Genomic DNA, 54557 nt, shown 5'->3' with positions numbered 1-54557 from the left:
CCGCTTCGGCACCTACTAAGATCCGTCTCCCACAGAGACAGAAAAGGCCCGGGTCACAACCCGGGCCTTTTTCGTTTTGTCTGCCAGTTGGACGCAATTGGCCAATCGTCACGACCTTACGTATCTGTGGGGGCACCAGAAGTATGCAGTCATCGCGAACGAGCTGGCGATAGCCCCTCGCGGCTGGAATGTCCGAAGCAAAGGCCTCAGCGACAGACTGCAACCCCACAGGATCTGGAACCATCGCCTAGACGGTCACCCTTTTCGTGATGGTGCCAGGGCGGCCATGCTGAGCTGCTGATGGTTGGTGGTGCGCTTCTCGGGAGCTCTTATGAGGAGCCTGTCGTCTCTGAGTTCGCCGCAGTCGCCGAGGTTTGACCACCGGCCGGAGAGGCCGCCGCCTGGCTGTTTTTAGCTAGGGGCGAAACCATAAAGCTCTTCCTGATTGAATGCCCTCTGGAGGCTTGCCGGAAGTGGGGGGCGCAACGTGCACGGATCGCGCTTGCCTGCGGGTTCGGCAAACTCCTCCCCGAATGTCGGCCGCTTCTAGTCTTGCTAACGGACCTGAGTTTCCCTGAACAGCCAAACAAAAAAGCCGGAGCCCGAAGGCTCCGGCGAAGGAAGGCTGCGGATCCGCAGCCGGGAGGATTCGCGTCCGTTAGACGGAGTAGTACATCTGGAACTCGACCGGGTGCGGGGTCATCTCGAACCGGGCGACCTCGGCCATCTTCAGCTCGATGTAGCTGTCGATGAAGTCGTCGTTGAAGACGCCGCCGGCCTTCAGGAAGGCGCGGTCCTTGTCGACGCTGGCGAGAGCTTCGCGAAGCGAGCCGCAGACGGTCGGGATCTTCTTCAGCTCGCGCGGAGGCAGATCGTAGAGATCCTTGTCCATGGCCGGGCCCGGATCGATCTTGTTCAGGATGCCGTCGAGACCGGCCATCATGATCGCGGCAAAAGCGAGATACGGGTTGGCGGTCGGATCGGGGAAGCGGATCTCGACGCGCTTGGCCTTCGGCGAAGTCGTCCACGGAATACGGCAGGAGGCCGAGCGGTTACGGGCCGAGTAGGCCAGCAGCACCGGAGCCTCGTAGCCTGGGACGAGACGCTTGTAGGAGTTCGTGGACGGATTGGTGAAGGCGTTAAGCGCCTTGGCGTGCTTGATAATGCCGCCAATGTACCACAGGCATTCCTGGGACAGATCGGCATACTTGTTGCCGGCGAACAGCGGCTTGCCGCCCTTCCAGAGGGACTGGTGGACGTGCATGCCCGAGCCGTTGTCGCCATAAACCGGCTTCGGCATGAAGGTGGCCGTCTTGCCGTAGGACTGGGCGACGTTGTGGATGCAGTACTTGTAGATCTGCATCTCGTCGGCGGTGCGCACGAGGGTGTTGAACTTCGTGCCGAGCTCGTGCTGGGCGGAGGCAACCTCGTGGTGGTGCTTCTCGACGGTCACACCCATGGCCTTCATGGCCGCCAGCATCTCGCCGCGCATGTCCTGGGCGGAGTCGAGCGGCGGAACCGGGAAGTAGCCACCCTTGGTCGGGATGCGGTGGCCCAGGTTGCCGCCTTCGTAAGGCGTGTCGCCGTTGATCGGCAGCTCGGCGGAGTCGAGCTTGAAGCCGGTGTTGTAGGGGTCGGCCATGAACTTCACGTCGTCGAAGATGAAGAACTCGGCCTCGGGGCCGACATAGACCGTGTCGGCGATCCCCGTGGACTTCAGGTAGGCTTCAGCCTTCTTGGCGATACCGCGCGGGTCGCGGTTGTAGGGCTCGCCGGTGGCGGGCTCGAGAATGTCGCAGTTGATCGACATGGTAGAGGCCGCGAAGAACGGGTCCATCTGGGCCGTCGTCGGGTCGGGCATGAGGGTCATGTCGGATTCGTTGATCGCCTTCCAGCCGGCAATCGACGAGCCGTCGAACATGATGCCGTCGGCGAACATGTCCTCATCGACCATGTCAACGTCGAAAGTGACGTGCTGCCACTTGCCGCGCGGGTCGGTGAAACGGAAGTCCACGTACTTGACGTCGTTTTCCTTGATCGCCTTCAGCACATCCTTGGCGGTCTGCATGGTCGTTTGGTCCTCTTCTGCCCTTGAGAGTCATCCTCGGCCGTCAGGCCTCGGCTTTAAAAAAGCGAGCTTAGATCGCGTCGGATCCGGTCTCGCCCGTGCGGATACGAACGGCCTCCTCGACCGTCGAAACGAAAATCTTGCCGTCGCCGATGCGGCCGGTCTGGGCTGCCTTGCGGATAGCCTCGATGGCTGCGTCCGCCATATCGTCGTTGAGAACGATCTCGAGCTTCACCTTCGGCAGGAAGTCCACGACGTATTCAGCGCCGCGGTAGAGTTCGGTGTGGCCCTTCTGACGGCCGAAGCCCTTGGCCTCGATGACGGTGATGCCCTGCAGGCCGACTTCCTGGAGGGCTTCTTTGACTTCATCGAGCTTGAAGGGCTTGATGATGGCTTCGATCTTCTTCATCCCGTTCAACCGTTCTCGTTCGAGGTTTTGCTGCTTTTAGCACCAGCCGGGAGGAGCCTTCCATGGCCTCATCGACTCAAAGCCATCCATTTTGCTGCCTTGCTGAGCATCTTCTGCTCAAACTTTGTGCAACTGCGGAAAACCTCGCCAACTCCTCCACAACGGGTCAATTTTGCTCCCATGACAGCCCCTGAACTTGTCCTGACGTCCTCCGAAATGAGGCAAGCCGACCGGGCGACCATCGAAAATGGGATTCCGGGCATCGAACTCATGCGGCGCGCAGGACGTGCCGTGGCCGATAGTGCCGAAAAATTAGCCGCTCCAGGTGACAGGATCATCGTGGCGGCAGGCCCGGGGCAGAACGGTGGCGATGGTTTTATTGCCGCGGCCCTGCTGTTCGATCGGGGCTACCAGGTGAGCTTGGGCCTCTTGGGCACTCCCGACCGGCTGGCGGGCGATGCGGCCGAGGCCGCCAAAGGCTGGTACGGTAAGGTCGAGCGGGTCGAGGACCTCTCCTTCCACGGCGCGGACCTCATCATCGATGCCCTGTTCGGCACCGGTCTCGCGCGCGATCTGGAAGGCGCCGCGCGGCTGGCCGTAGAGCGCATGAACGCATCGGGACGTCCGATCCTCGCCGTGGATCTGCCCTCTGGCATCGATGGAGACTCCGGAGCGGTTCGGGGAGTAGCCGTCAAAGCCACCCGGACTGTCACCTTCGCGGTGCGCAAGCCTTGCCATCTGCTGATGCCGGGGCGTGCCTATTGCGGCCCGGTCGAGGTGGCGGATATCGGGATCGGCGGCGACACGCTGGAAGCCAAGGGCGGCACTCTGTTCGCCAATCATGCGACCTTGTGGACTCATGCGCTACCCAGGCCCGGACTCTCGTCCCACAAGTACGAGCGAGGCCACACGCTGGTGGCCTCCGGCGGCGCGACCCGGACGGGCGCCGCGCGGCTGGCCGCGCGGGCGGCACTGCGGATCGGCTCCGGCCTCGTGACGGTGGCCTCGCCGCCGGAGGCGCTGGGAGTGAATGCCGCCCATCTCACCGCCATCATGCTGCGGGGCTGCGATGGGCCGGAGGGGCTGAACACGATGCTGCAGGATCAGCGCTTCAACTCGCTTGTGCTGGGTCCGGCACTTGGGATTCATGCGGGCACCCGCGCCATGGTGGCAGTAGCGGTCCATGCCCGGCGCAGCCTCGTGCTGGATGCCGACGCACTGACCTCCTTCGAAGGATTGGCCACCGAGCTGCACGGGGCGTTCCGCCATGCTCCGTCGGTGCTCACGCCTCATGACGGCGAGTTCAACCGGTTGTTCAAGGGACACCCGGATCTTGTTGATCCGGCATCGAAAATCGAGCGTGTGCGGCGCGCTGCCGCCTATACGGGCGCGGTGGTGGTGCTCAAGGGAGCCGATACCGTCATCGCAGCCCCGGATGGCCGCGCAGCGATCAACGAGAACGGCACGCCGTATCTGGCGACGGCAGGATCGGGCGATACGCTCTGCGGCCTCATTGCCGGTTTGATGGCTCAAGGCGTGCCCGCTTTCGAGGCGGCCTGCGCCGGGGTGTGGATCCATGCCGAGGCCGGGGCGAGCTTCGGGCCGGGGCTGATCGCCGAGGATCTGGCGGAGCTCGTGCCGGGTGTTCTGCGGGATCTGCTCAGGTAATCTCGATCCAGGTCCACAGTCCCGCGTCGAACCGCTCCAGCACGGTCGAGGCAAGCAGCCACTTGCCGGGATTGTCGGCCACGAAGGCAACGCGGATAGTCTTATTCACCGGCACCTGGATCGTATCAATCCAATAAGGCTCCCAGCCGTCGTCGAGCGCATGGAGAAGCCGGACGCTGTGGCCATGCAGATGGAGCGGCTGCATGAAGCTGGTCTGGTTCGTCAGGGTCAGCACCACTGGTGTGCCGCGCTTCACCTTGACGAGCGGAGCGCCGTTCGGCTTTCCGGCAGCTCCATTGATGGTCCAAGGGACATTCGGCGCCTTGGGATCGCCCTTCATCACCACATCCTTGCGGCTGGCGTTCTGCAGCTTGATCGTCTCCGGAAGCTTCGTGTTCGCCGGAAGCGGGGCGATGGCCGGCGGGGCTGCGTGCTTCTCGCCGACGGTTGCGATTTCGAGGAGCGGCAGGCCGTCGCCCAGCATGGCTGTCACGGCGCCCGTCATGCCCGCTTCTGGGGCAAGATCCACGAGCATCTCATAACGGGTGCCGGGCGCGAAGGGCAGGGAGGCCATGAGCGGCTCGAAGGTGCTGGTCGGTTGTCCATCTGTGGCAATCACATAGGCCTTCAGCCCGTCGAAGCGCAGACGCATGGCGCGGGCGTTGCAGGCATTGGCGAGCCGCAGCCGCAGGCGCCCGCCGGGAGGCGCCTCGACCCGCTGCGGCGTCGGCTTGCCGTTCAGGCTAAGCCAGCTCCCGAGCCGGCCGGCCGGGGCGGTTTCGCCTGACCTCTCGAAAGGCGCCAGCGAGCCGTTGTCGTTCAGACCCCAGTCGTCGATCAACAGGGCAAGGTCCTGATCCACCTGCGGAGGGTTGGCCTCCTCCACGATCAGCAGGCCCGACAGGCCGCGCTCCTGGGGCTCGGCGCTGCCGCCGAGCACGCAAGGGCGGATCAGGAAGGTGCCGGCATCCGGCGGAGTGAGGCGGTAGTCGTAACTCTGGCCCGGCGCCACCGGCTCTTGGGTCAGGCCGCCGACGCCGTCCATGGCGTTCGGGCCGCGAACCCCGTGAAAGTGCAGGGACAGGGGCAGGGCGGTCTCGTTCCGAAGCTTGAGGCGTAGCTCAGTGCCTTGCTGGACCCGTACGACGGAGGCGAGGGAGCCATTGAAGGTCCACGCCTCGACCTCGTTCCCAGCATCTGGCCGAAGCCGCAGCTTGTCCGGTCTTGCGGTGAACTCCTGGACGGGGGAGCCCGCGTCCTGTGTCCATCCCGCCCGGGGAACTCCGATCAGGGAGGTGGCGAGACCGGCGGTAACGGCGCGGCGGGTGATCATGCGGGGGGGCTCGTCGAGGGTTCAGGGCATCGGTATGGGTACAGCGTTGAACGTGAACGGCCAAGTTTGGTTGCCAATTGGCCGCACACGAACTTTTTTGATGCACAGTTCCGCAAGCATGCTATAGAGCCGCGTCCCGGAAGAGGGGCGCGTTCGCGCGCGCTGCTCCCGCGCGGGCGTGGCGGAATTGGTAGACGCACTGGATTTAGGTTCCAGCGACGCAAGTTGTGGGGGTTCGAGTCCCTCCGCCCGCACCAATCCCGTCAGGGTTGGATCCGGAGGCTCTGAGCGGCTCAGGTGACGGCATGACGCCGCATCGGCCGGAGCTTGGATTTGAAATTCTTTTCGAGTGGATGAAGGCGAATAGTACCATGCAGGTGACGGAAACACTGTCCCAAGGCTTGAAGCGAGAGTTCAAGGTCGTGCTCCCGGCCACCGAGTTGGAAGAGCGCCTGAACAGCGAATTATCGACCCTCAAGGACCGGGTCCGGCTCAACGGTTTCCGCCCCGGCAAGGTGCCGGTGGGTCACCTGCGCAAGGTTTATGGCCGTTCCGTCATGGCCGACGTCCTGCAGAACGCCGTCAACGAGGCGAACCGCAAAATCGTCGAGGACAACAGCCTGAAGCTCGCCAACGAGCCCCAGGTCCAGTTCCCTGAGAGCCAGGAAGAGGTCGAGAAGGCCATGGACGCCAAGGGCGATCTGGCCTTCACGGTTGCCCTCGAGGTCCTGCCAGAATTCGAGCTGGCCGACCTGTCGGACGTGGCCGTCAAGAAGCCGGTGGCCGAGATCACTGACGCCGAGGTCAACGAATCGCTTGAGCGCATGGCCAAACAGAACCGCTCCTTCGAGACGAAGGACGGTGAGGCGGTGTCCGGCGACCGCGTGGTCGTGGACTTCGTAGGCCGTATCGACGGCACCGAGTTCGAGGGCGGCAACGGCCAGGACATCCGGGTCGAGCTCGGCTCCAACACCTTCATCCCGGGCTTCGAGGACCAGCTCGTCGGCCTCAAGGCCGGCGATACCAAGCTCGTGAAAGTCACCTTCCCGACGAACTACATGGCTGCTCATCTCGCCGGCAAGGACGCCGAGTTCGACGTGACCGTGAAGGAAGTCGAGGCTCCCGGCGAGCTGAAGATCGACGACGAGATGGCCAAGGGCTTCGGCATGGAGTCCCTGGACAAGCTCAAGGAGGCGATCCGCGACGCCATCAAGCGCGACTTCGACACCCAGTCCCGCCGCAAGGTCAAGAAGGACCTCCTGGACGCTCTGGACGCCAAGTACAGCTTCGAGCTGCCGCCGACCCTGGTCGAGCAGGAGTTCACGGCCGTGTGGTCGCAGGTCGTGGGCGACATGAAGTCCAACAACCGCACCTTCGAGGATGAGGACACCACCGAGGACGCGGCCAAGGCCGAGTACCGCAAGATCGCCGAGCGCCGCGTTCGCCTCGGGTTGGTCCTTGCACAGATCGGTGAGAAGTCCGATATCAAGATCTCCGACGACGAGGTGACTCAGGCCCTCATCGAGCGGGTCCGTCAGTACCCCGGCCAGGAGCGCCAGGTTTGGGAGTTCTACCAAAAGAACCCGCAGGCCCTAGCTGAAATCCGGGCTCCTCTGTTCGAAGAGAAAGTCGTCGACCAGATCCTGTCCCAGGTGAAGGTGAACGAAGAGACCGTCTCGAAGGACGCGCTCTTCAGCGACGAGGATGAGGACGGAGAGAAATCCGGCAAGGGCGAGTAACGCTCCCTTAAGCGTCTCGTTGCTTGCATGACTTGCACGGCCGCGAATCTGCGCGGCCGAACTGGAGCAGTGAGACAATGAGAGATCCGGTAGCGCTCTTAAACAATACGCTCGTCCCGATGGTGGTTGAGCAGTCGAACCGCGGCGAGCGGGCATTCGACATCTATTCGCGCCTCCTGCGCGAACGGATTATCTTCCTCACGGGCCCAGTCGAAGACTACTCGGCCTCGCTGATCGTGGCACAGCTTCTGTTCCTCGAGGCCGAGAACCCGAAGAAGGAAATCTCCTTCTACATCAACTCGCCCGGCGGCGTGGTGACCTCGGGCTTGTCGATCTACGACACCATGCAGTTCATCCGCTGCCCGGTCTCGACGCTGTGCGTCGGTCAGGCGGCCTCCATGGGCTCCCTCCTGCTGACCGCCGGCGAGAAGGGCATGCGCTTTGCGCTCCCGAACGCCCGCATCATGGTCCACCAGCCGTCCGGCGGCTACCAGGGCCAGGTCACGGACATCATGATCCACGCCCGCGAGAGCGAGGCTCTGAAGCGCCGGCTGAACGAGATCTACGTCCAGCACACCAATCAGCCCTATGAGGCCATCGAGCGGGCCCTGGAGCGCGACAACTTCATGACCGCAGAGGCTGCCCGGGAGTTCGGCCTGATCGATCAGGTCATTGCCAAGCGCCCCGAGCCGGCAGCCACTCCGGCCTAACCCTTAAAACCTGGGGACAAATTCCTCCGGGGTGCGTCTTTTTGGCGGGCAATTCCGTTTCTATTGATCCCGTGCCCTGCGCGTGATTGCATATGGATTCGGAGCACATAGCGATTTGAGCGTTCAATTCTTAGCGACGGAACCTTTCGTTAGGCCCGTCGCTCATAAACTTAGAAGAAGTGCTGGGCCGGAAGGGCCGTCCCGGTGCGGATTGGAGATGTGATAATGACCAAGGCTGGCGGCAACGACTCCAAGAGCACGCTGTACTGCTCCTTTTGCGGCAAGAGCCAGCACGAGGTACGCAAGCTGATCGCTGGCCCGACGGTTTTCATCTGCGATGAATGCGTCGAGCTCTGCATGGACATCATCCGCGAAGAGTCGAAATCGTCTCTCGTGAAGTCCCGCGACGGGGTTCCGACCCCGAAGGAAATCAGCCGCGTTCTGGACGATTACGTGATCGGCCAGGAGCACGCCAAGAAGGTGCTCTCGGTAGCGGTCCACAACCATTACAAGCGTCTGGCCCATGCGACGAAGCACAACGACGTCGAACTGGCCAAGTCGAACATCCTGCTGATCGGGCCCACCGGCTCGGGCAAGACCCTGCTGGCCCAGACCCTGGCTCGGATCCTGGACGTGCCGTTCACCATGGCGGACGCCACGACCCTGACCGAGGCCGGCTACGTCGGCGAGGACGTGGAGAACATTATCCTCAAGCTGCTCCAGGCCTCCGACTACAACGTCGAGCGGGCCCAGCGCGGCATCGTGTATATCGACGAGATCGACAAGATCTCCCGCAAGTCGGACAACCCTTCGATCACCCGTGACGTCTCGGGCGAGGGCGTGCAGCAGGCGCTCCTGAAGATCATGGAAGGCACCGTCGCCTCCGTGCCTCCCCAGGGCGGCCGCAAGCATCCGCAGCAGGAGTTCCTGCAGGTCGACACCACGAACATCCTGTTCATCTGCGGCGGCGCCTTCGCGGGCCTGGAGCGGATCATTGCCGGTCGCGGCAAGGGTACGTCCATCGGTTTCGCGGCTTCCGTGAGTTCGCCGGATGACCGCCGGACGGGCGAGATCTTCCGTGAAGTCGAGCCTGAGGATCTGCTGAAGTTTGGCCTGATCCCCGAGTTCGTCGGCCGCCTGCCGGTCCTGGCGACGCTGGAAGACCTCGATGTGGATGCCCTGAAGACCATTCTGCAGGAGCCGAAGAACGCTCTGGTGAAGCAGTACCAGCGCCTCTTCGAGATGGAGAACGTCCAGCTGACGTTCCAGGACGAGGCCCTGACCCTCATTGCCAAGAAGGCGATCGAGCGGAAGACGGGTGCCCGCGGCCTGCGATCCATCATGGAAGGCATTCTGCTGGAGACCATGTACGACCTGCCGGGCCTCGATTCAGTCGAGCAGGTGGTGATCGGGCCCGAGGTGGTGGAGGGCAAGGCCAAGCCTCTCTTCATCCACGGCGAGCGCAACGATCAGGCCGCCAGCGCCAGCGCCTAAGGTTGGCTCGGGGGCTCACTCATGAACCCAACCGTTGCGGGCGATCTTCTTGAAAGGAAGGGCCCGCAACGCCACATTATCTCTTGCGCCGGAGTTGTCTGCTCATCGCCCGAGGGAGGGCCCGGCGTACCGGATGCAGCCCATAACAAGAGCCTGAGCATTCCGGTTATCCGTCTGAGGTCCAGCTCATGCGAGGGGATCCCTGGACGCAGTGAAAAGGAAGTCGTCACATGACACAATCGAAGCCACGTCAGCCTGTTGTTCCAGGCTCGACCGGAACCTATGCGGTTCTGCCTCTGCGCGACATTGTTGTCTTTCCGCACATGATCGTGCCGCTCTTCGTCGGCCGCGAAAAGTCGATCCGCGCGCTTGAGGAGGTGGTCAAGGGGGACCGTCATATCCTTCTGGCAACCCAGATCGATGCGACGGATGACGATCCGGCAACGGATGCGATCTACAAGGTCGGTACCCTGGCCAACGTGCTTCAGCTTCTGAAGCTGCCCGACGGCACCGTGAAGGTGCTGGTTGAGGGCGCAAGCCGGGCCCAGGTGAAGACCTATACCCGCACGGAAGAGTATTACGAGGCCGAGGCCGAGGCTCTGCCCGACTCGCTCGGTGACCAGGTGGAGGCCGAGGCGCTTGCCCGCTCCGTGGTGTCCGAGTTCGAGAACTACGTGAAGCTCAACAAGAAGGTGTCGCCCGAGGTCGTGACCGCGGTGACTCAGATCGACGAGCCGGCCAAGCTCGCCGACACCATCGCTTCGCACCTCGCCATCAAGATCGCCGACAAGCAGGCGATCCTGGAGACCCCGACCGTCGCTCAGCGCCTGGAGAAGGTGCTCGGCATGATGGAGAGCGAGATCTCGGTTCTCCAGGTTGAGAAGCGGATCCGCACCCGCGTGAAGCGTCAGATGGAGAAGACGCAGCGCGAGTACTACCTCAACGAGCAGATGAAGGCGATCCAGAAGGAGCTCGGCGACGACGAAGGTCGCGACGAGCTGGCCGAGCTCGAGGAGAAGATCGAGAAGACCAAGTTCACGAAGGAAGCCCGCGAGAAGGCGATGGGCGAGCTCAAGAAGCTCCGCCAGATGTCGCCCATGTCGGCGGAAGCCACCGTTGTGCGCAACTATCTCGACTGGCTGCTCGGGATCCCGTGGAACCGCCGCTCGAAGATGAAGAAGGACCTGAAGGCCGCCCAGGATCTGCTCGATGCGGATCACTACGGCCTCGAGAAGGTCAAGGAGCGCATCGTCGAGTACCTGGCCGTGCAGCAGCGCGCCAACAAGCTCACGGGCCCGATCCTCTGCCTCGTCGGTCCTCCCGGCGTGGGCAAGACCTCGCTCGGCAAGTCGATCGCCAAGGCCACAGGCCGCGAGTTCGTGCGCATGTCGCTCGGCGGCGTCCGTGACGAGTCCGAGATCCGCGGCCACCGCCGGACCTATATCGGCTCGATGCCCGGCAAGATCATCCAGTCGATGCGCAAGGCCAAGACGTCCAACCCGCTCATCCTGCTCGATGAGATCGACAAGATGGGCATGGACTTCCGCGGCGACCCGTCGGCAGCCCTGCTCGAGGTTCTCGACCCTGAGCAGAACTCGACCTTCAATGACCATTACCTGGAGGTCGATTACGATCTGTCCAACGTGATGTTCGTGACCACGGCCAACACGCTCAACATTCCCGGCCCGCTCCTCGACCGTATGGAGGTGATCCGCATCGCGGGTTACACCGAGGAGGAGAAGGCCGAGATTGCCCGCACCCACCTGATCCCGTCCTCCATGCAGAAGCATGGTCTGGCCGAGAAGGAGTGGAAGATCGGCGACGAGGCTCTCCTCATGCTGATCCGCCGCTACACCCGCGAGGCGGGCGTGCGTAACCTTGAGCGCGAACTGGCCAATCTCATCCGGAAGGCCGTGAAGGAGATCCTGATCTCCAAGGTCAAGTCGGTGGAGGTCACGACCGCCAACCTGCCGGAGTTCCTCGGACCCCCGCGCTATCGCTACGGCGAGGCCGAGACCGAGGACATGGTCGGCGCGGTCACGGGTCTGGCCTGGACCGAGGTCGGCGGCGAGCTGTTGACGATCGAAGGCATCATGATGCCGGGCAAGGGCAAGATGACCGTCACGGGCAATCTGCGTGACGTGATGAAGGAGTCGATCTCGGCTGCGGCGTCCTATGTCCGCTCCCGGGCCGTCGATTTCGGTGTCGAGCCGCCCATGTTCGACCGTCGCGACATCCACGTGCACGTGCCGGAAGGCGCAACGCCCAAGGATGGTCCGTCCGCCGGTATCGCTATGGCGACAGCCATCGTGTCCGTCATCACGGGTATCCCGGTTCGCCGCGATATCGCCATGACGGGCGAGGTCACGCTGCGGGGCAGGGTGCTGCCCATCGGCGGGCTGAAGGAGAAGCTCCTGGCGGCGCTTCGCGGCGGGATTAAAAAGGTCTTGATCCCCGAGGAGAACGCCAAGGACTTGGCCGACATCCCGGCGAGCGTGAAGAACGGCCTGGAGATCGTGCCGGTCTCCATGATGGATCAGGTTCTCCAGCATGCCCTCGTGCGCACGCCTGAGCCGATCGAATGGGACGAGGCCTCGGTTCTCAAGGGTCCGAAGCCTGCCGTCGAGGACGACTCGGCCGGGGTTGTGGCTCACTAAAGCCTAAGCCTGACGTAACGACAGGGGCCTCCGAACGTGAGTTCGGGGGCTTCTTTTTGGGAAAATATGGCAAAAATCGGCTGAAATCAGCCACTTCGGGGTTGCCTACGGATAAGCTTTGCGCCAAACGGGTTGTCCCTGAAACGGTGGACCATTTCCTTTTGCGGCTGCCGTGATCACTGGAGGATAAGACTATGAATAAAGGCGAGCTCGTTGCGGCCATCGCCGATAAGGTGGGCCTTTCGCGTGGCCAGGCTGGTGATGCGATCGACGCCGCCATCGAGGCGATCACCGGCGCTCTGAAGAAGGGCGACGAGGTCAAGATCGTCGGCTTCGGCACGTTCGTGGTGACCAACCGCGCCGCCGGCGAGGCGCGTAACCCGCGCACCGGCGAAAAGGTCAAGGTTCCCGCTTCCAAGACCCCGAAGTTCCGCGCAGGCGCCGGCCTGAAGGACGCTGTGAACGCGAAGTAATCGCTTTTTGGCGGTGTTTGCATGTGATGAGGGCCAACGGCGCTTGCGTTGTTGGCCTTCTGTTTTTATGTCAGGCCTGTCGGGCGGTTAGCTCAGCTGGTAGAGCATCGGTTTTACACACCGCAGGTCGGGGGTTCGATCCCCTCACCGCCCACCATTCCCCATTGATTGCCTGGTTTTCCTGAAGCGTCTCTCTACGGTGAGCCGTTCTCTCCGTCCCTGGTCAGCCGGTCGAGCACCTTCTCCGGGGCAACATGCCGCTCCAGTTCCTCAAGGCTGGGATCGTTCGCCTCCTGGATGCCCAGATGCTCGGCGATGGCGCGGGTCAGGGTCAAAAGCCTTGTGATTTCATGTTCCGAGAGAAGGTTGGTCTGAAGGTCCAACTCGGAGCGCCGGTCCGCTTCTGCGGCTGCGCGATTCTGGCTGATCAGGACGAAGGTGGAGAGAAAGATCGCTTCCACGGACGCGAGGGTCGCGAGGATTACGAAGGTCGGGTCAAAGACCGAAACACCGGGAAGGATGCCCAGATTGGCGGCAACCCACCCGCCGACCAACGCAAGGTGGACGTAGACGAAGGCCATGCTCCCGGTGAAGCGGGTAACGGCCTGAGCGATCCGATCCTGAAGGCTGGCCTTTTTGTCGTCCTCCTGGCGCTTGCGGCGCAGGGCGTCGATGTTCCGCTCCAACACGGAGGTGAAGCCGGGCGGTTGGGCCGGAGGCGTGCTCGGGCTTCCTGTCGGAACCCCTTCCCGTTGTTTCAGGCTGCTCTGCATGCCAGCACCGTTCCATCTCTCGCCAAGCGGCAGCATGGAAAACGGCTGGTACTCTGAAGAAGTTCACTGAAGGCGAGGAGGGGAATGCCGGCTCGAACCATGGGTTGGAACGCCGCACCCTGCTTATGAAACATTTGGTTTCTGTCCGTGTTTGGACAAGATCCCTCCAAGGATGCTCCTGAGACCTAAACCCGCTCCAGTGAAGGCTGGAGCGGGCTTTTTCTGTCGGCTGGCGCCTTAGCGCATGGTCTTCTGCATCTCTTCAAGCATGGCGATGTGCTCGCGGATGTGCCCGCGGGCCATCTTGGCGACGTTCATGTGCTCGCGGTTCTGCGGGTTGGCCTGCAGATAGCGCTCCTGGACCTGCAGCAGGTCGCGGTGGCCTTGGAGCTGTGCCTCCAGGTACATCTTGTCGAACTCCGCGCCGGCCTGCTGGTTCTGCATCTTCTGCATCATGTCGCGGGCGCTGGCATCCATCTGCATCGCCGGCATGGCCGACTGGCCGGACTGGCTGGCCGCCGATCCCGTGGCGGCGGTGGCGCCCGGGTCCATCATAGAGCGCAGGACCTCCGACAGGGTGGTCTGCTCCTGGACCTCGAAATTCGCGAACTTCTTGAGATCCTCATTGCGGAGCTTGTTCATGGCCATGCGGCTGGATTCCAGCGCCACCATGCCGAGCTGCATGGTCTGCTGCATGTGCTGCATGTCCGCCTGGCTCATCTGAGCGCCGGTCCGGTTCATCGGCATGTTGCCCGACGAGCCTGACGGCATGGTGGACGAAGAGCTGCCCGTCTGGGCGAGGGCAGGGGCAACGATAAGCGCGGCGGCCAAGCCGCCGAGAAGGGCACGTCGATCCATTCATATCTCCTGCTGAACATCCCGGCTCGGCCGCGACACGCCAGGGAAGCGCTCGACTCTGGGCCGCCGTTGCGATGCGAACGTCATCAGGGCTGCTTGGGTTTCAGCTCGGCCGCACGGGAATCAACGGCTTGTCGAAGAGCGAAATGGGGAGTGGCCGAAATCGGAGAGGAGAATGTGGAGGCAAGCCAGCAGAGTGTTTTCAGGCGATTGCTCTGATGACCTCTGTACAGGGTCTCTATTTGAAAAATGGTCGGAGCGAGAGGATTTGAACCTCCGACCCCTAGTCCCCCAGACTAGTGCGCTAACCGGGCTGCGCTACGCTCCGACGCCTTTAACGGCCTGCTTCAATTAGCTCCGGCGCTTGCACTGTGCAACCCCTGAATTTCACTTTGGTGCCGGCGTACGGGACCAAAGGGAGAAAAGCCTATCGTGCCAGCGGTGAGCGGGAGATCCGAACTCTCGTGAGGGTCGGGCCGGCAACGCTGATGCGCGCAGCTTCGAATGAGGGTGGGGCCGTGCGGCCTGTGCCGTTGCTGAAGCCGTAGGGCTCGAGGGGCAGCCCTCTTTGATCCCGGTCGAGGTTGGTGTTGCCGTTCGTGTCCTGGAAGACGGCAATCGCGTAGGATCCCTCAGGAACATCGGGGAACGCGACCTGAAACTCCGTCGCCGGGGGCTGAATGGTCTGGCTGTAGCGGCAGGAGCCGAAATCCAGCGACCCGGAGCAGATACCGACCAGGACGGGACCCTGGCCAGGAACGGCGCCCTCCACCTGCACGGTCAGCGGAGCTGCCTCCGCCCCAGTGATGAACAGAAGACCAGCAATCATTCCAATGGTTGACCGAAGCATGGATATTGCCCCTCATTGAAGCGTGCGGCCGGTACGGCCGGACAGGACAAACTTGGCGCTTGTCCTCAGAAATGCGAGAGCCCCCGGCACGTCCGGCGATCACATCGATGCGTGCTCTCTTCCCGAAACCGGAATCGGAGCTAGGTTCCTGGACGTGAGGCAGCATGCCCGCCATTGCCGGCTTTTCGGGAGGAGACAGCCATCCCTGCGCGTCAGAACCTGTCGACGATGATCGAGCCGGCGCCTGCACTCCCGGCGCCAACGATTGCAGTCTTGAGCGAGGTTCATGTTCGCCTGGGTGCACGCGAGGTTCTGCGGGGATTGAACCTGTCCCTGAAGCAGGGCGAGATCTATTCGCTGCTCGGACGCAATGGGACGGGCAAGACCACCCTGATGCGGCTCCTGACGGGACAGCTTCGGCCAGCATCCGGCGATGTGCGGGTGTTCGGAGGCGATCCTAGTCGGGAGGCTGCGCCGCGGCGGATGATGAGCCTGGTTCCGCAGGACATCGCCCTCTATCCGCGGCTGACGGTCCGGGAGAACCTGGAAATCATGGCCGGAATGGCAGGGTTGCCGAAGCGCGATATTCCCTCGCGGGTCGAGGAAGCCATGGCCCTAGTGCAGGTGGAGGGCCGGCAACGCGATCTGATGGATCATCTTTCAGGCGGTTACAAGCGCCGAGCCAACATCGCCGCAGCCCTGCTGACGCGGCCTCGCGTTCTGCTGCTGGACGAGCCCACCGTCGGGGTAGACATTGAAGCTCGCCTTTCGCTGCACAGGACCTTGAGGCATCTGCGGGATGAGGGCGCGTCAATCCTGCTGACAACCCACGACCTTGACGAGGCCAAGTCGCTGGCCGACCGGATCGGCGTTCTCGCATCCGGCCGGATGGCCGAGGAGGGGCCTGTCAGCGACATTCTCCGTCGCATGTTCGGAGACAGGCGCGAGGTGGTCGTGACCTTGAGCCGGGAGCCGGGCGAAACGGTGAAGAGCGTTCTCGAACGATTGGGGCTGGCGTCGACGGAAAACCCGCTCGAATGGACGTCGTGGTCGGCAGGTGTTGAAGGTTTCGGATCCCTGCCGGCTGCGCTCCGGCGGCATGACATCGACCTGAACGAGATCCGCCTGCGCGAGCCGGGGCTGGAGCACGTGCTGGCTCATGTGGAAGGCATGCACTCATGATCTTCCCGGCGGCCCGCGTCATGTTCCTGACCCTGCTCCGGGATCGCGGCGCGCTGGCCATGGCGTTCGTGCTGCCGCCGCTCATTTTTGTGATCTTTGCGGCGATCTTTTCATCCGCCGGCGGGGATCAGCTGAGGCTTCATGTGGGCATCGCCGATCTGGCCCGAACCCCGACGACGACGCAACTGGTCCAGGTGCTCCGGCAGGAGCCGACCCTGCGCGTCACGCACAGTGACGATGCCACCGCCGAGAGCGTGCGCGGGCTAGTCAAGGACGGCGCCGTCGATCTGGGGCTCATCCTCAGGACGGATCTCAATGAACGCGGAGCCGGTGCTCCCGTCCTGCTCATCACTCACGAGGCGCGGGCGATTGCCGGTGCCATCATGGCAGGCCACCTGCAGCGGCTGTTGGCAGTTCATATGCCCGACGTTGCTTTCGCCCAGGTGCTGGCCGACCTGGAGGCCATCGGGGGCATCACTTCCGAGCAGCGAGTCTGGATCGACGAGACGTTCAAGGAGAAGGCGGACGAGACGCGCAACGACCCGCGCATGCGTGACGCAGGTCTGGTCGCCAGCGAATCCGCCCTGCCACAGAATGCCGGTTGGGCGGTATCCTATTATGCCGGTGCCGTCGCGGTGATGTTCCTGCTTTTAGCCGCCGTGCAGGGCGCGGTCGGCCTCATTGAGGAACGGCGCCTGGGCGTCTATGACCGCCTGCTCGCGGGGCCAGGCGCCATCGCGACAATTATTGTCGGGAAATTCCTCTTCCTCATAGCGCAGGGGAGCGTGCAGGCGGCTCTGGTTTTCGCCGCGGCCTACCTTCTCTACGGTGTGGATTTCATCGCCTCTTTCGGTCCATGGCTTATGACGACCCTTGCGGTCGCCGCAGCGACGGCGGGCCTTGCCCTGGCACTCTGCGTTGTCTGCTCCTCACGTCAGCAGGCGCAGGTTTTGTCCACCTTCGTGGTGCTCATCCTGTCTGCTGCGGGCGGCAGCATGGTTCCACGCTTCTTCCTGCCGCCCTGGCTGCAGGAGGCCGGGTGGTGGACGCCCAACGCGTGGTCGATCCAAGCCTACTCGTCGGCGCTCACGCCGGGGTCGTCCTTCACGTCACTATGGACCGCCTGTGGCATCCTGATCGCCATGGCGGCAGGCGCGCTGCTATTCAGCCTTGTGATCTCGCTTCGGCGCCGCTCGATCTGACGTTCAGACTCTTCGATCAGGAGGATGCATCCTGTTTCAGTCTTTGCGCTGACGTAGGGGCGGGAGCTCCCTGGTCATCCTGCTTTTGGGAGTTGCGCTCCAGGTCAGCCATGAGGTCATCGGCCATCTGTTGCAGCCTGATGCGATCCTCATCGGAAAACTCACGCGGCTCCATGTCAATGACGCACAGGGAGCCCAGGGCGAGGCCGCTGGAGGTGCGCAAGGGCGCTCCGGCATAGAAGCGAATGCCCTTTTCGAGCACGAGCGGGTTATTCGTGAACCGAGGGTCCTTCGTCACGTCCTCGGATACGATCACCTCATCGGTCGCCACGACATGGCCGCAGACCGATTCCTCGCGGGGAACCTGCCGGCTGGCGTTGAGGTCGGGCGGCAGGCCCTGCGCGCCCGGCATGAGCTGTTGCTCCTCCATGATCATCGACACGAGTGCGATCGGAGCGCCGAACGCTTCGGCAACCCGTTTTGCGACCTCGTCGAAGGAATGGCGGTGCCCTCCGGCAAGGCCCAGGTGCTGCATGGCGGCGAGCCGTTCGTGCTCATTATCGATCGTCGCAGGGGTATGGCTGCTACTCGTATCGGAAGCAGTCTCCTGATGTGCGAGCCACGCACTGACCTGATTGACGCACACGTCGAGCGACAGGATCGCCGCATCGGCGGACATCTGCCGGGCCATATCCTCCGTGTGGGTGCCCTGCGGTGGAGCGTTCCAGCAGCACACGACCAGTTTGACGTGAGGCGCTCGCCGGCGCAGGCGTCGGCAGATATAGCGGGCGAAAACCTGCGGCTGAGGGTGAAGGTATGACAGGCAGACCACCTCCACTCCCGTTAGATCGAGCTGTGCCAAAGCACCCTCGGTCACGGCAATCGGCGGCAGGACTCGGGCTCCGGTTCCGTTCTCCTCAAGAACCTGCGCCAGCATCTCGGCTGCAGCCCGATCGAGCTCCGTCCGTCCTGCGATGCAGAGGATGGGCTTGTTCGGACTGGCTGCAGAGGGCGGGACTTCGTCTGCGCCATCCGCCTCTTGAGAGGACGATGTTTTCTCCCGAACGTGGTCTTCGATCTCCCTCACCACACATATAGCGGTGGTCGCGACCGCGCGCCGGTAGTTGGTGTCGGTGGTGCTGCGCTGGCGATCGTTCTCGGCCAGGCGAAGGGCCGGAATCGCGACGTGATCGTAGAACTCGCGGGAGGAGTGCTCGTCCACGTAATCCTCGGCAATCTCAGTGGCTTCTTCGAGATTTCCCGCCAGCAGCCGCTGGTACAGGCGTTCCTCAGGAGCGAGGACCGGATCGCTGCCGAGGAGAACGCCGAGGAACTCCAGCTGCGGGACGTATCGGCCAATGACTACGAGGCAGACGGTCAAAGGCGTTGCCAGGAACAGCCCGACCGGCCCCCACAGGGTGGTCCAGAAGATCGCCGCCATGATGATAGCGAGCGACGACAGGCCCGTGCTGGAGCCGTAGAGCCAGGGCTCGATGACGTTGTTGCTGATGAGTTCGGCAAGAAGAAACAGCCCGACGACCCAGAGCAGCATCGACCAGCCAGGATCGACCGCGACGGCGAGGGCGATGGGAAAGGTCGCGGCCAGGAAGGGACCCAGATAGGGGATGAAGCGCAGCACCGCCGCCAGCAAGCCCCACAGCACCGCATTGGGAACCCCGATGAAGTAGAGCGCGATCCCTATGGGGATTCCGTAGGTCAGGTTCACGATGAGCTGCATCAGCAGATAGCGGCTGACCCGTGCGGCCGCATCGTTGAGCGCCTGCGTCGTCTTCTGAAGATCGCCGGCGCCTGCGAGCTTGATGAAGCGGTCGCGCAGATCCTCCTGTTCCAGCAGAATGAAGATGACGAAGATGACCACCAGACCGGCGGTGGCCAGCGGCGCGAGGAGCGGGCCGGCAATGGTCTGAATGATTTCAAGCGGCTGGGATTCCGGGCGCTCGAGCCGGACCGTAATAGGCTCCTGTGGGGCAGGAGGACTCCCGAGAGCCGTGCCGGCCTGCTCGGCCGCTTGTTCGGTGGCTTTCTCCGCCCCCGAAATCTCCTTGCTCAGATCCTGAATGGTGGTCGTGACCTTGTCCACGACCCCGCCTCCGGGAGCGGAGGTTTGCAGGGCGCGGATCTTCTCCGTGATCGTCGTCTGATAGCTTGGAAGGTTGTTGGCGAGCTGCACCAACTGGCGGCCGACCACGTAGGTGAGGCCTCCGATCAGGATGAAGGCCAAGGTCACGGCGATCAGCGCGGCAGCGACCCTCGGGAGCCTCAATCGCCGGAGCCTGTTGACCAGGGGAGTCAGCGCAAAGCTGAGGAGAATACCGACGGCGAACGGGATGAAGATATCACGGCCGAAATAAAGCCCGCCGATCGCCAGAACGATACCGCCGGCCGTAAACAACGAAGAGCCTGCAGGCGGTGGACCCGGCTGAGAGGCGGGGAGAGCCGGATCAACCATGCGCGGTACTTTCCAGTTGAGCTGTCCTGCAGACAACTCGGCAGCACCTTGTTGGATCCGATACCCTTAAGCTCCCTCGGGCATGGCTGGCGCGATCAGGCTCCCTTGGTCGCCTGACGCCACCCGTCTAGGTCGTCCAGGGCCAGGTTCGAGCCGCAGACCACGAGGCCGATCACGCTGTCGTCGGGCAGCGAGGGGGCGATGGTTTCAGCCGCCGTCAGCACGCAGGCGGCGGCCGGCTCGCAGAGGAGCTTTTCCTTCTGCAGGAGCCAGCTCACATCGGCAATCACGGGCTCGTCCTCCACGAGGAGAATCTCCTTGAGGAAGAGCTTGGCTCCGGCAACCGTCCTGTGGGTCGCGAACGGTGCGCCAAGCGTTCGGGCAATCGAGGTCGGGCGGATCGTGACCGGCTCACCGGCCTTCAGCGCCTCGGTCATCGTCGGAGCGCCGACGGTTTCAACGCCGTAGACCGTCAGCGAAGGCCGCTTTGCCTTCAGGGCTGCTGCGACGCCGGACATCATGCCGCCGCCGCCGATGGAGACGAACACGTGGGTGAGATCGGGGATGTCTTCAATGAATTCGAGCCCGAGGGTGCCGTGGCCCGCGATGATCGCCGGATCGTCATAGGGATGGACGAACAGCCGCCCTTGGCGCTGATAGTCCTCCGCCTTGGCGAAGGCCTCGGCGGCATCGTCGCAGAGCTCGATGCGTGCACCATACTTCGTCGCGAGATCGACGTTGAAGCGCGGCGTGACCTTCGGCATCAGCACGAGGGCGTCGAGGCCCAGCGTCCCGGCGACGCGCGCGACCGCGATGGCATGGTTGCCGCCTGACACCGTGACCAGTCCGCGACGGCGTTCTTCCTCGCTCAAAGTCATAACCTTGTTGAAGACGCCGCGCACCTTGAACGAACCTGCCAGCTGCAGCGCTTCCATCTTCAAGGCCGTACGCCGCCCGAGCCGCGCCGACACCTCAGCGCTGTCGAAGGCCGGTGTGCGCCGGACGCGTCCGGCGATGCGGCTGCGGGCGGCTTCGATATCGGCAAGCGTGACGTCAAAGGTGGTCATTGTGTCTCCGGCAAGGCGGAAAGGGGAGGAGGGCGGATCATGGTGGCGCGCGGCCTGCCGCGTCAACAGGCAGCCGCCGGTTGACGGGTGATAATTCCGGCTTGACCGGCCGCATCGCGGGATCGGATGCTCACGCCTTTCCTTGGGAGAAGCACGACATGTCCTTATCGTCCCGCGAGATGCTCGCGCGTCTGGTTGCCTTTCCGAGCGTTTCGACGAGCAGCAATCTCGACATCATCAACTTCTGCCGGGATTGGCTCAACAGCCATGGGGTGGAAAGCACCCTCGTGATGAGCCCCGAGGGCGACAAGGCCAACCTCTACGCCAGCATCGGCCCGCAAGTGGAGGGTGGGATTGTGTTCTCCGGCCATACGGACGTGGTGCCGGTGGAGGGGCAGAACTGGACCACCGATCCCTGGACATTGACCGAAAAGAACGGCCGTCTCTACGGGCGCGGCTCGGCCGACATGAAGGGCTTCGACGCGCTGGTGCTGGCTCTTGTGCCCGAGATGGCGAAGATGCCCCTGAAGCGGCCGGTTCATATCGCGCTTTCCTATGACGAGGAGATCGCCTGCCGGGGTGCGCCCTCCATGGTGGACGCCATGGCTCGGTCGCTCCCGAAGCCTGCCGCCGTGATCGTTGGCGAGCCGACCCGCCATGCGGTTGTGACTGGTCACAAGGCTTCCGTGCAGCTGCGCACCCAGGTGACCGGCTATGCGGTCCATTCCAGCCGGATCGACCAAGGGGTGAGCGCTGTCATGAACGCGGCCCGCCTCATCTCCTGGCACGAGGACGTGATGGATGAGAATCGGCGCCGCGCCGATCCGTCCAATCCGTTCGAGCCACCCTACACCACGCTGCATTGCGGCATGGTGGCAGGCGGCAATGCCGCCAACGTGGTGTCGTCCTCCGCATGGTTCTTCAGCGACATCCGGGCGATACCCACCGAGAGCCCACGCGACTACATGGATCGCTACGAAGCCTATATTCGCGACGTCATCGAGCCGCGGATGAAGGCGATCCGCCCAGAGACTGGCGTCGTTGTCGAGCTGATCGCCGAGGTGCCAGGGCTCAGGCCAGAGACCGACGGAGAGGCCGAGCGCCTGATGCGCCGTCACACCGGCGACAACGGCACCCATGTGGTCTCCTACGGCACCGAGGCCGGCATCTTCCAGCGGGCGGGCTGGTCGACGGTGGTCTGCGGCCCCGGCGACATCGCCCAGGCTCACCAGCCGGACGAATATATCGAGATCAGCGAACTGGAATCCGGCGAGCGCTTGCTGCGCCGCATCATTGGGGAGCTCTGTGCCTAATTGGTAAGCAGGGTGGCCCAAGACAGGGCTAGACCGCCGGCCACTTTCCTGCCTAACTTCATGCCCGACGGAAGAGCGGAAACAAAAGCCGAGCTTCCGACAAGAAGAACACCGCGCAAAGACGCGGGGCTTCCAGAGGAGAAAGAGACACGATGACCAAACGTTCGAAATTCCTTGCCGCCACGGTTGCCGTGCTGATGACCGGCGCCGCCCTGCCGGCCATGGCTGTGACCCTGCGCTATGCCAACCAAGGCGACCTCAAGTCGCTCGACCCGTATACCCTCAACGAGACCACCACGATCGCGCATCACGGCCATGTCTATGAGGGTCTCACCAAGCGCGACAAGGATCTCTCCATTATTCCGGGTCTCGCCGAGCGCTGGGAGATCAGCGAAGACGGCATGACTTGGCGCCTCTTCCTGCGCAAGAACGTGAAATTCCATAACGGGAATCCGTTCAATGCCGACGACGTGATCTTCTCAGCCAACCGCGTGCGCGCCCAGGGCTCGAACTTCCAGACCCGCGTGCCGAGCGGCTCCGAGTGGGTGAAGGTCGACGACCACACGGTCGACGTGAAGCTGAAGTCGCCTAACCCGATCATGAATGCCCAGTGGGATACTTGGTACATCATGGACAAGGAGTGGTCGGAGGCGAACAACAGCGTTCAGCCGACCCCCGCCGCCGCGACCACGCCGAGCTACGCCTCGCTGAACGCCAATGGGACCGGCCCATTCAAGATCGAAAGCCACCAGCCCGGCGTGAAGACCGTCTTCAAGCCTCACAAGGAATGGTGGGGCAAGGTCGAGCATAACCTGGATGAGATCGTCTTCACTCCCATCGCATCGGACGCCACCCGCGTGGCTGCGCTACTTTCGGGCGAGGTGGACGTGGTGGAGCCAGTTCCACTGCAGGACGTCCAGCGCGTCAACAGCAGCGCCAATGCGAAGGTGCAAGCGGGCCCCGAGCTGCGCACCATCTTCCTGGGGTTCGACCAGACCCGCGACGAGCTTCTGTTCTCGAACGTGAAGGGCAAAAACCCCTTCAAGGACAAGCGCGTCCGTGAGGCCTTCTATAAGGCCATCGACATCGAGACCATCAAGTCCCGCGTCATGCGCGGCATGGCGACGCCTTCGGCTCTCATGATCGCGCCTCAGATTTTCGCGCTCTCAAAGGATTTCGAGCGCCCGAAGTATGATGTCGAGGCTGCCAAGAAGCTCCTGGCTGATGCGGGTTATCCGAACGGCTTCGAGGTCGGCATGGACTGCCCGAACGACCGCTATGTCAACGACGAGGCGATCTGCCAGGCCGTCGTCGGCATGCTGGCTCGCGCCGGCGTCAAGGTGAACCTGATGGCTCAGCCGAAGGCGCAGTACTTTGGTAAGGTGCTGAAGTCCGGCAACTACAACACCTCGTTCTACCTGCTGGGCTGGACTCCTGGAACCTTTGATAGCCACAACGTGCTGTTCGACATCCAGGGCTGCCGCAATGATCCGAATTCCTCGCGAGGCGAGTCGAATCTCGGCAACTACTGCAACAAGCAGCATGACGAGCTGACGGACAAGATCCTGGTCGAGAGCAACAAGGAGAAGCGCGACCAGATGATCAAGGAAGCCTACAAGATCTCGACCGAAGACTATGCCTACATTCCGCTGCACCAGCAGGCTCTCGCGTGGGGCGTCTCGAACAAGGTGAACCTGGTTCAGCGCGCCGACAATCAGGTGCTGCTCTACTGGGCCCAGAAGAAGGAATAGTCCGCGCCTGATCGCATGTCCCGGGCAGCTCGCTGCCCGGGACAGTTCATTCGAAGGCCCCGGACGAGCAAGTTCGCCCGAGGCGCAGCGATCAAGAGATTGTGCATGTTTGCTTTTGTCATTCGACGTGCCCTCCAGGCTATTGGCGTTCTCCTAGCCGTCGGCATTATTTCGTTTGCTATGTTCCGCTTTGCCGGCGATCCGGTGAACCAGATCGTCTCCCTCGACACCCCCGCGGCTGAGCGGGAGCAGGTCCGCCGCTCTCTCGGCCTCGATGACCCGGTTCCGGTGCAGTTCGCACGTTATCTTTCCAGCGCCGTCCGGGGAGAGTTCGGCGTGTCCTACCAGTTCCGGCAGCCTGTGTCCGATCTGCTGGCCGAGCGCATGCCGGCCACCCTGGAGCTCGCCTTCTGCGCGACCCTTTTCGCAATCGGGTTCGGCGTCCTCATGGGTGTCTATTCAGGCCTCAAACGGGATAGCTTCCTCGCCAAGGTGTTCCAGACGATCTCGCTCATCGGCATCTCGCTGCCAACATTCCTAATCGGCATTCTGCTGATCTATCTCTTTTCCGTCATCCTCGGGTGGCTGCCGTCCTTCGGGCGCGGCGACACGGTTCGCCTGGGCTGGTGGTCGACGGGGCTTCTCACCACCTCGGGTCTGAAGGCTCTGATCATGCCATCGATCACGCTCGGCCTGTTCCAGATGACGCTGATCATGCGCATCGTTCGGGCGGAGATGCTGGAGGTGCTGCGCACCGATTATATCAAGTTCGCACGGGCGAGGGGGCTCACCACCCGGGCGATTCATTTTGGGCACGCGCTCAAGAACACGCTGGTTCCGGTCATCACCATCGTGGGCCTGCAGTTCGGCTCGGTGATCGCCTTTGCGATCATCACGGAGACCGTGTTCCAGTGGCCCGGCATGGGCCTCCTGTTCGTGCAGGCGGTTCAGAACGTCGATATTCCGATCATGGCCGCCTACCTGATGCTGGTGGCGCTCATCTTCGTCCTGATCAACCTCGCCGTCGACATCCTCTACACGATCGTCGATCCCCGCCTGAGAACGTCCATCCGGCAGCCGGCCTGAGGAGGGAACCATGGCAGACGCAATCCAGGCGGCACCCGCGCCGCATTCACCGCCTACCACATGGGCCGGCCGCTTCTTCGACAGCGACGTCTGGGCGAGCTTCAAGCGTTCCAAGCTCACGATGGTGGCCGCCTTTTTGACCGGTCTCTTCATGGCCTCCGCCATCCTGGCAGGGATCCTGTCGCCGCAGGATCCGTTCGATCCCGCGCAGCTGGAGCTCATGAACAGCCGGCTGCCGCCGATTTGGAGCGCCGAAGGGCAGATGCCTTTCGTGCTGGGCACGGACGAGCAGGGCCGGGACATCTTTTCGGCCATTCTCTATGGCCTGCGCATCTCGCTTACGGTGGGCATCCTTGGTGTGGCTCTTTCGGCCACTCTTGGGATCACCCTAGGCCTAATCGCCGGCTATGTGGGAGGCACGACCGACGCCATCATCATGCGCATCGCCGACGTGCAGCTGACCTTTCCGGCAATTCTGATCGCCCTTCTTGTGGACGGTGTGGTTAAAGCCGTCCTCGGAGGTCAACTCAGCGAGATGACGACTCTTTCCGTGCTGGTTTTCTCCATCGGCCTGAGTTTCTGGGTGCAATATGCCCGCACCGTGCGCGGCTCGGTGATGGTGGAGAAGAACAAGGACTACATTGCCGCCGCCCGGCTCATCGGCCTGCCGACCCCGGTGATCATGTTCCGGCATGTTCTGCCGAACGTTCTCGGTCCGGTGCTGGTGATCGCCACCATCAACCTGGCGCTTGCCGTCATCACCGAGGCAACCCTGTCGTTCCTCGGAACCGGCATGCCCGAGACTATGCCGTCCCTCGGCACGCTGATCCGCATCGGCAACAACTACCTGTTCTCCGGCGAATGGTGGATCGTGGCCTTCCCGGGCATTGCGCTCGCCGTTCTCGTGCTCGCCATCAACCTCCTGGGCGATTGGCTGCGCGATGCGCTCAATCCGAAGCTGCGATGAAAGAGGCGACATCCATGGCTCAACCCGTCCTCTCCGTCCGTGACCTGCGCGTCGAGTTCGTCACGCGCCGCGGCATTCTCAAGGCCATCGATGGCATTTCCTTCGACATCGGCAAGGGCGAAGTGCTCGGCGTCGTCGGCGAATCCGGTGCCGGCAAATCGGTGACGGGCTCCGCCGTCATCGGCCTCATCGATCCGCCAGGCCGCATCGCTGGGGGCGAGGTCCTGCTGTCGGGCATGCGCATCGACAATCTGCCGCCCGAGGAGATGCGCCGGGTGCGCGGCAAGCGCATCGGCATGATCTTCCAGGATCCGCTGACCAGCCTCAACCCTCTCTACCGGGTCAGCGAGCAACTCGTCGAGACCATCCGCACCCACACGAACCTCTCCGCTTCCGCCGCGCGCAAGCGCGCCATCGACCTTCTGGCGGAGGTCGGCATCCCGGCGCCGGAGAGGCGGATCGACAGCTATCCGCACGAGTTCTCCGGCGGAATGCGCCAGCGCGTCGTCATCGCGCTCGCCCTGTGTGCGGAGCCGGAGCTTATCATCGCCGACGAGCCGACGACGGCCCTCGACGTCTCCGTGCAGGCGCAGATCATCTCGCTCCTGAAGCGCCTCGGGCGCGAGCACGGCACGGCCATCATGCTCGTCACGCACGACATGGGTGTGATCGCCGAAACCGCCGACCGCGTGGCCGTGATGTATGCGGGCCGCATCGCCGAGATCGGCCCCGTGCGGGACGTCGTGCAGAACCCCTTGCATCCCTATGCCAAGGGGCTCATGGGCGCGATCCCGTCCCTGGAGAGCGAGACGGACCGCCTCGTGCAGATCCCGGGCTCGATGCCGCGCCTGTCAGCCATTCCGCCAGGATGCCCCTTCAATCCGCGCTGCCCCTATGTGTTCGACCGCTGCCGGGTCGAGCGGCCGGAGCCGATCCAGCACAGCGAGCATCGTGTGGCCTGCCATCTCTACGACGAATCTTCCGCCCGATCGGAGGCTGTTGCGTGACCGAGCGTTCCTATGTCGAAGTCAAAGACCTGCGCCGCGAGTTCGACGTCTCAAAGCCTTGGCTCAACCGGGTGCTGGAAGGCGGCGAAAAGCAATTTCTGAAAGCAGTCGACGGCGTCTCCTTCTCCATTGCCAAGGGCGAAACCTTCGCGCTCGTCGGCGAGTCCGGGTCGGGCAAGTCCACGGTAGCCCGCATGGTGGTGGGCTTGCTGCCGCCGACGAATGGCGAGGTGGTGATCGACGGCGTCTCCATGTCCAGCAAGGCCGCTTTGGCCGAACGCCAGCGCCTGCGCCGGCGCATCCAGATGATCTTCCAGGACCCCTATGCCAGCCTCAATCCGCGCTGGCAGGTAGACCGCATTGTGGCCGAGCCGATCCGTGCCTTCCACTTGATCGAGCGGGAGAAGGAGATCGAAGCGCGGGTCGGGGAACTGCTGACGCTGGTCGGGCTCCATCCGGCAGACGGCAAGAAGTACCCGCACGAGTTCTCAGGCGGCCAGCGCCAGCGCGTCGCGATTGCGCGTGCGCTCGCGTCGAATGCGGAATTCATCGTCTGCGACGAGCCGACCTCGGCTCTCGACGTGTCGGTACAGGCGCAGATCCTGAATCTCATGCGCGATCTGCAGGACCGTCTCGGCCTGACCTACCTGCTCATCAGCCACAACCTCGCTGTGGTGCGTCACATGGCGACCCGGATCGGCGTGATGTATCTCGGCCGCATCGTCGAGATCTCCAACGGGCGCGAACTCTTCGCGCAGCCGAAGCATCCCTATACCCGCATGCTCCTCGATGCGGTGCCGGATGTGGGCATGACCGGGCGCCAGCGCATTCCCGTGAGCGGCGAGATCCCGAACCCGATCAGCCCGCCCTCCGGCTGCACCTTCAACCCGCGCTGCCCCTTCGCCAACGAACGCTGCCGGGCTGAGATTCCGCCTCTCCTCGGTGGGGTCGCCTGCCACGCCATTCATGAAGGGCGCTTGGCGGTGGATGCCGCCGCATAGGAGGCAGCGTGCAGGTCGGATCGACAGTGAACCTCGATCCTCTTGGCTGACACCTTCAGCCAAGAGGCTTCCAGCGATCAAAGGAAGAAACGCAATTGAGCCTTGGTGGAAACCGGGCCTTAGGCTCGTTGCCCGTGGTCTGCGCAATACGATGAGCTGGTGTCCCGACCGCGATTAGGCGCGATAGTGCCGGGGTCTTGACGATCTTGATGCATGATATTTCCGTAGATGAAAGCTTGTCATTTCGGCGTATCAGGTAGGGTAAAGTCGCCGAAGTTTAGAATAGATGTAGATTGCCTCCTGCGGTTCCAGCAGCACATATCATTATAAAGCAAAGGTTATCCTGCGATATCGCGAGTATATGCTTGACAGTATCGCGTCTGGCCTCTTGTGAATTGTTCATCACAACTCTGTGGGGATCCGCGGCGCTTGGAAACCAATCGATCCGAGCGCGTTAAGCCTGTGTTCTTATGGCGAGAAGCCATGCCTAAACCAAGCACAGGAGACTTCTATGAAGAGGATCGCACTCATTGCTGGCGCCGGTCTGATGGCCCTTTCCGGGATTGGCTCTGCCGTTGCGCAGCCGGCCTCCGGGACGCCGAATTCCCCGTTCCCGTATGCGGCTCCGCACGAGATCCGCTGGATCAACGGCGTGCCATGCCGCACTGTCTATGACTACAGCTCCAAGTCCAGGATCCCGGTAGCCTGCGCCGGTCCGGTGGCAGGCGTTTCGGCGGCCCCGATGGCCATGGACACTGACGTGGTTGCAACGGGCAGCATCGCTCCTGCTCCCGGCGGCTCCATGATGGGCGCTCCCGTGTCCGGTACTCCGGCTTCGCCGTTCCCCTATGCGGCACCGCATGAGATTCGGACGGTGAATGGAGTTCCGTGCCGCACGGTTCTCGATCCGCAGTCGAACACCCGTGTTCCGGTGGCTTGCGCTCGGTAAATCTTGCACCGTCTCAACAACAGGCGTGGACCTTCGGGTCCACGCCTTTTCTTTGCCTGCCCCATTACGAAAAGTGGCTCATGACCGCGGTGCCACGAGCCCTTTCTGTTCAGACGACCGGGCTACTCGGCAGCCTGCCTGACGGGCAGGAAACCGATGGGTTGGCGCTGCGGTCCTGTCTGCTTGAGGGTGCCGACCAGCTCCTCGTATTCCCGCTCCATCTCAGGTGTGACGGACGGGCGCGTCTCGCGCAGGGACTGCTCGAAATGCGCCATGGTCACGCTCTGCGCCTGAAGCGATTCCCGCAGGGCGAGGAGGCCGGCCCGGCGCGTCAGGTCTTCGAGATCGGCCCCCGTATACCGGTCGGTCCGTTCAGCGATGCTGTCGAGATCAACGTCCGGTCCAAGCGGCATCGCCTTAGTGTGGATGCCAAGGATATGCCGGCGGCCCTTGGCATCGGGAACCGGCACATAGATCAGCTCGTCGAAGCGCCCGGGCCGCAGAAGGGCAGGGTCAATAAGGTTGGGTCTGTTCGTGGCCGCCATTACAACGACCCCCTGCAGTTCCTCAAGCCCGTCCATCTCGGCCAGGATCGTGTTGACCACCCGCTCCGTGACGGCGGGTTCTCCGAGCCCGCCACCGCGCACGGGAGCGAGCGAGTCGATCTCGTCGATGAAAATGACCGTCGGGGCGACCTGGCGGGCACGAGCGAAGAGGCGCGAGACCTGCTGCTCGGACTCGCCATACCACTTCGACAGGAGATCCGAGGATTTAGTCGCCACGAAGTTGGCCTGAGCCTCGCGGGCGACCGCCTTTGCCAGAAGGGTCTTGCCGGTTCCGGGCGGTCCAAAGAGCAGGAAGCCCTTGGCCGGACGAATCCCGAGGCGAAGGAAGGATTCTGGGCTCTTGAGCGGAAGCTCCACGCCCTCGCGCAGACGGATCCGAGCCTCCTCGACACCGCCGATATCGTCCCAGGTCACGTTCGGCACCTGGATCATGATCTCGCGGAGCGCCGACGGTTGGACGCGCTTCATGGCATTCATGAAGTCCTGCCGGTTCACCTGCAGGCTCTCCAGCACGTTTGACGGAATGCCGTCGCGCAGGTTGATGCCGGGCAGGATCCGCCTCAGCGAGTCCATGGCGGCCTCGCGGGACAGCGCCGCCAGATCGGCACCGACGAAGCCGTAGGTGATGCGGGCGATCTCATCGAGATTCACGTCCTCGGCCAAGGGCATGCCGCGGGTGTGAATGCCCATGATTTCCCGGCGCCCCGGTTCGTCCGGCACCCCGATGACGATCTCGCGATCGAAGCGGCCAGGTCGGCGCAAGGCCTCGTCGATGGCCTCGCGCCGGTTCGTCGCGCCGATCACCACGATGTTCTGCCGCGGCTCCAAGCCGTCCATGAGGGTGAGAAGCTGCGCAACGATGCGCCGCTCGACCTCGCCGGTCACCTCCTCGCGCTTGGGCGCAATGCTGTCGATTTCGTCAATGAAGATGATGGCCGGCGCATTCTGCTGCGCCTCCTGGAACACCTGCCGCAGACGCTGTTCCGACTCGCCGTAGTGACGGCCCATGATCTCGGGACCGGCGATGTGGTAGAACTGCGCCTCCGTCTCGTTGGCCACGGCACGCGCCAGCCGTGTCTTGCCGGTGCCGGGCGGGCCGTAGAGCAGCACGCCCTTGGGCGGGTCGATGCCGAGACGCTGGAACAGTTCCGGATGGCGAAGCGGCAGCTCCACCATTTCTCGCAGCTGATCGACCGTGGTGCCGAGCCCGCCGATATCATCATAGGTCACATCGGCACGGCGGGCCTCACGCGGCTCCTCGAATTGCGGACGCAGCTCGATCTCGGTCTCCGCCGTCACGTGCACGATGCCGCGCGGCTGGGTCGTGACGACTACAAGGCGGATTTCCTGCAGACCATAGGCCGGGATGTTGAGCAGTCCTCGCAGTTCCTCCGGCAGGCGCTGATCGGTCGAACGCTGCGAGTACACCGAAGTGGAGATCACGTCGCCGGCCGTGAGCGGGCGCTGATGGAAGGTGCGTTTCAGAGCGTCGCCGGAACCTTGAAGCCGCAGCCCTTTCTGAGCCGGCGCCAGCACGACACGGGTGGCAGGGCGGACATCGGCACGCTTGACCTCCACATGGTCGCCGCTGCCGACACCCGCGTTCACGCGTTGCAGGCCGTCGAGGCGCACGATATTGAGGCCTTCGTCTTCGGCATAAGGTGTGACCGCAATGGCCGTGGTGTGGCGCTTTCCGATGATCTCGACAGCCTGGCCTTCCTGAACGCCGATCTCAGCCAGGGCTTGCCGGCTCATGCGGGCGATGCCTCGCCCGGAATCGTCCGGTCGCGCGTTCGCGACCTGGAGCCGTACATTCTGCCCATCCTCTGCCATGGCTGTCTTCCCATCGTTCCAGTGATCAGTCATGCGATCGCATGGGGAGGAAGGGGCCGGGATTGGGCCTTCCGAGTGCCATGCGTCGGAGGCTCCGCCGGCATTTCTCAGGCAGCGAAACCGCAGGGCCAACGCGATATCCGTGGAATTGTTGCAGGTTTCCCGGCAGGTCGCGGGGTTATGAAGAGGTGTCCCTGGGTGGCGTCCAAAGCCTTCGAAGCGACAGCTCGATTTCGTCATCCGCAGGTGCTGCGCCGTGCAAGACCCGCCCGACAGGCATGAAGGGAGCGATGGTCGGCAGTCCCGGAGATCCATCGGCGCTGCCGTCTCCCGCCTCCCTGGAGGGCGGATCGATCAGCTCCCAGCTGTCGAAGAGATCCATGGTCGAGTGGCCGGGCAGGTCGGGGCCGAGATAGGGGACGATTTCGATCCAGGGGCGGCCCTGTGGCCGCGGGGTGACCTTCGTGACGCGTCCGAAGAAATTCGTCAGAGGGCAGCGGACGAAATCGCCGGGTGCGGGCAGACGTGTTTTCTCGCGCTCAAGGTCGGCCTCTGCCTGTTGAAGCTCGGCCTGCAGACGGACGATCCGCGCCTCGAGTTCGGCAACACGCTTCGTGCAGGCGCTTTCATGCTCCTGGATCAATGTCGAAACCAGCGTAAGGCTCTTGTCCGAACCAACATTCATTATCGGGGATGCCCTCATGGCGGGCCCTCCATTCCTCCTTAGGATTTTGGAGCGTCCCTCCATGAGAACAAGACGCGCAGAAGACTGAGCGGGAACTCAAGCTCGGCGCATGAGGGTTATAGAACTGGAGAGCGGGGAAATCGGAGCTTCGATGTACCGTCGTGGATGCAGGGCAGGTTTGATCGGCGCAGTGATGGCTCTGTGGCCGGTGCTGGCACCAGCCGCCTGGGCACAGGCGCCAACAGCGCCCCTGCCGCCGCCGCGCCCCGACCGGCCGGAAATGCCCGCCTCCGAACCCCGTTCCGAAAACCCACCTCCCGCCGATACTCCTGTCGAAAAGACGGCTTCCGATGACAACAGCGCCCACAGCGCCTGTCTCGACAGGCTCACCAAGCTCGGACTGCGCTTCGAGAAGCGACCTCGCGTTGAGGAGGGGCGGTGCAGCGTCGAGAACCCCGTTCTCCTGTCGTCATTGCCTGGTGGTGTCGAGGTTGCTCCCGCATCGCTCATGGCCTGCCCGGTGGCGCAGAGCCTCGCGCGCTGGATGAGCGAGGTGGTTGCTCCCGAGGCCGAGCGGCAGTTCCAGAGTGCGCCCACCAAGCTCCTGATCGGAACCTCCTATCAATGTCGTGACCAGCGCAATGGCGCCAAGCTCAGCGAGCATGCTCTCGGCAACGGGGTCGATATAATGGGCTTCGAGTTCGCCAAGCGCTCTCCTTTGGCGATTGCCTCGCAGTCCGAGAATTCGCCGGAAGCGACATTTCAGTCTGCGATCCAGAAGGCCGCCTGTCCCATCTTCAACACGGTGCTAGGCCCCGGATCGGACGCCGCTCACGGTGATCACCTCCACCTCGATCTGCGCCAGCGCAAGGGAGACTATCGGATCTGCCAGTAGATTGCGGGAACAGGGTGGGCGATCCGGGCTTTGTCGTTCATGACATCGTCGGTGGAGTCTCCCATGAAGTTGACTGCTTATGCTGCTCTCGGATTTCTGAGCATCCTCGGACCTGCTCTGGCTGCGCCTCAGGGGCTGAATCTGGAAGCGGTGAACGGTGCCGAATGGGCGCCTAAGAGCGACAAGGGCAAGGAGATCGATCCGGCTCTGATCAAAGCTCAAGTCCTGCTCGACCGGGCGCGCTTCTCGCCCGGCGTGATCGACGGACACAACGGCGAGAACCTGCAGAACGCGCTCAAGATCTTCGAGAAGACCAATGAGCTCAAACCGGACGGAGCGCTCGACGAGGAGGCTTGGCGCAAGCTCACACAGACATCGACCGAGCCGGTGCTGACCGAATACACGATCACCGACCAGGATGTGAAAGGCCCGTTTGTCGAGATCCCGGACAAGATGGAGGAACAGGCGAAGCTCGACCGGCTTGCTTATACCAGCCCGGAGGAACTGCTTGCTGAGAAGTTCCACATGGACGTGGACCTGCTCAAGGCCCTGAATCCTGGAAAGTCCTTCGACAAGGCTGGCACGTCCATCGTGGTGTCCAACGTGGACACCAAGGCCAATTCCGGAGAGCCGAAGAAGGTGGCCAAGATCGAGATCGTCAAAAGCGAGAAGGTCTTGCGCGCCATGGCCGAGAATGGTTCGCTCATCGCCGCTTATCCTGCCTCGATCGGCAGCGAGGAGAAGCCGGCGCCGAGTGGTTCTCACACTGTCCGGGCCATCGCAAAGAACCCGAACTACACCTACAACCCGGATTATGCCTTCAAGGGCGTGAAGGCGAAGGAGAAATTCGAGATCAAGCCGGGACCGAACAACCCCGTGGGCAGCACCTGGATTGACCTCTCCATCGAGTCGTTCGGCATCCATGGCACGCCCGAGCCGGAGAAGGTCGGAAAAGCATACTCCCACGGCTGTGTGCGGCTGACCAACTGGGATGTGCAGGAATTGGCCGGGATGGTCGAGAAGGGCACTGCGGTGGAGTTCATCGACTAGCCCGGCGCCCCCAGGCGCGGGAACTTCAGTCGTCGTTGGCTGAGTTGAGCTGGTCCGGCCTCATGCCTTCATCCACTTCCGCATCGTGGGCCTGGACGAGCCATTCCAGTTGCTCCTGGACGAAGCTGGGATCGCTGTGGAAGCGCATGGCGCAGGCGACGAGAAAGATCGCGATCTCCGGCAGGTCGCTGTCACCCATATCCGGAAGGATCAGCTCGAGATCCGTCATGTTGCCGGAGGTCAGGATGGCGGCCTCGGTGGGAGGAATGACGGTGCCGCCGTTATCATTATCTTGAGCCATGAAGCTGTTCCTGAACCTTCCGTTTCGCCGATAGGGATCCCGGCCTTACAGCCTTGCCTGTTGTTCTAAGGCATACCCTTCCGAGGTAAAGGCTCGCAGGCCAGTGAGTCCGGGCATGCAAGCAGAAGCCCTGCGCCAAGGGCTGGCGCAGGGCTCCAGAAGCGTCGGTGTGTATAGAGTTATGGGTAAGTGCAGACGTACCGCATCCCGTTCGAGGCAAGGAATGTTCCGGTCCTCGGGTCATAGGAGCGGTACTTCCGGGCGCAGTAGGCCGCAACCTGCGGATCGACGATGCCGGGAGGCTGGGGAGCGGCCGGCTGAGCCTGGGCCTGGCTGGCGATCGCTCCGGCGATCAAGGCGCCGGCCGCCAGGCCTGCGACGCCCGCCGCAACGGCCGCGCCATTGTCCCGGCGATAGTAGTACCGTTCGCGGTAATAGGGACGGTAGCCGCGCCGATAGTATTGGGAGTAGCTCTCGTTCGGGTAGGCTTGCTCGACCTGGGGCAGGGGGCGGGTCTTGAGAGGGGTTGCGCTGGCGGGAAGGGCGGAGGCCAACATGGCGACACCTACCAAGGCCGCGATGAGTTTACGCATAGTTATCTCCTGTTGGGCCAGAGAGGCCGTCAGCAATCCCATATTGATCAGGCGTTATTATAACTTCTGCGGCCAAGCTTGCAAACCTCGACATGCGGGCTTCCGATAAAGGCTTGAACCGGCATGCTTGGCTTTGCCCCTCATGGTGCCGGAGTCTTAAGAAGCACTCGCCAGACCAAGATTATTATCGAGATTACGCCTCAATATTAAAAATTACTTATTCATCAGCGGTTTTTTATAACAAAAATTTATGACCGGGCGATTTTCATCAACGTTATGCTCCATATCTTTTCTCATTGGTCCTTCTGGATTTTTTGCCGAAATCGGAGAAGATAGCGTAGTTCTATTATAATCTGTCGCTAAACGGGAACTGATGCTTCCTCTCATCGGGTTTGTATATTTTGCAATAGCCATGGGCCTCAGCAGCCTGTCTTACGCGACAGAGCCGTTGCCGCTGCCCAAGGGACCCGTCGTGCTGACCGTATCCGGTAAGATCAAGCGGACCAATGGTAACGGCGTTGCGCTGTTCGACATAAAAATGCTGGAAGCACTTGGCAGGACGTCTTTTACCTCACGATGGGATCTGTCCGAGGCGCCTCTCCTGTTCGAAGGAGTTCCGCTTCGCGCATTGCTGGAAAGAATCGGGGTCCTTGGAAAGAGCCTGAGGGCATCCGCCCTGAACGATTATGCCGCTGTCATTCCGATGGAAGATCTTAGGTTTGAGCCAATCCTTGCGACGAAAGTGGATGGTCGTACGCTGACGATCCGCGACAAGGGGCCTTTGTGGATCGCTTATCCGAGGGACGCGCACAAAGTTCTTCAGGATGCCAAATATGACTACCGCTGGGTCTGGCAACTCAACAAGCTTCACGTCGAGTAGTCATGCGGTTCGGCTTGCACAATTACAAAACGGCCCTGGTCACACTTCTCGCGACTTTAAGCCTGATCGTGTGACTTGGCTTTACCATCGCGCGACTGGTCGAGATGGAGCAAAGGTTTCGGAATGATGGCTCCTTCACAACCCTTTGGTTTGTCACCCAGGCTCAATTCGAGGCGGCCGTCCTCGCTGAGACCCTAGCCCGAGCCGCCGCGAACGAGAGTTTCAGAACGCCGGAGGAGCACCCGGTCTTTAGAAGCAATATCCTGGCCAGCCGATTAACGGTTCTGCTTGAGGGGCGGCAAGGCAAGCTGATGGACAGCGTCGGCGTTACAGCAGACATCAATCAGGCTCATGCGCAGCTCACAACGGCGGAGCCGCTTCTCCGGGATGGGATCGACGTGCAAGCTGCGGTGCTGCTTCGCGAGCAGATGAAGCAACTCGCATACAGGCTGAGGGACGCTGCCAATCAGATTGTAACGTCAAGCCACGATCAGATTGCATTGAGGCGGTCAGGCTACTTGCGGGTTATGTTTGAAGGCTTCGCCTTTCTCCTGAGAATTGTCCTGAGTGCCGCCTTCCTTCTTATTCGCCTGTTCAAAGGTGTTCAGGAGGCGAGTCAGGCAAAGCAGTTGCTCAGGCAAGAGCAGGAGTTGTCCGACCTGGTGATCAACAACATCAGCAACCAGGGAATTATCATGTTTGATAATCAGCTGCGTTGCCTGCTGTGGAATCACAGCATGGAGGGTTTGCTGAACGTTAAGCCGGATCAGGCGATCGGTCAGCGGATGGAGAATCTGGACCGGCTTTTCAGTAGGCCCGAAATCGTTGATGCGCTGACCAGGGCCACCGAAGGGGCCAGCTCGATCCTGGAGCACGAGACTGTGACTTCGGAAGGGCACGAGCGCTGTCTGGAGATCAACAGCTTCCCGATTTTCATGGCGGAGCGGAAGCTTGGAATTGCCTTCATCCGTGATGTGACGGAGCAGTGGCTTGCGCGTAAGCAGGCTGAGCGGCAGAACTTCGATCTCCAGATCAAGGTTCTCCAGAGGACGGCAGCCTTGCGTCAGGCAGAGCGCCGCCTGATCGCAGCCATCAATTCCGCCTCAGAAGGCTTTGCGGCTTTCGATTGGACGGGAAAGCTCCTCTTCGCCAACGAGCAGATCTGGGCGGCGGCTCCGGTGTCCCTGTGGTGCAGCGAGGACATGAGTCTGCACGTGTTCCTGCGATGCTTTGCCATGTGTGAAGGAGCCGATCTGCGCCTCGTGAAAGCCCAAGCGCCCTTCGAGGAGATCGAGTACGATCTTCTGGTTAAGAAAGACACCTGGCACCGGCTCTCCCTCACAAAAGCTGACGGGGCGACGATCTTTGTCCGTTTGACCGATATCAGCGGCTATAAGCAGGCGGCAAAGGCACTCGAGTCAGCTCTGGAGCGCGAGCGCGAGACGACCAACGCTTATCGGAGCTTCGTATCGATGGTGTCCCACCAGTTCCGGACGCCACTCGCCATCCTGGACTCGAGCGCACAACGCATCCTGCGGCGCGGTTCGGCGTTGACCCAGGACGAACTCGCCACCCGCGTTCAGAAAATCCGCAATGCGGGGACAAGGCTGACACGCCTGGTCGACAGCGTGCTCAACGCGGCCAAGCTCGACGCGGGAACGATCGAGCTGAACCCGGCCTCGTATGATCTCACCCATCTGGTCATGGACATCTGCGAGCGGCAGCGAGAGGTCAGTTCTCAAGCCGACATCCGTTTCGACGTGCCGGATAATCCTGTGCACGTATATTGCGACGGCATGCTGATCGAGCAGGTCGTGGTGAACCTCCTGTCCAATGCCATCAAGTATTCTGGGACCTCGCCCGTGGTCGAGATCAAGATCTGGATGGACGGCTCCCGAGCCTATTGTTCCGTTCGCGTCTGGGGCATCGGAATTCCTGCGAACGAACTGCCGAAGATTTTTGAGCGGTTCTATCGCGCCAGCACAGCCTCTGGAATCGCCGGTACCGGCATCGGCCTGAACTTGGCCCAGCGGATCATGCATCTCCATGGAGGCGAGATCCACGTTGAGAGCTACGAGGCTGCTGGCTCTCTCTTCACCTTCGACCTACCCATCGCCAATGCGGATCAAGCGCAGCAGGCTGCATGAGTGACCACGATCATGACAATACAAAAAACAATTCTCTGCGTTGAAGACGAAAACGATCTCCGGAGCGATATCGCTGAGGAACTGGAAGCCGCCAATTATCGCGTGCTCCAGGCAGCCAATGGCAGCGAGGCTCTGGCGCTTCTCGAGAAACAGCGGCCGGATCTGGTCCTCTGCGACATCACCATGCCGGGTCTCGGAGGCTATGATGTGCTCAAGGCCTTGCGCGAGCAGGGCAACATGGTGGACGTTCCCTTCATCTTCCTCACGGCTCTCGCCGAGCGCAACGATGTCCTGACCGGGAAACAGGCCGGAGCGGACGATTATCTGGTCAAGCCCATTGATTACGAGATCCTGCTCGCGACGGTCGCTGCCCGTCTCGACCAAGTAGCCCGGGTGCAGTCGAGCGCCGTTCACCGGGCTGAGGAATCCTGGCAGGAGATCCTCAAAGCCTCTCAGGGGCGCACCGTTGATGCTCTCTACAAGGCCACTTTGGCTTTCGACCGCTTCCTTGTGGGCGTCGTGATCGTCAACGAGGCCGGGGAGGTTCGGGTGATGAACAAGGAGGCGCAGCGCATTCTTGCCGAAGACGATGGTTTGAGCGCATCGCAGGGGATCCTGAAAGGCTCGGTCGCCAAGCAGAACAGCAAACTCTATTCAGCCATCGAGAAAGCCTTTGAGGAGGAAACCCTCGACGAGATCATCTCTTTCCCGCGCGTCTCGGGTGGGCGGCCGTATCTCGTCCTGATCCCCGGCCAGCGCTTCTCGCCCGAGGAGCGGCCCGAGGCCGTGGTGCTGCTCGTCATCGACACGGAGCAGCGTGCCAAGGTTTCGGGCGACACGCTCGTCCGCCTGTACAACCTAACGCCATCCGAGACCCGGGTTGCGCTGATGCTGATCGACGGCAAGCGCCTGGACCAGATTGCGGAGGAACTCGAGGTGGCTCAGACCACCGTCGTGTTCCACCTCAAGAACCTGTTCCGCAAGACGGATACCAACCGCCAGGCGGATCTGGTGCGTGTGCTCCTCTCGGTACCGCTGCGGACCTCCGCCGACTGAACCGGTCGCTTAAACCGCGTTAAGAAGTTGCTCACCATTCCGGCAAGATCGGCCAAAACCCAAGCTTTGCCACAATTTGTTCAGCTTTCAGAGAGGTTTCGAACAGTATATCTCTTGGCATGAAGAGGGAGACATGGGGCCTCCCTTCTGTCGGGGTGTTGATCATGAGGATCTTCCGTCTTGTTTCCGGCACGGCCGCCGCTCTGGCGCTGGTCTCCGGCCTGGCTGTCGCCGAGCCGGCTGCAGCGCGCGATCGCCTGTCGCCTGGTGCCGCTGTGGCTCTCGGTGCTCTGGGCGGTCTTGCCGTGGGTGCTGCCGTTGGCGCCGCTGTGGCTCAGCCTCAGCCGCCGGTCGTCTACCGGGCTCCGCCTCCGCCGCCACCGGTTTACGTGGAAGAGCGTCGGGTGCCGGTCTACTACGAGCGCCCGGTCCGGGAGCGGGTCTATGTGGAGCAGTGCACGACCGAGCGCTATCGCGAGTGGGTTCCCGGTTGGGGCTGGGAGCACCGCAGCCGCAGGGTGTGCCACTAACCAATCCGATCAGGCCCGCCTCAAGCGGGCCTTTTCTTTGGAACTGCGGAGAACCGGGGTTTTGCTGCCGCGTTGACCGCATGAAAACCATGCGAGATTTGCCATGACCAGCACCCCGAAAGATCAGGCCGGTTCCGATCGGACGAAGCTGAACCCAGGCGATCAGGCCAAGCCGGGCACCGCCGGCACCGGGGAGAATGTCTGCCCGGAATGCAAAGGCAGCGGCCGCATCGGCGCGGCGGCATGCCAGACCTGCGGCGGCACCGGCACGATCATCGAAGGGATCGGCGGCGCCTGAGTCCTAAGATTTGTCGGGCTTCGCCATCCAGCGAATGAGCGGCATGAGCGGCACAACCCAGATCAGGCCGAGGACGATATAGGCCACCGTCTGGATGAGCTTCGGCGCCTCGGAGATCCGTCCCTCGGCGACCGCCATGGCAAACAGCGCGTAGAAAAAGATGAAGGCCAGCATCACCACTGTCCCGATCAGCTTGCGCGCGCGCGTACCCATGGCCGAAACCCTCAACTTCGTGAAATCTCATCCCGACGGTGCGTCACCGGCATGAATTGCCTCCAGCAGGCGCAGCCTCTATGTGACGTCCATATCCTGGGTTCAAGCCCTAATCGATGATGAGAGTGAGCATGGCTGTCGCAGCCTCCACCGAGGGCATGCCGCTGGCACGCGTGCCCCAAACCCGATCCCTGTCCGCGGTCCGCACCTGGATCTACACCCTTGCCGCCCTAGTGGTGCTGATGGTCGCCGTCGGTGGCGCCACACGCCTGACCGGTTCCGGTCTCTCGATTACCGAATGGCGGCCGGTCACGGGCGCCATTCCGCCGCTCACCGAACAGGCATGGCTGGTCGAGTTCGACAAATACCGGCAGATCTCGCAATACGAGCTCGTGAACAAGGGCATGACCCTGTCCGAGTTCAAGTTTATCTATGCTTGGGAATGGGGGCATCGGCAGCTCGGTCGCCTCCTCGGCCTCGTGTTCTTCCTGCCGCTGGTCTGGTTCTGGGTCCGCGGTGCAATCCAGGGCAGGCTGGCCCTGACCCTCCTTGGCATTGGAGCCCTAGGCGGACTTCAGGGCGCCATCGGGTGGATCATGGTGGCCTCGGGCCTCGAGCCCGGCATGACTGCCGTGGCGCCCATCAAGCTGGCCCTGCACCTGACGGTCGCCAGCATCATCCTGGCCTGTCTCGTCTGGGTGGCAGCCGGCCTGAAGGATCGCACCGACGCAATCCCGGAGGTACGCGCAGGGTATGCGCCGCGCATTCTCATGGGGCTGATCCTGTTCCAGATTGCTCTCGGCGGCCTCGTGGCGGGCTCGAAGGCGGGATTGACCTACAACACCTGGCCCCTGATGGACGGCGCGCTTGTCCCGCCGGCCTCAGCCCTGTTCTCGGTCTCGCCCTGGATCGAAAACCTCGTCGACAATGTCGTGCTGGTTCAGTTCAACCACCGCTTGGCTGCCTATGCCATCGTTGCCTTTGCCCTGTGGCATGCCTGGACCCTGCGGCGTGTAGCGCCGGGTTCGGAGGCGGCCAGGCGGGCCAGTGCCATGGCTGGCCTGACCCTGGCGCAGATGGTGCTCGGCATCGTGACCCTGCTGCTCGTGGTGCCACTGTGGGCCGGTCTTGCTCATCAGGTCTTTGCCATGGCGGTTCTGGCCATGGCTGTCGTTCATGCCCGGGTGAGCGCCGCCTGACATGAAAAAGGGCGGCCTTTCGGCCGCCCTGATCTTCAGCCGCTAACGATATTAGCGGATGACCTGGACGATGCGGCGGGTGCCGGGCTCGACCAGAACCGGGGTGTCGTTCACCACCGTGTAGCGGTAGTTGGTGACGCCGTACTGTTCCGGAACTTCATAGTACTGCACACCGGAAGCCGGGAGGGTCGCACCCACGCGGATCTCTTCCTGGACGCGGTAGGACGGAACGCCCTGGGTCACCACATACTGGCGGAACTGCGGCTGCTGCTGCTCGGCGAGGCCGCCCACAATCGCGCCCGTCACGCCGCCGATGGCAGCGCCGACCGGGCCGCCGACGATGGCGCCGCCAACGGCACCGGTGGTCGCGCCGGCCGCAGCGCCGCCGCCGGACTGAGCAAGTGCGCCAACCGGAGCAAGGGCCACGAGAACAGCGCCTGCAAACAAGATCTTCTTCGACATGTGTCAGCTCCTAACTGGTGAAGTCTGGAGCTTAACGGCCAGGCAGAAGGGTGGTTCCGAGGCCTGTAAGCAAGTTCAGATACGAATTGTGAATAAGTCGCGCGCTTTTCCTGTGTGACCGTACCAATCATGCCTCAATGCTTGGGGGGCATGCTCTCGCAGCAGGGATGACGCTTCGAAACCTCATCTATCCTGCGGATTTGCAGGTGTGGTAGGCGGCTGCCTTCCGGTGGGGGCCGTCGAAAGGCGCGAATTCTGCGACAGCTCCATGTTCCGTCGTGTGCTGCGGAGATCCATGCAGTCACGCTTCACCAGCGTTCAGAAAGCGAGGTCTGAATGGCCTTGGCTGAAAAACGCTAAAAATCACCGTGGGAATAGGGCTGGAATTAGGAAATCAGGTCTTGCTCTGCTACAGGTGAACAATATTAAGATAGCCTTAACCCTCAAGCGCAGTGCTGCAGGAACAGGCTGATAAGGAGTCAGGCATGAACGTGCTGGTCTTTGCTTCGCGAAAAGGCGGCTCGGGTAAGAGCACGCTCGCTGCTCATCTCGCGAGTTATATCGCCAACCCTTCACGCCCCACATTGCTCATTGACAACGACCCGCAGGGGTCCTTGTCCTTGTGGCACAAGATCCGGAACCAGGAATACCTTGGCCTCAAGCACAACGTCCGCAATCTGGGCGAGGCCCTGAAGGACGCCAAGCGCCAGGGTTACGAATGGGTGCTCATCGACACGCCCCCGAACAAGTCTCCCATCGTGGCCGAGGCCATCAGGCACGCCACCCTGGTGATCATTCCGGCCCGGGCCAGCCTGTTCGACATCGCGGCGCTGCAGGACACGGTGGCCATCGCCCGCGAGCACCGCAAGCCCTATGCCGCCGTGATCAACGCCGCCCCGGCCAAGCACGGTGATAACGAGGCTGCCGTCGTGGCCGACGCACGTGGAGCCCTGAATGCGCTTCAGGTTCCCGTCTGGGCCGGCCAGATCACGCACCGTCCGGAACTGACGCTCTCCCTCGCAACAGGCGAGGGCGCCCGGGAATACGATGCAGGTTCGCAGGGTGCGGACGAAATCGGACGCCTCTGGACGGCGCTCGAGCGTTCGCTCAACGCCATCCACAACACCTATAAGAAGGCGGGTTCATCCCGCGCGGCATAGCACCGAGCTTCACGGCATGAAAAAGGGCGGCCTTGAGCCGCCCTTTTTGCTTTTCAGTTCGTCATGCCCAGCATGAGGCCGGGCATGACGGGATGGAGGCAATGACGATTGCTTAAGCCGCGTCCAGCGCCTGGTTGAGATCGTCGATCAGGTCCTGCGTATCCTCGAGGCCGATGGACAGGCGCACCACCTCCGGGCCGGCACCGGCCTGGGTCTTCTGCTCGTCCGTGAGCTGGCGGTGCGTGGTCGAGGCCGGGTGGATCACGAGGGAGCGGGTGTCGCCGATATTGGCCAGGTGCGAGAACAGCTTGAGGTTCGACACCAGCTTCACGCCGGCCTCGTAGCCGCCCTTGAGCCCGAAGGTGAACACCGCACCGGCGCCCTTGGGGCAGTATTCCTGCGCGAGGTTGTGGTAGCGGTCCGAGCGCAGGCCGGGATAGCTCACCCAGGATATCTTGCTGTGGCCCTGCAGATGCTCGGCGACTGCTAGGGCATTGTCCGAGTGACGCTGCATGCGCAGCGGCAGGGTCTCGATGCCGTTGAGGATCAGGAAGGCATTGAAGGGCGAGAGCGCCGGGCCGAGGTCGCGCAGGCCGAGCACCCGGCAGGCGATGGCGAAGCCGAAATTCCCGAACGTTTCGCCCAGCACCATGCCGGCATATTCCGGACGCGGCTTGGAGAGCATCGGGTAGCGGTCGTCGCCCGCGAAGTTGAACGTGCCGCCATCCACGATGACACCACCGACCGAGTTGCCGTGGCCGCCAAGGAATTTGGTGGCCGAATGGACGATGATGTCGGCACCGTGCTCGAACGGGCGGATGAGGTAGGGCGAGGCCATCGTGTTGTCGACGATGAACGGGATGCGATGCTTCTTGGCAATCGCCGCAATGGCCTTGAGGTCGACGATCACGCCGCCCGGATTGGCAATGGATTCGACGAAGATCGCCTTGGTCTTCGGCGTAATGGCGGCTTCGAAGGAGGATGGATCGTCCGAATCGGCCCAGACAACGTTCCAGCCGAAGTTCTTATAGGCGTGGTTGAACTGGTTGATCGAGCCGCCATAAAGCTTGCGGGCCGCCACGAACTCGTCGCCGGGCTGGAGCAGGGTGTGGAAGGTCAGGAACTCGGCCGCATGGCCCGAGGCGACGGCGAGAGCCGCCGTGCCGCCTTCCAGCGCGGCAACACGCTCCTCGAGCACCGCACAGGTCGGATTGCCGATGCGGGAATAGATGTTTCCGAAGGCCTGGAGCCCGAAAAGCGAGGCCGCATGATCTACGTCGTCGAAGACGAAGGAAGTGGTCTGGTAGATCGGCGTCGCCCGCGCGCCGGTGGCTGCGTCGGGAGCGGCTCCGGCATGGATGGCAAGCGTATTGAAACTTGGCAGACGGTCGGTCATGGCAGCAGCCTCTTCCTCTCTAGAGCGACGTTCTGTTCTCTATAAAGAACGAAACGTTCTTCCGGTCAAGGCAGTGGATGCAAAGCTGCCGATACGACTTACGGCCGATTGAGGCTGAGCTTCTGGAAGCCTTTTCCTGACAGAACCGGCTTCTTCGCGCTGATCATCCGCGAGTTGACGCCCTGCCAGGAGATCTCGCCGGAGAGACGGCCGAACTCGATCTTGGGGCAACGGTCCATGACCACCTGCAGGCCCTTCGCCTCGGCTTTGGCGGCGGCCTCGTCATTGCGGACGGAGAGCTGCATCCAGAGAACCTTCGGCAGCGGATCGAGCGCCAGAGCCTCGTCTGTGATCGGCCCGGCGGCCTCCGAGTTGCGGAAGATTTCGACCATGTCGATGGGGCCGGGCACATCCTTCAGGGAGGCGTAGACCGTCTTGCCCAGAAGCTCGGTGCCCGCCAGTCCCGGATTGATGGGGATCACGTCGTAACCCCGCTCCAGCAGGTACTTGGTGACGATCCAGCTCGGGCGCGACGGGTTCTGCGAGGCGCCGACCAGCGCGATGGTTTTCACGCCGTTGAGGATGCCGCGGATGTAATCGTTCGGATAATTGTCGTGATTCATGAAGGGAACGTATGGGATAGGGCAGGGCAGTTCAATGAGCATCGCAGATTCATGGCATCGCACCATCCCATCATGACCCGAGACGAACTCGCGGCCTTTCTGGACCGGGAGTTTCCGCAGATCCACATGGGAGGGCAGACCTATTTCGTGGATGAGGTCGGGCCTCTGTCGGCCAGGATGCGGATGACCTATCACGAACGCCATATCCGCCCGGGAGGAACGATCTCGGGGCCGGCCATGATGTCTTTGGCGGATCTCACCCTCTATGTGGCGATTCTGGCCCATATCGGCCCGGTGGCGCTCGCCGTCACCACGAGCCTGAACTTCAACTTCCTGAGAAAGCCCGAGCAGCGGGATCTCATCGCTGATTGCCGACTCCTGAAGCTGGGAAAGCGGCTGGCGGTCGGGGATGTGTCGATCTATTCCGAGGGCAGCCCGGAGGTAGTCTGCCATGCGACTGGAACCTATTCGATCCCGGATCGCCGCTGACGTTCAAAGCCTTACTCACGCCTTTGGGGGCAGGAGCGCGTCGTCGATCTCCCGGGCGCGCAGCGCCGCGGGGCGGTTGCCGATCCGGTTCCAATAGGCCTCGAAGGCGGGCCGCTTCTCGATTGTCCCGAACATCATACCCCAGCCGATCTGTGCGCCCACATAGACATCGGCGGCGCTGAACTGGTCGCCTGCAATGTATTCGGATTGCGAGACTGCGTATTCCAGGGCATCGAGCACGCTCTCCAGGGAGCCATAGCCGATCATGGCCTGACGCTCGGACGGCACCTCGAAGCCCAGCGACTTGTTGCTCACGGCGGCCTCAACCGGCCCGGCGGCGAAGAACATCCAGCGGTAATAGGTGCCGCGGCGGGGATCGCCTGGAGGCGGCGCCAGCCTTGCTTGGGGAAAGGCATCGGCCAGATAGGCGCAGATCGCAGCCGCCTCGGTGACAACCACGCCCTCATGGAGGATCGCCGGCACCTTGCCCATAGGATTGACGGCGCGATAGCCGGGCGCCTTCATTTCGGGGCCGAAGGCCAGGACCTCCGTCCGGTAGGCGCAACCCGTTTCCTCCAGCATCCAGCGCACGATGCGGCCGCGCGACATGGGATTCGTGAAGAAGATCAGTGCATCAGCCATGCGGGCCCCTTGTTGTAGATTGAAGCCGATTGTGCCTCAGAGTTACCGCTAAGCATAGCCTGTGCTGAACCAGGGCGGAGACCATGTGGTATGGAGAGACCACATATGCGGTGTCTAAATACCTTGATCAGGTAAGATGTTGTTTTATATTGCTTTTCCTATGGCTTTGCCCTGTTTGTTTCCAGTTGACTTCACTATCTGAAAACACTAAACAGCCCTCACTCGCCGCCGCACCTCGCGGCGGTTTGTCATTTTCAGAACCTGAGCCCTAGGGCTCCAACGGGATACAGCGCTATGAAGACTACGACTTCGCTGAAGCCCGCCGAGGTCGAGAAGAAGTGGGTTGTGATCGACGCGAAGGGCCTGGTTGTGGGCCGTCTTGCGTCGGTGGTTGCCATGCGCCTGCGTGGCAAGCACAAGGCGAACTACACGCCCCACGTCGACTGCGGCGACAACGTCATCGTCATCAACGCCGACAAGGTGGTGTTCACCGGCCGCAAGCGCGAGCAGAAGGTGTACTACCATCACACCGGTTATCCGGGCGGCATCAAGGAGCGCACCGCGCGTTTCCTTCTCGAAGGCCGCTTCCCGGAGCGCGTGGTCGAGAAGGCTGTGGAGCGCATGCTCCCCCGCGGCCCGCTTTTCCGTCAGATCATGGGCAACCTGCGCGTCTATGGCGGCGCTGAGCATCCTCATACCGCTCAGCAGCCTGAAGTCCTGGACGTCGCGGCCCTCAACAGCAAGAACGTGAGGGCCTAATCCATGGCGACCCTTCAGTCTCTCGCCGACCTGGGCCAGAATCCCCAGACGGCCGCTCCGGAAGCTCCGAAGCACGTCCAGAAGCTCGACTCGCTCGGCCGCGCCTATGCCACTGGCAAGCGCAAGGACGCGGTTGCCCGCGTGTGGATCAAGCCGGGCTCCGGCAAGATCCTCATCAACGACCGCGCCGTCGAGGTGTACTTCGCCCGTCCCGTGCTCCGCATGATCCTGGCGCAGCCGCTCCAGATCGCCCAGCGCGAAGGCCAGTACGACATCGTCGTGAACGTCAACGGCGGCGGTCTCTCCGGCCAGGCCGGTGCGGTCCGTCACGGCCTCGCCAAGGCGCTGACCTACTATGAGCCGGAGCTTCGCGGCCCGCTCAAGAAGGAAGGCTTCCTGACCCGCGATCCGCGCGTCGTCGAGCGTAAGAAGTACGGCAAGAAGAAGGCCCGCCGCAGCTTCCAGTTCTCGAAGCGCTAAGGCTCCTCAGCCAGATTCTCGAAAAGGGCGGTCCTCGGGCCGCCCATTTTGCATCTACGCCAAGGCGCGTTCAAGTTCCGCTTTGTTCATCCGCGAACGGCCCGGAATATCGCGCTTGCGGGCGCGCTCCATGAGTTGGGCCTTTGTGGTGGATGATGCGCCGCTCCGTGTGGCGCTTTTGCGTGCGGCGGCAGCCTTCTTGGCAACGTCGCGCGGCTGTTTCGAAAACTGCTTGCCCTTGCGGGTGTCGGCTCTCTTCTTGTCCGACGATCGCTTGTACTCGCTGTCGGTCAGCGCCTTCCGGCTTTTGGCCGGCAGGTAGCGCTCGCCGGTGTCGCCGCTCTTCTTGCCGGATTTCGTGCCCCAATCCTCATCCTGCCACTGCTGGAGATGGTTGTCCGAGGTCTTCTTGCCCTCGTAGCCGCCGCCTTCCTTCTTGTACTCGGCCACGGCCACCTGGGCCTTGCGCGCCGACCATTGGCCGGGCTTGCCGCCTTTCGCGCTCTTCGTCACTTCTGCCTTCACCGTCTCCCAAAGCTTGGGATTCGTCTTCTTCGCCGTACCAGCCATCGGAGCCGCCTTCTCGCGTTCAAGATCGCGGAAGCAACCGCACAGAACATGAAGGGTTCCGAGCTGCATTCCTTGACAAGCTAGGCTTCATGGCTTCATAGATCGTCTCATGATCATCGTTTCAGACATCCGACGTAGCCTGTCCGCCGCGCCCGCGCGCCTGCGATGACGGCTGCTCGTCCGTTCGTCTGCCAGCCGCGCCCTCTGCGCGGCTTTTCTTTTTCCTGAAACCTTGTGGGCCCTGTGCGCTTGGCCCTATCTCAGCCTCGACGATAGATTGGATCGATCATGACCTCGACCCTCGACAGATCCTCCGGCCTTAGCCAGCAGACGAAGACCGTCTTTATCGACGGGGAGGCGGGCACCACCGGCCTCGGCATTCGCGAGCGCCTGAAGGACGTGTCCGGCGTCGCTATCCGCAGCATCGATCCTGAGCGGCGCAAGGACCCGGCCGCCAAGCGTGAGATCCTGGCCGAGGTCGATCTCGTGGTGCTGTGCCTGCATGACGACGCGGCGCGCGAGACCGTGAGCCTCGTGGACGGCCTGAGCGGGCATAAGCCCAGAATCCTCGACGCCAGCACGGCGCATCGGGTGAGCCCAGGCTGGGCCTATGGCTTCGCCGAACTCGATTCCGCGCAGCGGGAGGCGGTCGCCAACGCCGACCGTGTGGCCAATCCCGGCTGCTATCCCACAGGCGCCATCGCGCTCATCCGGCCCCTCGTGGATGCGGGCCTCGTTCCGGCCGATTACCCGATCAGCGTGAATGCGGTGAGCGGCTACAGCGGGGGCGGGCGCTCCATGATCGAATCCTACGAGGCCGGCACGGCGCCTTCCTTCGAGCTCTATGGCCTCGGCTTCGAGCACAAGCATGTGCCCGAGCTGCAGAAATACACCGGCCTGACCCGGCGGCCCATCTTCATCCCCTCAGTGGGCAATTTCCGGCAGGGCATGCTGGTGAGCGTGCCGCTTCACCTCGATATGCTGCCGGGCAAGCCGAAGGCAGGCGATCTCGAAGCGGCACTGATAGCCCACTACCAGGGCGGCGGGCTAGTGAGCGTGGTGTCGACCATCCGGGACGGCAAGAAGATCGAGCGGCTCGAGCCCGAGGCGCTGAACGATACCGACCGGCTGGAGCTCTTCGTCTTCCAACACGACAGCTACAACCACGCGCTCGTGGTCGCCCGCCTCGACAATCTCGGCAAGGGCGCCTCGGGTGCTGCGGTGCAGAATATCCAGCTCATGCTCGGGTTGATTTGAAGAGCAGTGTCGCTCTGATTGGCATCACCGGCCTTGTGCCGGTGATCTCGTTCGGTGGAGGCGCGGCGCCTTTCAAACAGAGATGGCCGGGACAAGCCCGGCCATGACGTGAAGAAGCGCTTTTCCTGCTGGAGCTAATGCCCCTTCCAGCTCTTGCTGGTATCCAGGGCATTGCCTTCAAACGCGACGACGCGCTGGCGCTGCTCGCCGAGCCCCTCGATTCCAAGCGAGACCTCGTCGCCGGCCTTCAAGAAGCGCTGCGGCTTCATCCCCATGCCGACACCGGGCGGGGTGCCGGTGGTGATCACGTCGCCGGGCTCCAGGATCATGAAGTGCGAGACGTAAGACACGATCTGCGCGACGTTGAAGATCATGGTCTTGGTCGAGCCGTTCTGCATGCGCTCGCCGTTCACGTCGAGCCACATGGAGAGGTTCTGCGGGTCCGGGATCTCGTCCTTGGTCACCAGCCAGGGGCCGAGAGGGCCGAAGGTGGGGCAACCCTTGCCCTTGGTCCAGGTGCCGCCGCGTTCGATCTGAAACTCGCGCTCGGAGACGTCGTTACAGACGCAATAGCCGGCGACGTATTCCAGCGCCTCGTTGGCGCCGACATAGGACGCCCGCTCGCCGATCACGATAGCCAGTTCCACCTCCCAATCGGTCTTCTGCGACCCTCGGGGGATGATCACATCGTCGTTGGGTCCCACAATGCAGGAGGGTGCCTTGTTGAACACGATGGGCTCCGCCGGAATCGCAGCGCCGGTCTCGGCCGCATGGTCGGCGTAGTTCAGCCCGATGGCGATGAAATTGCGCACCTGACCCACGCAGGCGCCCAGACGCTGGCCAGAGGGCGCTGCCGGGAGGGTGGAGGGGTCAGTTTGACGGATACGGTTCAAGGTATCTGAGGACAACGTCGCTCCGGTGATGTCGTCAACGATACCCGAGAGGTCACGAATCTGTCCCTGGGCATCGATCAACCCGGGCTTCTCCCGTCCCGCTTCCCCAAATCTCACCAGCTTCATCAAACGCTCCTGTCGTTGCGGCATGTGCATAATTGGCGCGAACGCGCTCCGCTACAATGCATTTTTCGGACGCAAATATGTTGCTCTTTTGCCACGAGCGCCTACAAAGTGCGAGAATTCCCTTGTCCCGATGGTGTTAGACGGCTGCCTGCATTTAGCCGCCAATACATTTGTTTAGATGTGAACCATTGTTCCATGCTTGTGCTTTCTATGGCCCTTTTGAAGTAAAGCTAAGTATTGATTGAAGTGGATACGTGCGGTTTATGAATTCTTAACCGCCTGCCTCAACCACATAATCAGATTGCGGCGAAATTTGAGCGTTGGCAGATTGGGCTCAAGGCGGGATTCGCCCGCGCAAGAAACAAATGGGCAGGAAAACTCCATGAGTCGTCTCTCTCGTTCTTTGACCCTGACTGCAGTCTCTCTTGCAGCTCTCGTCGCCGCTCAGGGTGGCGCTCATGCCGGTGCCTTCGGCATCCGCGAGCAGAGCGCTTCGGCTCAGGGCCTTTCCTTCGCCGGCGCAGCGTCCGGCTCGGGCTACCTGTCATCCATGTTCTGGAACCCGGCCGTGATCACGATGATGCCGGGCTGGAACACCGAGGCGAGCCTCTCGCTCATCGTTCCGCGCGTGGACATCAACCCGCTTCCGTCCGTGCCCACCTTCGCGCTGGGCGGCTCCGGCGACATCGGTCAGGATGCCATCGTTCCGGCCAGCTACAACTCCTACCAGATCAACGACATGCTCTGGGTCGGCCTGTCCACGACCTCTCCCTATGGCCTTGTCACCGATCCGCGGGACAACTGGGCCGGCCAGGTCTATTCGCGCTCGTCCAAGGTTTTCTCCCTGAACGCCAATCCTGTTCTCGGCATCAAGGTGAACAACTGGCTGTCCGTTGCAGCCGGTCCGTCTCTCCAGTATTTCGACATCCGCCTCAAGCGGGCGGCTGCCGTCACGCCGGGCGCTCCCAGCGTCATTCTCGACGGTGACGATATCGGCTTCGGCTTCACGGCCGGTGTGACCCTCACGCCGTTCGCCGGTACCTCGATCGGCATCGGCTATCGCTCGCGGATCGATCACGAGCTTGAGGGAACGGTCACGTCTCCCGCAGGCCGCATTCCGATCACCTCCGATCTGACGACACCGGACCAGCTCACCATCGGCATCTCGCAGGCCATTACGCCGGCTCTCACCGTGCATGCCGGCTTCGAGTGGACGAACTGGAGCGTGCTCGAGACGCCTCTCGTCACCGGTCCGGGTGGCGTGGTCGTGACCGATCTTCCGCTCAACTACGACGACGGCTACTTCTACTCTCTCGGCTTCGACTACAAGCTGACCAATCAGCTGACCCTGCGCGCCGGTCTGGCCTACGAGGAGTCGCCGATTGATACGGAAGTCCGCTCCACCCGTCTGCCTGACAACGATCGCATTTGGGCATCGGTCGGCGCCAGCTACCAGTGGAACAACAAGCTGTCGTTCGACGTCGCTTACACCCACATCTTCACGAAGGAGACGGACATCCGCATCCTTCCGGGCCAGCAGGATTTCGAAGGCCTGCCCTTCGTGGCCGATGTGGACGCGAGCGTCGACATCGTGTCGGTGGGCCTGCGCTACCGCTGGGATGACCCGGCTGTTGCCATCCCGGCTGCTCCGATCGTCCGCAAGTACTGATCTCCTCGGCAGCAGATCGAATCGAAAGGCCGGCGAAAGCCGGCCTTTCCTTTTGGGCGGATAGAGGAAAAGTACGACGCTTCAGGATTTTGCGAGAACGTAGGTTCCCGGAGCATCGCAGAGAGGCTCCAGCTTGCCGCCTCCAGGCTCCCGCGCTAGCACCGTTTTGGGTGCTTGAGCCTTGATCCATTCGAACCAGTAGGGCCACCAGGAGCCGGGTGTCTCGTTCGCCTGCTTCACCCAGTCCTCCAGCTCGCCCTCAACCGGACCGCCGGTCCAGAACTGGTACTTCGGCTTGCCGGGCGGATTGACCACGCCGGCAATGTGCCCCGATCCGGCAAGCACATAGTGGACAGGCCCTCCAAAAGCCTTCGAGCCGACGAAGACCGAGCGGGCAGGGGCGATGTGGTCTTCCTTGGTGGCGAGATTGAAGATCGGCACCTTCACCTTCTTCAGGTCGAGTTTCACGCCCGCCAGCTCCATCTCGCCCTGGGCGAGCTTGTTCTCCAGGTAGCAGTTGCGCAGATAGAAGGCGTGATTGGCCGCCGGCATACGGGTCGAGTCGGCGTTCCAGTAGAGCAAGTCGAAGGGAAGCGGCGCCTTTCCCTTCATGTAGACATTAACCACGTAGGGCCAGATCAGGTCCGTGGGCCGCAGCATGTTGAAGGCATTGGCCATGCGCGAGCCTTCGAGGTATCCGCGCTTCTTCATGGAGGCCTCCAGGCTCTGGACCTCCTGTTCACCTGCGAACACCTTCAGGTCGCCCGCATGGGTGAAGTCCACCTGCGCGGTAAAGAGCGTCGCGCTGTCGATGCGCTTGTCCCGCTTGGCGGCCATGTAGGCCAGCGTCGTGGCGAGCAGCGTGCCGCCGACGCAATAGCCGATCGCCGTCACCTTCTTCTCGCCCGTGGCCTGCTCAATCGCGTCAAGCGCCGCGAAGATGCCGTCGCGCATGTAATGCTCGAAGCCTTTTTCCGCATGCTGCTCGGCCGGATTGACCCATGAGATGCAGAAGACGGTCAGGCCCTGCGCGACCGTCCAGCGGATGAAGCTCTTCTCAGGGTTGAGATCGAGGATGTAGTACTTGTTGATCCAGGGCGGCACGATCAGCAGCGGCCGCTTAAGCACCTTCTCGGTGGTGGGTGCGTACTGGATCAGCTCCATGAGATCGTTGCGGAAGACCACCTTGCCAGGGGTGTTGGCGATGTTGGCCCCGATCCTGAAATTGCTCGGATCGGACTGGCGGATCTTCAGCTCGCCACCGCCGGCTTCTATGTCCTCGGCCAGCATGCTGATGCCACGCACCAGATTGGCTCCGTTCTCGCGCAGGGTCTCTCGGATGAGCTCGGGATTCGTCAGAAGAAAATTGGAGGGGGAGAGCGCGCTGGAGAGCTGCTTGAGGTAGAACTGCGCCTTGTGGCGCGTGCGCTCGTCCAGCCCCTCCGCATCCTCCACCAGATCCTCCGCCCAGCGGGAGGAGATCAGATAGGCCTGCTTCAGGAAATCAAAGACCGGGTTCTCGGACCATTCGGGATCCTTGAAGCGGTTGTCCTTGGGCTCGGGCTCGGCGACCGGTTCCGCGGGCTCGCCCTGGGCACGCTTCAGGGTCGAGGCCCACAGGCTCATGAACTGCGTGCCGAGGCGGGTCTGGGCCTCCAGGGTCCTCTGCGGATCGGTCATCCAGGCTTCGGCCACCCGGGTCAGGGACTTGATTGCCTCCGACGTGTCGCCCGGAGGCTCCGACAGGGTTTTGCCTTCCTGGACAGGCTTAAGGTAGGCGGCGGCCGCCTTGCCGGCGCCCTCGATGAACTTAGCTACATTATGGGAGAGCGCCTCGAAGTCCGGGGTGGGGCCTTGGGTCTTCTCTTCACCATATGGCTTGTCCATAAGGCGATCTCCCTCTATCGCAGCAACATTGCCCTCAGGCTGCACTTCCGACATCCTAGCGTTCAGAACGCTGTGTTTGCCAGAGTCTTGTTGCCATCCTTAGGTATCAGAAATGCGTATGAACCTCCTTTCGATCCCTCGCGCTGCGGCCTTTGCACTAACCTTGTGCACGGCTGCCAGCTTGGCCGGCTGCAACAGCAATCCCGTGCGCGACGTGGCCACATCCCTCGGAGCCGGGCCTCAAGTAGCGCAGACACCTGATTTCGTGGCACGCTCGAGGCCCGCGACGCTCGACTACATGCCGATCGGCACGCCCGTTCCCGAGCGCCCGACGCCCGCGCGTTCGGCGGAGGAGATCAAGGCTGCAGAGGCGGAGCTCGATGCCTTGCGGTCCCGGAACGAGGCGGCCGGTGCCGCAGCCGCGGAAATGGGCAACACGCCGCCGCCCGAGCCCATCCGGCTGCCTGCAAACTCCACTGCCAACACGTCGCAGCAAACGCGCCAGAAGGCGAATTCCAACAGAAGGCCTTAGTGCCTATACGGAATGATGTGATTCCGCTCGGGGACGAGAACCAATGTCTGATTTCTACCGGATCAAGCGCCTTCCGCCTTACGTCTTCGAGCAGGTCAACCGGATCAAGGCCGCGGCCCGGGCCAACGGGGCGGACATTATCGACCTCGGCATGGGCAATCCGGACCTCCAGGCCCCGCAGCACGTCATCGACAAGCTCGTCGAGACCGTGGGCAAGCCCCGGACCGACCGCTACTCGGCCTCCAAGGGCATCGGCGGCCTGCGCCGCGCCCAGGCCGGCTACTACGAGCGCCGCTTCGGCGTGAAGCTCAACCCGGACACGCAAGTTGTGGCGACGCT

General features: G+C 62.5%; 50 protein-coding genes, 3 tRNA genes and 1 pseudogene. 33 read left to right on the top strand and 21 right to left on the bottom strand.

Features of this window, described 5'->3' with window-relative positions:
• Positions 1 to 658: 658 nt before the first annotated feature.
• Together glnA and JQC81_RS17595 are read right to left on the bottom strand one after the other, a co-directional pair.
• Positions 659 to 2068: a type I glutamate--ammonia ligase gene (glnA, locus tag JQC81_RS17600; RefSeq protein ID WP_203273088.1), complete on the bottom strand. Its 1410-nt coding sequence runs from the start codon at positions 2066 to 2068 to the stop codon at positions 659 to 661.
• A 70-nt stretch (positions 2069 to 2138) separates the two neighbouring features.
• Positions 2139 to 2477, bottom strand: coding sequence for a P-II family nitrogen regulator (locus tag JQC81_RS17595; RefSeq protein ID WP_036352735.1), 339 nt, complete (start codon positions 2475 to 2477; stop codon positions 2139 to 2141).
• A gap of 180 nt (positions 2478 to 2657) precedes the next feature.
• Here JQC81_RS17595 and JQC81_RS17590 point away from each other — a divergent pair, with 180 nt between their 5' ends.
• On the top strand, positions 2658 to 4145 hold the full coding sequence (locus JQC81_RS17590) for an NAD(P)H-hydrate dehydratase (protein ID WP_203273087.1): 1488 nt from the start codon (positions 2658 to 2660) through the stop codon (positions 4143 to 4145).
• On the opposite strand, the gene JQC81_RS17585 is transcribed toward JQC81_RS17590, so the two are convergent.
• Positions 4138 to 5478, bottom strand: a complete 1341-nt coding sequence (locus JQC81_RS17585; RefSeq protein ID WP_203273086.1) for a multicopper oxidase family protein — start codon at positions 5476 to 5478, stop codon at positions 4138 to 4140. The two genes, JQC81_RS17590 and JQC81_RS17585, sit on opposite strands and share 8 nt — an antisense overlap.
• Positions 5479 to 5650: 172 nt before the next feature.
• Here JQC81_RS17585 and JQC81_RS17580 point away from each other — a divergent pair.
• The 7 genes from JQC81_RS17580 to JQC81_RS17550 all read left to right on the top strand — a co-directional run bounded on the left by JQC81_RS17580 (position 5651) and on the right by JQC81_RS17550 (position 12708).
• Positions 5651 to 5735: transfer RNA gene (locus JQC81_RS17580), tRNA-Leu, on the top strand.
• Between the two features lie 114 nt (positions 5736 to 5849).
• Positions 5850 to 7217 carry a trigger factor gene (gene tig, locus JQC81_RS17575; RefSeq protein ID WP_203273089.1) on the top strand — a complete coding sequence of 456 codons (1368 nt, stop codon included), beginning with the start codon at positions 5850 to 5852 and terminating at the stop codon, positions 7215 to 7217.
• A gap of 77 nt (positions 7218 to 7294) precedes the next feature.
• Positions 7295 to 7927 carry an ATP-dependent Clp protease proteolytic subunit gene (locus JQC81_RS17570; protein ID WP_203273085.1) on the top strand — a complete coding sequence of 211 codons (633 nt, stop codon included), beginning with the start codon at positions 7295 to 7297 and terminating at the stop codon, positions 7925 to 7927.
• 225 nt (positions 7928 to 8152) lie between these two features.
• Entirely contained in the window at positions 8153 to 9421 is a 1269-nt protein-coding gene (gene clpX / locus JQC81_RS17565; RefSeq protein ID WP_203273084.1) for an ATP-dependent Clp protease ATP-binding subunit ClpX, read from the top strand.
• A gap of 230 nt (positions 9422 to 9651) precedes the next feature.
• Positions 9652 to 12078, top strand: a complete 2427-nt coding sequence (gene lon, locus JQC81_RS17560; RefSeq protein WP_203273083.1) for an endopeptidase La — start codon at positions 9652 to 9654, stop codon at positions 12076 to 12078.
• Between the two features lie 194 nt (positions 12079 to 12272).
• A complete protein-coding gene (locus JQC81_RS17555) occupies positions 12273 to 12551 on the top strand; it encodes an HU family DNA-binding protein (protein ID WP_152716198.1) in 279 nt (92 codons plus the stop codon).
• Positions 12552 to 12632: 81 nt separating this feature from the next.
• Positions 12633 to 12708, top strand: a tRNA-Val gene (locus JQC81_RS17550).
• A gap of 37 nt (positions 12709 to 12745) precedes the next feature.
• Here JQC81_RS17550 and JQC81_RS17545 read toward each other — a convergent pair.
• The 4 genes from JQC81_RS17545 to JQC81_RS17530 form a co-directional block, all read right to left on the bottom strand.
• A complete protein-coding gene (locus JQC81_RS17545) occupies positions 12746 to 13324 on the bottom strand; it encodes a DUF1003 domain-containing protein (protein ID WP_203273082.1) in 579 nt (192 codons plus the stop codon).
• A 237-nt stretch (positions 13325 to 13561) separates the two neighbouring features.
• Positions 13562 to 14182: a DUF4142 domain-containing protein gene (locus tag JQC81_RS17540; RefSeq protein WP_203273081.1), complete on the bottom strand. Its 621-nt coding sequence runs from the start codon at positions 14180 to 14182 to the stop codon at positions 13562 to 13564.
• A 250-nt stretch (positions 14183 to 14432) separates the two neighbouring features.
• A tRNA-Pro gene (locus tag JQC81_RS17535) sits at positions 14433 to 14510 on the bottom strand.
• Positions 14511 to 14609: 99 nt separating this feature from the next.
• Positions 14610 to 15032, bottom strand: coding sequence for a DUF2141 domain-containing protein (locus JQC81_RS17530; RefSeq protein ID WP_203273080.1), 423 nt, complete (start codon positions 15030 to 15032; stop codon positions 14610 to 14612).
• 273 nt (positions 15033 to 15305) lie between these two features.
• On the opposite strand from JQC81_RS17530, the gene JQC81_RS17525 reads away from it, so the two are divergent.
• Positions 15306 to 16214 carry an ABC transporter ATP-binding protein gene (locus JQC81_RS17525; RefSeq protein ID WP_203273079.1) on the top strand — a complete coding sequence of 303 codons (909 nt, stop codon included), beginning with the start codon at positions 15306 to 15308 and terminating at the stop codon, positions 16212 to 16214.
• Positions 16211 to 17416, top strand: a complete 1206-nt coding sequence (locus tag JQC81_RS17520; RefSeq protein ID WP_203273078.1) for an ABC transporter permease — start codon at positions 16211 to 16213, stop codon at positions 17414 to 17416. The genes JQC81_RS17525 and JQC81_RS17520 overlap by 4 nt, the downstream gene beginning before the upstream one ends.
• A gap of 16 nt (positions 17417 to 17432) precedes the next feature.
• On the opposite strand, the gene JQC81_RS17515 is transcribed toward JQC81_RS17520, so the two are convergent.
• Both JQC81_RS17515 and JQC81_RS17510 read right to left on the bottom strand, forming a co-directional pair.
• A complete protein-coding gene (locus tag JQC81_RS17515; RefSeq protein ID WP_246520500.1) occupies positions 17433 to 19829 on the bottom strand; it encodes an AI-2E family transporter in 2397 nt (798 codons plus the stop codon).
• Positions 19830 to 19981: 152 nt separating this feature from the next.
• Positions 19982 to 20953, bottom strand: a complete 972-nt coding sequence (locus JQC81_RS17510) for a threonine ammonia-lyase (protein ID WP_203273076.1) — start codon at positions 20951 to 20953, stop codon at positions 19982 to 19984.
• Positions 20954 to 21111: 158 nt separating this feature from the next.
• Here JQC81_RS17510 and argE point away from each other — a divergent pair, with 158 nt between their 5' ends.
• The 7 genes from argE (at position 21112) to JQC81_RS17475 (ending at position 29027) form a co-directional block, all read left to right on the top strand.
• The gene (gene argE, locus JQC81_RS17505; protein WP_203273075.1) at positions 21112 to 22266 is read left to right on the top strand and encodes an acetylornithine deacetylase; all 1155 of its coding nucleotides are present in this window, start codon (positions 21112 to 21114) and stop codon (positions 22264 to 22266) included.
• Positions 22267 to 22418: 152 nt separating this feature from the next.
• Positions 22419 to 24017: an ABC transporter substrate-binding protein gene (locus JQC81_RS17500; RefSeq protein ID WP_203273074.1), complete on the top strand. Its 1599-nt coding sequence runs from the start codon at positions 22419 to 22421 to the stop codon at positions 24015 to 24017.
• A 105-nt stretch (positions 24018 to 24122) separates the two neighbouring features.
• Positions 24123 to 25103, top strand: a complete 981-nt coding sequence (locus JQC81_RS17495) for an ABC transporter permease (RefSeq protein ID WP_183450509.1) — start codon at positions 24123 to 24125, stop codon at positions 25101 to 25103.
• 10 nt (positions 25104 to 25113) lie between these two features.
• A complete protein-coding gene (locus tag JQC81_RS17490; RefSeq protein WP_203273073.1) occupies positions 25114 to 26070 on the top strand; it encodes an ABC transporter permease in 957 nt (318 codons plus the stop codon).
• 14 nt (positions 26071 to 26084) lie between these two features.
• Complete coding sequence (locus JQC81_RS17485) at positions 26085 to 27077, top strand: ABC transporter ATP-binding protein (RefSeq protein ID WP_203273072.1); 993 nt, start codon at positions 26085 to 26087, stop codon at positions 27075 to 27077.
• The gene (locus JQC81_RS17480) at positions 27074 to 28078 is read left to right on the top strand and encodes an ABC transporter ATP-binding protein (RefSeq protein ID WP_203273071.1); all 1005 of its coding nucleotides are present in this window, start codon (positions 27074 to 27076) and stop codon (positions 28076 to 28078) included. The genes JQC81_RS17485 and JQC81_RS17480 overlap by 4 nt, the downstream gene beginning before the upstream one ends.
• A 511-nt stretch (positions 28079 to 28589) precedes the next feature.
• Entirely contained in the window at positions 28590 to 29027 is a 438-nt protein-coding gene (locus JQC81_RS17475; protein ID WP_203273070.1) for a hypothetical protein, read from the top strand.
• 122 nt (positions 29028 to 29149) lie between these two features.
• On the opposite strand, the gene JQC81_RS17470 is transcribed toward JQC81_RS17475, so the two are convergent.
• On the bottom strand, positions 29150 to 31426 hold the full coding sequence (locus JQC81_RS17470) for a CDC48 family AAA ATPase (protein WP_203273069.1): 2277 nt from the start codon (positions 31424 to 31426) through the stop codon (positions 29150 to 29152).
• A gap of 178 nt (positions 31427 to 31604) precedes the next feature.
• Positions 31605 to 32111 carry an HlyD family secretion protein gene (locus tag JQC81_RS17465; protein WP_203273068.1) on the bottom strand — a complete coding sequence of 169 codons (507 nt, stop codon included), beginning with the start codon at positions 32109 to 32111 and terminating at the stop codon, positions 31605 to 31607.
• 151 nt (positions 32112 to 32262) lie between these two features.
• On the opposite strand from JQC81_RS17465, the gene JQC81_RS17460 reads away from it, so the two are divergent.
• Positions 32263 to 33006: an extensin-like domain-containing protein gene (locus JQC81_RS17460; protein WP_203273067.1), complete on the top strand. Its 744-nt coding sequence runs from the start codon at positions 32263 to 32265 to the stop codon at positions 33004 to 33006.
• A 63-nt stretch (positions 33007 to 33069) separates the two neighbouring features.
• Positions 33070 to 34056 carry a L,D-transpeptidase family protein gene (locus JQC81_RS17455; RefSeq protein ID WP_203273066.1) on the top strand — a complete coding sequence of 329 codons (987 nt, stop codon included), beginning with the start codon at positions 33070 to 33072 and terminating at the stop codon, positions 34054 to 34056.
• Positions 34057 to 34081: 25 nt separating this feature from the next.
• On the opposite strand, the gene JQC81_RS17450 is transcribed toward JQC81_RS17455, so the two are convergent.
• Complete coding sequence (locus JQC81_RS17450) at positions 34082 to 34357, bottom strand: hypothetical protein (protein WP_203273065.1); 276 nt, start codon at positions 34355 to 34357, stop codon at positions 34082 to 34084.
• Positions 34358 to 34536: 179 nt separating this feature from the next.
• Positions 34537 to 34950 carry a BA14K family protein gene (locus JQC81_RS17445; protein WP_203273064.1) on the bottom strand — a complete coding sequence of 138 codons (414 nt, stop codon included), beginning with the start codon at positions 34948 to 34950 and terminating at the stop codon, positions 34537 to 34539.
• A gap of 373 nt (positions 34951 to 35323) precedes the next feature.
• Between JQC81_RS17445 and JQC81_RS17440 the strand changes: the two genes are divergently transcribed.
• The 5 genes from JQC81_RS17440 to JQC81_RS17420 all read left to right on the top strand — a co-directional run bounded on the left by JQC81_RS17440 (position 35324) and on the right by JQC81_RS17420 (position 39861).
• A complete protein-coding gene (locus JQC81_RS17440; RefSeq protein WP_203273063.1) occupies positions 35324 to 35830 on the top strand; it encodes a putative pterin-binding protein in 507 nt (168 codons plus the stop codon).
• Positions 35831 to 35934: 104 nt separating this feature from the next.
• The gene (locus tag JQC81_RS17435) at positions 35935 to 37977 is read left to right on the top strand and encodes a sensor histidine kinase (RefSeq protein ID WP_312887545.1); all 2043 of its coding nucleotides are present in this window, start codon (positions 35935 to 35937) and stop codon (positions 37975 to 37977) included.
• A 12-nt stretch (positions 37978 to 37989) separates the two neighbouring features.
• Positions 37990 to 39033 carry a response regulator gene (locus JQC81_RS17430; RefSeq protein WP_203273061.1) on the top strand — a complete coding sequence of 348 codons (1044 nt, stop codon included), beginning with the start codon at positions 37990 to 37992 and terminating at the stop codon, positions 39031 to 39033.
• 164 nt (positions 39034 to 39197) lie between these two features.
• Positions 39198 to 39563 carry a hypothetical protein gene (locus JQC81_RS17425; protein ID WP_183450478.1) on the top strand — a complete coding sequence of 122 codons (366 nt, stop codon included), beginning with the start codon at positions 39198 to 39200 and terminating at the stop codon, positions 39561 to 39563.
• A gap of 103 nt (positions 39564 to 39666) precedes the next feature.
• Entirely contained in the window at positions 39667 to 39861 is a 195-nt protein-coding gene (locus JQC81_RS17420; RefSeq protein ID WP_203273060.1) for a hypothetical protein, read from the top strand.
• 3 nt (positions 39862 to 39864) lie between these two features.
• On the opposite strand, the gene JQC81_RS17415 is transcribed toward JQC81_RS17420, so the two are convergent.
• A complete protein-coding gene (locus JQC81_RS17415; RefSeq protein WP_203273059.1) occupies positions 39865 to 40074 on the bottom strand; it encodes a DUF2842 domain-containing protein in 210 nt (69 codons plus the stop codon).
• A gap of 158 nt (positions 40075 to 40232) precedes the next feature.
• Between JQC81_RS17415 and JQC81_RS17410 the strand changes: the two genes are divergently transcribed.
• A complete protein-coding gene (locus JQC81_RS17410) occupies positions 40233 to 41273 on the top strand; it encodes a COX15/CtaA family protein (protein WP_246520501.1) in 1041 nt (346 codons plus the stop codon).
• A gap of 51 nt (positions 41274 to 41324) precedes the next feature.
• Here the strand turns inward: JQC81_RS17410 and JQC81_RS17405 are convergent, their stop codons facing one another.
• On the bottom strand, positions 41325 to 41735 hold the full coding sequence (locus tag JQC81_RS17405; protein ID WP_203273057.1) for a DUF1236 domain-containing protein: 411 nt from the start codon (positions 41733 to 41735) through the stop codon (positions 41325 to 41327).
• Between the two features lie 485 nt (positions 41736 to 42220).
• Between JQC81_RS17405 and JQC81_RS17400 the strand changes: the two genes are divergently transcribed.
• On the top strand, positions 42221 to 42895 hold the full coding sequence (locus JQC81_RS17400) for an AAA family ATPase (RefSeq protein WP_203273056.1): 675 nt from the start codon (positions 42221 to 42223) through the stop codon (positions 42893 to 42895).
• Positions 42896 to 43007: 112 nt separating this feature from the next.
• Here JQC81_RS17400 and JQC81_RS17395 read toward each other — a convergent pair whose 3' ends face one another.
• On the bottom strand, positions 43008 to 44291 hold the full coding sequence (locus tag JQC81_RS17395) for an O-acetylhomoserine aminocarboxypropyltransferase (protein ID WP_203273055.1): 1284 nt from the start codon (positions 44289 to 44291) through the stop codon (positions 43008 to 43010).
• Between the two features lie 98 nt (positions 44292 to 44389).
• Positions 44390 to 44914 carry a CoA-binding protein gene (locus JQC81_RS17390; protein ID WP_246520499.1) on the bottom strand — a complete coding sequence of 175 codons (525 nt, stop codon included), beginning with the start codon at positions 44912 to 44914 and terminating at the stop codon, positions 44390 to 44392.
• A 51-nt stretch (positions 44915 to 44965) separates the two neighbouring features.
• Here JQC81_RS17390 and JQC81_RS17385 point away from each other — a divergent pair, with 51 nt between their 5' ends.
• A complete protein-coding gene (locus JQC81_RS17385; protein ID WP_203273053.1) occupies positions 44966 to 45403 on the top strand; it encodes a PaaI family thioesterase in 438 nt (145 codons plus the stop codon).
• A 15-nt stretch (positions 45404 to 45418) separates the two neighbouring features.
• Here the strand turns inward: JQC81_RS17385 and JQC81_RS17380 are convergent, their stop codons facing one another.
• Positions 45419 to 46045 carry a glutathione S-transferase family protein gene (locus tag JQC81_RS17380; protein ID WP_203273052.1) on the bottom strand — a complete coding sequence of 209 codons (627 nt, stop codon included), beginning with the start codon at positions 46043 to 46045 and terminating at the stop codon, positions 45419 to 45421.
• A 294-nt stretch (positions 46046 to 46339) separates the two neighbouring features.
• Here JQC81_RS17380 and rplM point away from each other — a divergent pair, with 294 nt between their 5' ends.
• Both rplM and rpsI read left to right on the top strand, forming a co-directional pair.
• Complete coding sequence (gene rplM / locus JQC81_RS17375; RefSeq protein WP_203273051.1) at positions 46340 to 46804, top strand: 50S ribosomal protein L13; 465 nt, start codon at positions 46340 to 46342, stop codon at positions 46802 to 46804.
• A 3-nt stretch (positions 46805 to 46807) separates the two neighbouring features.
• Positions 46808 to 47284, top strand: coding sequence for a 30S ribosomal protein S9 (rpsI, locus tag JQC81_RS17370; RefSeq protein WP_203273050.1), 477 nt, complete (start codon positions 46808 to 46810; stop codon positions 47282 to 47284).
• 54 nt (positions 47285 to 47338) lie between these two features.
• Here rpsI and JQC81_RS17365 read toward each other — a convergent pair whose 3' ends face one another.
• The gene (locus JQC81_RS17365) at positions 47339 to 47854 is read right to left on the bottom strand and encodes a DUF5872 domain-containing protein (protein ID WP_203273049.1); all 516 of its coding nucleotides are present in this window, start codon (positions 47852 to 47854) and stop codon (positions 47339 to 47341) included.
• A 288-nt stretch (positions 47855 to 48142) separates the two neighbouring features.
• Here JQC81_RS17365 and argC point away from each other — a divergent pair, with 288 nt between their 5' ends.
• Entirely contained in the window at positions 48143 to 49111 is a 969-nt protein-coding gene (gene argC, locus JQC81_RS17360) for an N-acetyl-gamma-glutamyl-phosphate reductase (RefSeq protein WP_203273048.1), read from the top strand.
• A gap of 134 nt (positions 49112 to 49245) precedes the next feature.
• On the opposite strand, the gene JQC81_RS17355 is transcribed toward argC, so the two are convergent.
• Complete coding sequence (locus JQC81_RS17355) at positions 49246 to 50130, bottom strand: fumarylacetoacetate hydrolase family protein (RefSeq protein WP_203273047.1); 885 nt, start codon at positions 50128 to 50130, stop codon at positions 49246 to 49248.
• A gap of 382 nt (positions 50131 to 50512) precedes the next feature.
• On the opposite strand from JQC81_RS17355, the gene JQC81_RS17350 reads away from it, so the two are divergent.
• Positions 50513 to 51799: an OmpP1/FadL family transporter gene (locus JQC81_RS17350; protein ID WP_203273046.1), complete on the top strand. Its 1287-nt coding sequence runs from the start codon at positions 50513 to 50515 to the stop codon at positions 51797 to 51799.
• 81 nt (positions 51800 to 51880) lie between these two features.
• Here JQC81_RS17350 and JQC81_RS17345 read toward each other — a convergent pair whose 3' ends face one another.
• On the bottom strand, positions 51881 to 53686 hold the full coding sequence (locus tag JQC81_RS17345) for a PHA/PHB synthase family protein (protein WP_203273045.1): 1806 nt from the start codon (positions 53684 to 53686) through the stop codon (positions 51881 to 51883).
• A 118-nt stretch (positions 53687 to 53804) separates the two neighbouring features.
• Between JQC81_RS17345 and JQC81_RS17340 the strand changes: the two genes are divergently transcribed.
• Entirely contained in the window at positions 53805 to 54218 is a 414-nt protein-coding gene (locus tag JQC81_RS17340) for a hypothetical protein (protein WP_203273044.1), read from the top strand.
• 43 nt (positions 54219 to 54261) lie between these two features.
• Positions 54262 to 54557: pseudogene (locus JQC81_RS17335) on the top strand (aminotransferase); the annotation flags it as partial.

It is taken from the genome of Microvirga arabica, from assembly GCF_016811235.1.
GTDB lineage: Bacteria > Pseudomonadota > Alphaproteobacteria > Rhizobiales > Beijerinckiaceae > Microvirga > Microvirga arabica.
Note: the sequence above shows the minus strand (reverse complement) of the source record. Positions and strands in the feature narration are given on the sequence as shown.

Bases quoted from the DNA above. Each gene is read 5' to 3' on its own strand.
- JQC81_RS17405 (WP_203273057.1), bottom strand. From the start codon at position 41,735: ATGTCGAAGAAGATCTTGTTTGCAGGCGCTGTTCTCGTGGCCCTTGCT.
- JQC81_RS17585 (WP_203273086.1), bottom strand. From the start codon at position 5,478: ATGATCACCCGCCGCGCCGTTACCGCCGGTCTCGCCACCTCCCTGATC.
- JQC81_RS17355 (WP_203273047.1), bottom strand. From the start codon at position 50,130: ATGAAGCTGGTGAGATTTGGGGAAGCGGGACGGGAGAAGCCCGGGTTG.
- JQC81_RS17385 (WP_203273053.1), top strand. From the start codon at position 44,966: ATGGCATCGCACCATCCCATCATGACCCGAGACGAACTCGCGGCCTTT.
- JQC81_RS17470 (WP_203273069.1), bottom strand. From the start codon at position 31,426: ATGGCAGAGGATGGGCAGAATGTACGGCTCCAGGTCGCGAACGCGCGA.
- JQC81_RS17435 (WP_312887545.1), top strand. From the start codon at position 35,935: ATGGAGCAAAGGTTTCGGAATGATGGCTCCTTCACAACCCTTTGGTTT.
- lon (WP_203273083.1), top strand. From the start codon at position 9,652: ATGACACAATCGAAGCCACGTCAGCCTGTTGTTCCAGGCTCGACCGGA.
- JQC81_RS17510 (WP_203273076.1), bottom strand. From the start codon at position 20,953: ATGACCACCTTTGACGTCACGCTTGCCGATATCGAAGCCGCCCGCAGC.
- JQC81_RS17590 (WP_203273087.1), top strand. From the start codon at position 2,658: ATGACAGCCCCTGAACTTGTCCTGACGTCCTCCGAAATGAGGCAAGCC.
- JQC81_RS17540 (WP_203273081.1), bottom strand. From the start codon at position 14,182: ATGGATCGACGTGCCCTTCTCGGCGGCTTGGCCGCCGCGCTTATCGTT.
- JQC81_RS17400 (WP_203273056.1), top strand. From the start codon at position 42,221: ATGAACGTGCTGGTCTTTGCTTCGCGAAAAGGCGGCTCGGGTAAGAGC.
- JQC81_RS17350 (WP_203273046.1), top strand. From the start codon at position 50,513: ATGAGTCGTCTCTCTCGTTCTTTGACCCTGACTGCAGTCTCTCTTGCA.
- JQC81_RS17495 (WP_183450509.1), top strand. From the start codon at position 24,123: ATGTTTGCTTTTGTCATTCGACGTGCCCTCCAGGCTATTGGCGTTCTC.
- JQC81_RS17485 (WP_203273072.1), top strand. From the start codon at position 26,085: ATGGCTCAACCCGTCCTCTCCGTCCGTGACCTGCGCGTCGAGTTCGTC.
- rplM (WP_203273051.1), top strand. From the start codon at position 46,340: ATGAAGACTACGACTTCGCTGAAGCCCGCCGAGGTCGAGAAGAAGTGG.
- JQC81_RS17455 (WP_203273066.1), top strand. From the start codon at position 33,070: ATGAAGTTGACTGCTTATGCTGCTCTCGGATTTCTGAGCATCCTCGGA.
- JQC81_RS17340 (WP_203273044.1), top strand. From the start codon at position 53,805: ATGAACCTCCTTTCGATCCCTCGCGCTGCGGCCTTTGCACTAACCTTG.
- tig (WP_203273089.1), top strand. From the start codon at position 5,850: ATGCAGGTGACGGAAACACTGTCCCAAGGCTTGAAGCGAGAGTTCAAG.
- JQC81_RS17440 (WP_203273063.1), top strand. From the start codon at position 35,324: ATGCTTCCTCTCATCGGGTTTGTATATTTTGCAATAGCCATGGGCCTC.
- JQC81_RS17490 (WP_203273073.1), top strand. From the start codon at position 25,114: ATGGCAGACGCAATCCAGGCGGCACCCGCGCCGCATTCACCGCCTACC.
- JQC81_RS17345 (WP_203273045.1), bottom strand. From the start codon at position 53,686: ATGGACAAGCCATATGGTGAAGAGAAGACCCAAGGCCCCACCCCGGAC.
- JQC81_RS17555 (WP_152716198.1), top strand. From the start codon at position 12,273: ATGAATAAAGGCGAGCTCGTTGCGGCCATCGCCGATAAGGTGGGCCTT.
- JQC81_RS17475 (WP_203273070.1), top strand. From the start codon at position 28,590: ATGAAGAGGATCGCACTCATTGCTGGCGCCGGTCTGATGGCCCTTTCC.
- JQC81_RS17420 (WP_203273060.1), top strand. From the start codon at position 39,667: ATGACCAGCACCCCGAAAGATCAGGCCGGTTCCGATCGGACGAAGCTG.
- glnA (WP_203273088.1), bottom strand. From the start codon at position 2,068: ATGCAGACCGCCAAGGATGTGCTGAAGGCGATCAAGGAAAACGACGTC.
- JQC81_RS17415 (WP_203273059.1), bottom strand. From the start codon at position 40,074: ATGGGTACGCGCGCGCGCAAGCTGATCGGGACAGTGGTGATGCTGGCC.
- rpsI (WP_203273050.1), top strand. From the start codon at position 46,808: ATGGCGACCCTTCAGTCTCTCGCCGACCTGGGCCAGAATCCCCAGACG.
- JQC81_RS17380 (WP_203273052.1), bottom strand. From the start codon at position 46,045: ATGGCTGATGCACTGATCTTCTTCACGAATCCCATGTCGCGCGGCCGC.
- JQC81_RS17520 (WP_203273078.1), top strand. From the start codon at position 16,211: ATGATCTTCCCGGCGGCCCGCGTCATGTTCCTGACCCTGCTCCGGGAT.
- argE (WP_203273075.1), top strand. From the start codon at position 21,112: ATGTCCTTATCGTCCCGCGAGATGCTCGCGCGTCTGGTTGCCTTTCCG.
- JQC81_RS17595 (WP_036352735.1), bottom strand. From the start codon at position 2,477: ATGAAGAAGATCGAAGCCATCATCAAGCCCTTCAAGCTCGATGAAGTC.
- JQC81_RS17545 (WP_203273082.1), bottom strand. From the start codon at position 13,324: ATGCAGAGCAGCCTGAAACAACGGGAAGGGGTTCCGACAGGAAGCCCG.
- JQC81_RS17430 (WP_203273061.1), top strand. From the start codon at position 37,990: ATGACAATACAAAAAACAATTCTCTGCGTTGAAGACGAAAACGATCTC.
- clpX (WP_203273084.1), top strand. From the start codon at position 8,153: ATGACCAAGGCTGGCGGCAACGACTCCAAGAGCACGCTGTACTGCTCC.
- JQC81_RS17390 (WP_246520499.1), bottom strand. From the start codon at position 44,914: ATGAATCACGACAATTATCCGAACGATTACATCCGCGGCATCCTCAAC.
- JQC81_RS17450 (WP_203273065.1), bottom strand. From the start codon at position 34,357: ATGGCTCAAGATAATGATAACGGCGGCACCGTCATTCCTCCCACCGAG.
- JQC81_RS17365 (WP_203273049.1), bottom strand. From the start codon at position 47,854: ATGGCTGGTACGGCGAAGAAGACGAATCCCAAGCTTTGGGAGACGGTG.
- JQC81_RS17395 (WP_203273055.1), bottom strand. From the start codon at position 44,291: ATGACCGACCGTCTGCCAAGTTTCAATACGCTTGCCATCCATGCCGGA.
- JQC81_RS17465 (WP_203273068.1), bottom strand. From the start codon at position 32,111: ATGAATGTTGGTTCGGACAAGAGCCTTACGCTGGTTTCGACATTGATC.
- JQC81_RS17410 (WP_246520501.1), top strand. From the start codon at position 40,233: ATGCCGCTGGCACGCGTGCCCCAAACCCGATCCCTGTCCGCGGTCCGC.
- JQC81_RS17530 (WP_203273080.1), bottom strand. From the start codon at position 15,032: ATGCTTCGGTCAACCATTGGAATGATTGCTGGTCTTCTGTTCATCACT.
- JQC81_RS17500 (WP_203273074.1), top strand. From the start codon at position 22,419: ATGACCAAACGTTCGAAATTCCTTGCCGCCACGGTTGCCGTGCTGATG.
- JQC81_RS17425 (WP_183450478.1), top strand. From the start codon at position 39,198: ATGAGGATCTTCCGTCTTGTTTCCGGCACGGCCGCCGCTCTGGCGCTG.
- JQC81_RS17445 (WP_203273064.1), bottom strand. From the start codon at position 34,950: ATGCGTAAACTCATCGCGGCCTTGGTAGGTGTCGCCATGTTGGCCTCC.
- argC (WP_203273048.1), top strand. From the start codon at position 48,143: ATGACCTCGACCCTCGACAGATCCTCCGGCCTTAGCCAGCAGACGAAG.
- JQC81_RS17460 (WP_203273067.1), top strand. From the start codon at position 32,263: ATGTACCGTCGTGGATGCAGGGCAGGTTTGATCGGCGCAGTGATGGCT.
- JQC81_RS17570 (WP_203273085.1), top strand. From the start codon at position 7,295: ATGAGAGATCCGGTAGCGCTCTTAAACAATACGCTCGTCCCGATGGTG.